55 protein-coding genes, 1 tRNA gene and 3 pseudogenes (2 of these 59 cut by a window edge) are annotated in these 56,747 nt (G+C 59.8%); 30 read left to right on the top strand and 29 right to left on the bottom strand.

Features of this window, described 5'->3' with window-relative positions:
* From hxsC to BCV67_RS19525, 3 genes are all read left to right on the top strand, one after another.
* Positions 1 to 188, top strand: partial view of a His-Xaa-Ser system radical SAM maturase HxsC gene (gene hxsC, locus BCV67_RS19515; RefSeq protein ID WP_062167450.1) — the 3' portion only. 1,000 nt of this gene lie to the left of the window's left edge; 188 of the gene's 1,188 nt are visible here — the last part of the coding sequence; its start codon lies off the left edge, out of view; its stop codon occupies positions 186 to 188.
* Positions 189 to 265: 77 nt separating this feature from the next.
* Positions 266 to 799: a His-Xaa-Ser repeat protein HxsA gene (gene hxsA, locus BCV67_RS20680; RefSeq protein WP_231732491.1), complete on the top strand. Its 534-nt coding sequence runs from the start codon at positions 266 to 268 to the stop codon at positions 797 to 799.
* 119 nt (positions 800 to 918) lie between these two features.
* Positions 919 to 1,650 carry an NYN domain-containing protein gene (locus BCV67_RS19525; RefSeq protein ID WP_082746535.1) on the top strand — a complete coding sequence of 244 codons (732 nt, stop codon included), beginning with the start codon at positions 919 to 921 and terminating at the stop codon, positions 1,648 to 1,650.
* A 328-nt stretch (positions 1,651 to 1,978) separates the two neighbouring features.
* On the opposite strand, the gene BCV67_RS08100 is transcribed toward BCV67_RS19525, so the two are convergent.
* Both BCV67_RS08100 and BCV67_RS08105 read right to left on the bottom strand, forming a co-directional pair.
* Positions 1,979 to 2,794, bottom strand: a complete 816-nt coding sequence (locus tag BCV67_RS08100) for a YggS family pyridoxal phosphate-dependent enzyme (protein WP_062167452.1) — start codon at positions 2,792 to 2,794, stop codon at positions 1,979 to 1,981.
* Entirely contained in the window at positions 2,794 to 4,029 is a 1,236-nt protein-coding gene (locus BCV67_RS08105; protein ID WP_062167454.1) for a benzoate/H(+) symporter BenE family transporter, read from the bottom strand. The genes BCV67_RS08100 and BCV67_RS08105 overlap by 1 nt, the downstream gene beginning before the upstream one ends.
* A 104-nt stretch (positions 4,030 to 4,133) precedes the next feature.
* On the opposite strand from BCV67_RS08105, the gene BCV67_RS08110 reads away from it, so the two are divergent.
* Positions 4,134 to 4,937, top strand: coding sequence for an aminotransferase class I/II-fold pyridoxal phosphate-dependent enzyme (locus BCV67_RS08110; protein WP_197430083.1), 804 nt, complete (start codon positions 4,134 to 4,136; stop codon positions 4,935 to 4,937).
* Between the two features lie 106 nt (positions 4,938 to 5,043).
* Here the strand turns inward: BCV67_RS08110 and BCV67_RS08115 are convergent, their stop codons facing one another.
* From BCV67_RS08115 to arsH, 3 genes are all read right to left on the bottom strand, one after another.
* Positions 5,044 to 6,522 (bottom strand): SulP family inorganic anion transporter, encoded by a 1,479-nt coding sequence (locus BCV67_RS08115; protein ID WP_062167456.1) that lies wholly within the window; start codon positions 6,520 to 6,522, stop codon positions 5,044 to 5,046.
* A 267-nt stretch (positions 6,523 to 6,789) separates the two neighbouring features.
* A complete protein-coding gene (gene arsC / locus BCV67_RS08120; RefSeq protein WP_054658164.1) occupies positions 6,790 to 7,209 on the bottom strand; it encodes an arsenate reductase (glutaredoxin) in 420 nt (139 codons plus the stop codon).
* Positions 7,206 to 7,946 (bottom strand): arsenical resistance protein ArsH, encoded by a 741-nt coding sequence (arsH, locus tag BCV67_RS08125; protein ID WP_057506595.1) that lies wholly within the window; start codon positions 7,944 to 7,946, stop codon positions 7,206 to 7,208. Before arsH ends, arsC begins: the two co-directional genes overlap by 4 nt.
* 40 nt (positions 7,947 to 7,986) lie before the next feature.
* Between arsH and BCV67_RS08130 the strand changes: the two genes are divergently transcribed.
* From BCV67_RS08130 to BCV67_RS08185, 12 genes are all read left to right on the top strand, one after another.
* Entirely contained in the window at positions 7,987 to 8,301 is a 315-nt protein-coding gene (locus BCV67_RS08130; protein ID WP_054658162.1) for an ArsR/SmtB family transcription factor, read from the top strand.
* A 26-nt stretch (positions 8,302 to 8,327) separates the two neighbouring features.
* Complete coding sequence (locus tag BCV67_RS08135; protein WP_057506594.1) at positions 8,328 to 8,819, top strand: arsenate reductase ArsC; 492 nt, start codon at positions 8,328 to 8,330, stop codon at positions 8,817 to 8,819.
* Positions 8,820 to 8,839: 20 nt separating this feature from the next.
* Positions 8,840 to 9,898, top strand: a complete 1,059-nt coding sequence (gene arsB / locus BCV67_RS08140; RefSeq protein WP_054658160.1) for an ACR3 family arsenite efflux transporter — start codon at positions 8,840 to 8,842, stop codon at positions 9,896 to 9,898.
* Positions 9,899 to 9,901: 3 nt separating this feature from the next.
* Complete coding sequence (gene trxB, locus BCV67_RS08145) at positions 9,902 to 10,885, top strand: thioredoxin-disulfide reductase (protein WP_054658158.1); 984 nt, start codon at positions 9,902 to 9,904, stop codon at positions 10,883 to 10,885.
* 24 nt (positions 10,886 to 10,909) lie between these two features.
* Positions 10,910 to 11,980, top strand: coding sequence for an ArsO family NAD(P)H-dependent flavin-containing monooxygenase (locus BCV67_RS08150; protein WP_062171532.1), 1,071 nt, complete (start codon positions 10,910 to 10,912; stop codon positions 11,978 to 11,980).
* Between the two features lie 188 nt (positions 11,981 to 12,168).
* The gene (locus BCV67_RS08155; RefSeq protein WP_089153137.1) at positions 12,169 to 12,603 is read left to right on the top strand and encodes an ArsR/SmtB family transcription factor; all 435 of its coding nucleotides are present in this window, start codon (positions 12,169 to 12,171) and stop codon (positions 12,601 to 12,603) included.
* Positions 12,604 to 12,681: 78 nt separating this feature from the next.
* Positions 12,682 to 13,734 (top strand): PstS family phosphate ABC transporter substrate-binding protein, encoded by a 1,053-nt coding sequence (locus tag BCV67_RS08160; RefSeq protein WP_062167458.1) that lies wholly within the window; start codon positions 12,682 to 12,684, stop codon positions 13,732 to 13,734.
* Positions 13,735 to 13,784: 50 nt separating this feature from the next.
* A complete protein-coding gene (pstC, locus tag BCV67_RS08165) occupies positions 13,785 to 14,729 on the top strand; it encodes a phosphate ABC transporter permease subunit PstC (protein WP_172837734.1) in 945 nt (314 codons plus the stop codon).
* Positions 14,729 to 15,658, top strand: a complete 930-nt coding sequence (gene pstA / locus BCV67_RS08170; protein WP_082332067.1) for a phosphate ABC transporter permease PstA — start codon at positions 14,729 to 14,731, stop codon at positions 15,656 to 15,658. Before pstC ends, pstA begins: the two co-directional genes overlap by 1 nt.
* A gap of 14 nt (positions 15,659 to 15,672) precedes the next feature.
* The gene (gene pstB, locus BCV67_RS08175; protein WP_074038423.1) at positions 15,673 to 16,500 is read left to right on the top strand and encodes a phosphate ABC transporter ATP-binding protein PstB; all 828 of its coding nucleotides are present in this window, start codon (positions 15,673 to 15,675) and stop codon (positions 16,498 to 16,500) included.
* Between the two features lie 12 nt (positions 16,501 to 16,512).
* Positions 16,513 to 17,238, top strand: a complete 726-nt coding sequence (gene phoU / locus BCV67_RS08180) for a phosphate signaling complex protein PhoU (protein ID WP_019184709.1) — start codon at positions 16,513 to 16,515, stop codon at positions 17,236 to 17,238.
* A gap of 204 nt (positions 17,239 to 17,442) precedes the next feature.
* Positions 17,443 to 17,545 (top strand) — tRNA-Ile (locus tag BCV67_RS08185).
* 3 nt (positions 17,546 to 17,548) lie between these two features.
* On the opposite strand, the gene BCV67_RS08190 is transcribed toward BCV67_RS08185, so the two are convergent.
* Both BCV67_RS08190 and BCV67_RS08195 read right to left on the bottom strand, forming a co-directional pair.
* Complete coding sequence (locus BCV67_RS08190; protein WP_062167460.1) at positions 17,549 to 18,175, bottom strand: SEC-C domain-containing protein; 627 nt, start codon at positions 18,173 to 18,175, stop codon at positions 17,549 to 17,551.
* A 44-nt stretch (positions 18,176 to 18,219) separates the two neighbouring features.
* The gene (locus BCV67_RS08195) at positions 18,220 to 19,272 is read right to left on the bottom strand and encodes a DNA-binding protein (RefSeq protein ID WP_062167462.1); all 1,053 of its coding nucleotides are present in this window, start codon (positions 19,270 to 19,272) and stop codon (positions 18,220 to 18,222) included.
* Between the two features lie 273 nt (positions 19,273 to 19,545).
* On the opposite strand from BCV67_RS08195, the gene BCV67_RS08200 reads away from it, so the two are divergent.
* Positions 19,546 to 21,126, top strand: a complete 1,581-nt coding sequence (locus BCV67_RS08200) for an ATP-dependent nuclease (RefSeq protein WP_017354989.1) — start codon at positions 19,546 to 19,548, stop codon at positions 21,124 to 21,126.
* Positions 21,104 to 22,201: a UvrD-helicase domain-containing protein gene (locus BCV67_RS08205; protein ID WP_017354990.1), complete on the top strand. Its 1,098-nt coding sequence runs from the start codon at positions 21,104 to 21,106 to the stop codon at positions 22,199 to 22,201. Before BCV67_RS08200 ends, BCV67_RS08205 begins: the two co-directional genes overlap by 23 nt.
* Positions 22,202 to 22,213: 12 nt before the next feature.
* Here BCV67_RS08205 and BCV67_RS08210 read toward each other — a convergent pair whose 3' ends face one another.
* From BCV67_RS08210 to BCV67_RS08265, 13 genes and pseudogenes are all read right to left on the bottom strand, one after another.
* On the bottom strand, positions 22,214 to 22,492 hold the full coding sequence (locus BCV67_RS08210) for a hypothetical protein (protein WP_027080079.1): 279 nt from the start codon (positions 22,490 to 22,492) through the stop codon (positions 22,214 to 22,216).
* A 387-nt stretch (positions 22,493 to 22,879) separates the two neighbouring features.
* Positions 22,880 to 23,602: a hypothetical protein gene (locus BCV67_RS08215; protein ID WP_017354992.1), complete on the bottom strand. Its 723-nt coding sequence runs from the start codon at positions 23,600 to 23,602 to the stop codon at positions 22,880 to 22,882.
* 131 nt (positions 23,603 to 23,733) lie between these two features.
* Positions 23,734 to 24,396 (bottom strand): annotated as a pseudogene (locus BCV67_RS08220) (response regulator transcription factor); the annotation flags it as partial.
* Position 24,397: 1 nt separating this feature from the next.
* The gene (locus BCV67_RS08225) at positions 24,398 to 26,857 is read right to left on the bottom strand and encodes a heavy metal translocating P-type ATPase (RefSeq protein ID WP_027080080.1); all 2,460 of its coding nucleotides are present in this window, start codon (positions 26,855 to 26,857) and stop codon (positions 24,398 to 24,400) included.
* A 78-nt stretch (positions 26,858 to 26,935) separates the two neighbouring features.
* Positions 26,936 to 30,172, bottom strand: a complete 3,237-nt coding sequence (locus BCV67_RS08230) for an efflux RND transporter permease subunit (RefSeq protein ID WP_027080081.1) — start codon at positions 30,170 to 30,172, stop codon at positions 26,936 to 26,938.
* A 15-nt stretch (positions 30,173 to 30,187) separates the two neighbouring features.
* A complete protein-coding gene (locus BCV67_RS08235; protein ID WP_231732470.1) occupies positions 30,188 to 31,030 on the bottom strand; it encodes an efflux RND transporter periplasmic adaptor subunit in 843 nt (280 codons plus the stop codon).
* A complete protein-coding gene (locus BCV67_RS20500) occupies positions 30,982 to 31,440 on the bottom strand; it encodes a hypothetical protein (protein ID WP_231732471.1) in 459 nt (152 codons plus the stop codon). Before BCV67_RS20500 ends, BCV67_RS08235 begins: the two co-directional genes overlap by 49 nt.
* A complete protein-coding gene (locus BCV67_RS08240; protein ID WP_062167469.1) occupies positions 31,437 to 32,690 on the bottom strand; it encodes a TolC family protein in 1,254 nt (417 codons plus the stop codon). The genes BCV67_RS20500 and BCV67_RS08240 overlap by 4 nt, the downstream gene beginning before the upstream one ends.
* Positions 32,691 to 32,746: 56 nt before the next feature.
* The gene (locus BCV67_RS08245; RefSeq protein ID WP_126941536.1) at positions 32,747 to 33,058 is read right to left on the bottom strand and encodes a hypothetical protein; all 312 of its coding nucleotides are present in this window, start codon (positions 33,056 to 33,058) and stop codon (positions 32,747 to 32,749) included.
* A 141-nt stretch (positions 33,059 to 33,199) separates the two neighbouring features.
* The gene (locus BCV67_RS08250; protein ID WP_027080084.1) at positions 33,200 to 33,571 is read right to left on the bottom strand and encodes a diacylglycerol kinase; all 372 of its coding nucleotides are present in this window, start codon (positions 33,569 to 33,571) and stop codon (positions 33,200 to 33,202) included.
* A 71-nt stretch (positions 33,572 to 33,642) separates the two neighbouring features.
* Complete coding sequence (locus BCV67_RS08255; RefSeq protein WP_055765228.1) at positions 33,643 to 35,358, bottom strand: phosphoethanolamine transferase; 1,716 nt, start codon at positions 35,356 to 35,358, stop codon at positions 33,643 to 33,645.
* Between the two features lie 158 nt (positions 35,359 to 35,516).
* A pseudogene (locus BCV67_RS20685) lies at positions 35,517 to 35,750 on the bottom strand (dolichyl-phosphate-mannose--protein mannosyltransferase); the annotation flags it as partial.
* Positions 35,751 to 36,543: 793 nt separating this feature from the next.
* Positions 36,544 to 37,161 (bottom strand): cation transporter, encoded by a 618-nt coding sequence (locus BCV67_RS08265; protein ID WP_014159605.1) that lies wholly within the window; start codon positions 37,159 to 37,161, stop codon positions 36,544 to 36,546.
* A gap of 105 nt (positions 37,162 to 37,266) precedes the next feature.
* On the opposite strand from BCV67_RS08265, the gene BCV67_RS08270 reads away from it, so the two are divergent.
* From BCV67_RS08270 to BCV67_RS08305, 8 genes and pseudogenes are all read left to right on the top strand, one after another.
* Positions 37,267 to 37,680, top strand: coding sequence for a MerR family transcriptional regulator (locus BCV67_RS08270; RefSeq protein ID WP_014159604.1), 414 nt, complete (start codon positions 37,267 to 37,269; stop codon positions 37,678 to 37,680).
* A complete protein-coding gene (locus tag BCV67_RS08275) occupies positions 37,677 to 38,948 on the top strand; it encodes a site-specific integrase (RefSeq protein ID WP_082746536.1) in 1,272 nt (423 codons plus the stop codon). Before BCV67_RS08270 ends, BCV67_RS08275 begins: the two co-directional genes overlap by 4 nt.
* A 23-nt stretch (positions 38,949 to 38,971) precedes the next feature.
* Positions 38,972 to 41,965 (top strand): annotated as a pseudogene (locus BCV67_RS08280) (Tn3 family transposase).
* Between the two features lie 105 nt (positions 41,966 to 42,070).
* The gene (locus BCV67_RS08285; protein WP_082746675.1) at positions 42,071 to 42,814 is read left to right on the top strand and encodes a PLP-dependent aminotransferase family protein; all 744 of its coding nucleotides are present in this window, start codon (positions 42,071 to 42,073) and stop codon (positions 42,812 to 42,814) included.
* 401 nt (positions 42,815 to 43,215) lie between these two features.
* Positions 43,216 to 44,223 carry a hypothetical protein gene (locus tag BCV67_RS08290; protein ID WP_156455936.1) on the top strand — a complete coding sequence of 336 codons (1,008 nt, stop codon included), beginning with the start codon at positions 43,216 to 43,218 and terminating at the stop codon, positions 44,221 to 44,223.
* A 73-nt stretch (positions 44,224 to 44,296) separates the two neighbouring features.
* Positions 44,297 to 44,671 (top strand): helix-turn-helix transcriptional regulator, encoded by a 375-nt coding sequence (locus BCV67_RS08295; RefSeq protein ID WP_062171266.1) that lies wholly within the window; start codon positions 44,297 to 44,299, stop codon positions 44,669 to 44,671.
* An 11-nt stretch (positions 44,672 to 44,682) separates the two neighbouring features.
* Complete coding sequence (locus tag BCV67_RS08300; RefSeq protein ID WP_062171265.1) at positions 44,683 to 44,976, top strand: hypothetical protein; 294 nt, start codon at positions 44,683 to 44,685, stop codon at positions 44,974 to 44,976.
* Complete coding sequence (locus BCV67_RS08305) at positions 44,976 to 46,439, top strand: YfjI family protein (RefSeq protein ID WP_062171263.1); 1,464 nt, start codon at positions 44,976 to 44,978, stop codon at positions 46,437 to 46,439. Before BCV67_RS08300 ends, BCV67_RS08305 begins: the two co-directional genes overlap by 1 nt.
* Before the next feature lie 174 nt (positions 46,440 to 46,613).
* Here BCV67_RS08305 and BCV67_RS08310 read toward each other — a convergent pair whose 3' ends face one another.
* The 6 genes from BCV67_RS08310 to BCV67_RS08335 form a co-directional block, all read right to left on the bottom strand.
* A complete protein-coding gene (locus BCV67_RS08310; protein WP_062171262.1) occupies positions 46,614 to 47,339 on the bottom strand; it encodes a MobA/MobL family protein in 726 nt (241 codons plus the stop codon).
* A 251-nt stretch (positions 47,340 to 47,590) separates the two neighbouring features.
* Positions 47,591 to 48,214 carry a hypothetical protein gene (locus BCV67_RS08315; protein WP_062171259.1) on the bottom strand — a complete coding sequence of 208 codons (624 nt, stop codon included), beginning with the start codon at positions 48,212 to 48,214 and terminating at the stop codon, positions 47,591 to 47,593.
* Between the two features lie 90 nt (positions 48,215 to 48,304).
* Complete coding sequence (locus tag BCV67_RS08320; RefSeq protein WP_062171257.1) at positions 48,305 to 49,258, bottom strand: toxin-antitoxin system YwqK family antitoxin; 954 nt, start codon at positions 49,256 to 49,258, stop codon at positions 48,305 to 48,307.
* A 101-nt stretch (positions 49,259 to 49,359) separates the two neighbouring features.
* A complete protein-coding gene (locus tag BCV67_RS08325) occupies positions 49,360 to 49,608 on the bottom strand; it encodes a hypothetical protein (RefSeq protein ID WP_231732422.1) in 249 nt (82 codons plus the stop codon).
* A 23-nt stretch (positions 49,609 to 49,631) separates the two neighbouring features.
* Complete coding sequence (locus BCV67_RS08330) at positions 49,632 to 49,847, bottom strand: hypothetical protein (protein WP_062168854.1); 216 nt, start codon at positions 49,845 to 49,847, stop codon at positions 49,632 to 49,634.
* Between the two features lie 22 nt (positions 49,848 to 49,869).
* On the bottom strand, positions 49,870 to 50,553 hold the full coding sequence (locus BCV67_RS08335; protein ID WP_062171253.1) for a J domain-containing protein: 684 nt from the start codon (positions 50,551 to 50,553) through the stop codon (positions 49,870 to 49,872).
* A gap of 241 nt (positions 50,554 to 50,794) precedes the next feature.
* Here BCV67_RS08335 and BCV67_RS08340 point away from each other — a divergent pair, with 241 nt between their 5' ends.
* Positions 50,795 to 51,178 carry a helix-turn-helix domain-containing protein gene (locus tag BCV67_RS08340; RefSeq protein ID WP_062171252.1) on the top strand — a complete coding sequence of 128 codons (384 nt, stop codon included), beginning with the start codon at positions 50,795 to 50,797 and terminating at the stop codon, positions 51,176 to 51,178.
* Positions 51,179 to 51,409: 231 nt separating this feature from the next.
* Here BCV67_RS08340 and BCV67_RS08345 read toward each other — a convergent pair whose 3' ends face one another.
* The 3 genes from BCV67_RS08345 to BCV67_RS08355 form a co-directional block, all read right to left on the bottom strand.
* Positions 51,410 to 51,904, bottom strand: coding sequence for a JAB domain-containing protein (locus BCV67_RS08345; protein ID WP_062171250.1), 495 nt, complete (start codon positions 51,902 to 51,904; stop codon positions 51,410 to 51,412).
* Positions 51,901 to 52,857, bottom strand: a complete 957-nt coding sequence (locus BCV67_RS08350) for a DUF932 domain-containing protein (protein ID WP_062171248.1) — start codon at positions 52,855 to 52,857, stop codon at positions 51,901 to 51,903. Before BCV67_RS08350 ends, BCV67_RS08345 begins: the two co-directional genes overlap by 4 nt.
* Before the next feature lie 424 nt (positions 52,858 to 53,281).
* Positions 53,282 to 53,896, bottom strand: a complete 615-nt coding sequence (locus tag BCV67_RS08355) for a hypothetical protein (protein WP_156455935.1) — start codon at positions 53,894 to 53,896, stop codon at positions 53,282 to 53,284.
* A gap of 730 nt (positions 53,897 to 54,626) precedes the next feature.
* Here BCV67_RS08355 and BCV67_RS19530 point away from each other — a divergent pair.
* The 3 genes from BCV67_RS19530 to BCV67_RS08365 all read left to right on the top strand — a co-directional run.
* Positions 54,627 to 55,298: a hypothetical protein gene (locus BCV67_RS19530; protein WP_156455934.1), complete on the top strand. Its 672-nt coding sequence runs from the start codon at positions 54,627 to 54,629 to the stop codon at positions 55,296 to 55,298.
* A gap of 261 nt (positions 55,299 to 55,559) precedes the next feature.
* A complete protein-coding gene (locus BCV67_RS08360) occupies positions 55,560 to 55,769 on the top strand; it encodes a hypothetical protein (protein WP_062171244.1) in 210 nt (69 codons plus the stop codon).
* A 529-nt stretch (positions 55,770 to 56,298) separates the two neighbouring features.
* On the top strand, positions 56,299 to 56,747 hold the beginning of the coding sequence (locus tag BCV67_RS08365; RefSeq protein ID WP_231732421.1) for an SIR2 family protein. 1,417 nt of this gene lie beyond the right edge of the window; 449 of the gene's 1,866 nt are visible here — the first part of the coding sequence; it begins with the start codon at positions 56,299 to 56,301; its stop codon lies beyond the right edge, outside the window.

Here is a 56,747-nt window from a genome sequence, read left to right on the forward strand (position 1 = left end):
CGCTAGACCGTTCCTTGTGGGCTTACGCGGTTCAGAGCATTTCGACATGGAAGAACGACTATCTTCCTGCCTGTAGCGCTTGCTCCGTGCGAGATCGTTGCGGCGGATTCTTCTCTTGGGTTACGCCGGCTTGGACCAGCCGTGCCATCTCCCCCGTACCGGAGCTACAAGCATGTCCAGTGCCTTAATGATCATTGGCGCAACGATTGGCGCTATTAGCACAGAGCCCTCAAAGGGGCAGTTGGATATTTCACGGCTTTCGGAAATGGATGGCAAGTATGTAACTGTGTTGAGCACCTCGCTCAATGCTGGCAGCCACAATCTGTACGCCGGCCACAGAAGTCATAGCTCGCACCGATCACATAGCTCCCATCGATCACACTCATCCGGCTCAGGCAGCTCATACCGCTCTTACACGCCGCCTGCCACGTATACGCCGCCGAGCACCTATACGCCACCCTCAACCACCAGCAGCAAGGGTAATAGTGGTAATACGTCAAACGTACAGAGCTTGCAGCCATCGACCAGCCGGCCTTCATCGACTGGCAGCAACCTCACGTTGGAGCCAAGCTCAACTACACGCCTCCCATCGCAGAGCCGGGACGCTGACACCCTGAAGCTGCTGATCATGCGCGTGCAAGCTGCGCTCTACTCAAAAGGCTACGACCCGGGTGCCATTGATGGAACTCTTTCTACGGAAACACGCCAAGCGCTGCGCATGTTCCAGCTAGCTCACGGAATTTCTGCAACAGGAACTATGACCACCCCTACGCTCGACGCTTTGGGAGTTCGACTCTGACCAATGAATTAGCGTTTAACCCAGATCAGAATCCAAACACAAGGCAATACGTGAAGCCCCCCACTGGATAGGAAAACTAGGATTTGGCACACCATCAGCAGGAAGCATCTGTCGCCGTAATGATTGATTGCGATAACGTCTCAGCCGAGATCATCGATTTTGCGCTTTTGATGGCAGCTCAGGCCGGGCGAGTGACCTTACGTCGCGGCTACGGAAACAAGTCCACTCTAACCAACAGCTGGGAAGAGGCTCTTGTTAGACAAGCCTTCACTCCTTGCCTTCAATTTCAGTACGCTGCAAAGAAGAACACCTCAGACATTGCTTTAGCGCTAGATGCGCTCGAAGCACACTTCGATCGTAGAGCAGAAACTTTCTGCCTTGTCACCAGTGACTCAGACTTCGCGTACTTGTGCCGCCGACTTCGCGAACGAGGCGCTTCAGTCTTCATTGTTGGTGAATCCAAAACTCCAGATGCGCTGCGTAACGCTTGCGATCAGTTCTTTGAGTGGACCAAGGAGGTCGTAGTCACTGCGGAGCCAGTTGCAGCTAGCTCATGCAAGCCCACAGATGTAGTCGCCGTCGAGCCACATCCGGCAGGTCCTGTAGCACCCATTAAGCGCCGACCACGTTTTGTTGTCGAAGCAGTTTCGCTGCTTGCAGCTAGTACCCCCGACGGGAAAGTCACGCTCAATGCTTTGGGCATATATCTCAAGAGAGCCGACTCTGGCTTCTCACCCAACGCCTACGGGCACTCTGGCCTATTGAACATGTTGAGGACCTACGATCTTCTTACCGTCAATCAGGAGAGCAGTGGCATCTGGACTACAAGCCTGGCGGCTGAGACCGCTTAGCCGATGTTGCCGCCAAATATTGATTTCGGGCTTTCCTTAAGTTCGCTAGTGCTTCATGTGCAGATAGCCGCCCAGTTTCTCCAAGGGACTGTCGCATCTCTGCTCGCAGCCCTTGGCCGGGTTTGTACAGATTTCGGTCTAACTTGAATACTGTTTTCACAAAAGTCTACACACGCTCCCACCAGCAGACTGACCGGGACAAGGCAGTCAACGCAGACACGTTTGCTACCTGCTTCCAAATAGGACACGGCGTAGATGCGCGCGACGAGCAGCGACACCCACGTGCGCAGGTTCTCGAATGCCAGATGGCGGATGACCGCAACCTTCTTCATGCGGTCGCCATTTCAGCACCCGCATCGTCGGGCCAGTAGTAGTGGTCGGGCAGCAAGCGCGCACCGAAGATCGCCTGCCCGACGCGTACCACCGTCGCCCCTTCTTCGATCGCGATCTCGAAGTCACCCGACATGCCCATCGACAGTTCGTCGAGTGCAATGCCAGCAGGCATCTCTTGTCGCAGCCGGTCGCGCAACCCGCGTAGCAGGCCGAAGCAGCGGCGCACGCGCTCAGCCTCACTGGAAAACAGCGCCAGGGTCATAAGGCCGCGCACACGCAACGCCGGGAACGCAGGCAGCGCCCCGAGGAAGGCTGGCACGTCATCCGGCGCAAGGCCGTACTTGCTTGCCTCACCCGAGGTGTTGACCTGCACGTAAACATCCAGCGAGCGGCCCTCGATCTGCAGCCGTCGCTCCAGCGCCTCGGCGACGCGCAGGCTGTCGAGCGCCTGGAACTCGCTGGCGAACCGCGCCACCTGCTTGGCTTTGTTGGTTTGCAGATGGCCGATGACCGACCACTGCAGATCGCTCAGATCCTGCATCGCCTCCCACTTGCGGTGCGCTTCCTGCACCTTGTTCTCGCCCAGCAGCCGGCAACCCGCGGCATACGCCAGCCGCAGGCTGGCCTCGGGTTTGGTCTTGCTGACGGGCAGCAGGCGCACCTTCGCCGGATCGCGTCCGGCGCGGTGGCAAGCGGCCTCAATGCGCGCATGCACCGCTGCCAAATTGCGCCGGAAATCCTCGACGCTGGTCGCTTCGGGATAGCGGCCGTGCCGGTCGTGGCCGGTGGGGGTGAGGTATGTAACCGGCATCAATGGGGCCTCCCATTCAAAGGCATTGCCGTGGCCACCGGCACGGTCTGCGACGATCGACCGTTGAGGATCGCGTACGCCACCAGCCCGATCACCAGACCCCAGAACGCCCCGCCAATGCCCAGCAGCTTTATGTTGGCGGCCGCAGCCAGGAACGTGATCAGAGCGGCTTCGCGGGTCTTGGCGTCGGCCAGCGCGCTGGCCAGGCTCCCCCCGATGGTGCCCAGCAATGCCAGACCAGCGAGCGTAGCGATGAATGTCGCCGGAAACGCCATGAACAGCGTCGCCAGCGTGACGCCGAACACGCCGACCAGAATGTAGAACACACCGGCGGCCACGCCGGCAACCCAGCGTCTGGAAGGCTGTTCGTGTGCCTCGCGGCCGGTGCAGATCGCCGCGGTAATGGCGGCGATGTTGAACGCGTGCGAGCCGAACGGCGCCATCAGCAACGAGCCCAATCCGGTCAGCGCCACGATGGGGCTGGCGCTGGTCTTGAAACCATCATTGCGCAGTACGAGCATGCCCGGCATGTACTGGCCGGTCAGCGTGATCAGGAACAGAGGCAACGCTACGCTAAACAGGGCATTGAAGGAGAACGCCGGCACGGTGAACACCGGTGCGGCCAATGCCAGACGCAGCTCAGCGACATCGACCCGATCCTGGAACAACAGGAACGCTAGCCCCAAAACCAGGACACCCACCACCGCATAACGCGGCGACACACGCTTGAGTACCAGATAGGCGACGATCAACAGGCCCGCCAGCAGTGGATCCAGGCTGACACCGGCAAAGGCACCGATACCGAATTGCAGCAGGATGCCGGCCAGCAGTCCGGCGGTCACACCCGGCGGAATCAGCCGAATCACGCGCTCGAACCAGCCCGACAAGCCTAATAGCACGAAGGCAGCCGCCGAGATCAGATAGGCGCCCACAGCTTCCGCGTATGGGGTCGTGGTCAGCGCGGTGACCAGAAATGCTGCAGCCGGCGTCGACCAAGCGGTGATGATCGGCTCGCGGGTCGTCCAGCTCAAGACGATGCCGGTGACACCGACTCCTATGGAGACCGCCCACACCCACGAGGCCGTCAGTTCCGGGCTTAGGCCCGCGCTCTTGGCGGCCTGGAACACCAGGATAAAGGTGCCGCCATAGTTGACGATGACAGAGATGAGCCCGGCGATAACCGGGTGAGGGAGGTCCTTCCAGTGAAGGGACGCAGATGTGGGGGCATCGGCCATGTGTAACGGGCTTCTCCTGCAGCGGCAGTGGACTTGCGGTGCCCATTTATAGGCGGACAATGGCCCGATTTCCCCCGCCACTTTCACCCTATAGAGCAGACCATTTGTTCAAACATGCCCAACTTGAATCGGTGAAGGCCGCGATCGGCGACCCTGCGCAAAGCGCCTTGCCGCTGCATCTGCGGGTGCAACGCGCCATACGCCAGCTCATCCTCGATGGCATGCTCGATGTCGGCCGGCCCCTGCCAGCGTCGCGTGCGCTGGCGAAATCGCTGGGCGTCTCGCGTGACACCATCGAGACCGCCTACGGCCAGTTGCATGCCGAGGGCTTCATTGAACGCCTCGTGGGCAGCGGCAGCTTCGTGTCCGAACACACGCAACGCCTGCCCGGACGTGGTAAAGCACGGCACACCCCACCCTGCACTTCTCCGCCGCGCCTGAGCCAGCGCGGCAGCGTGCTCGTCCAGCGCGGCGGCGTGCGCGATTTCCTGGCGCCGCGCGCATTCGCTCCCGGTGTGCCGGAGACGCGCAGCTTTCCCCTGCAGATCTGGAAACGGCTGGAACGCCAGGTCTTGAAGGAGTACGGCACCCGGGCACTGCTGCACAGCCCTGCGCAGGGCATGGCGCCACTGCGACAAGCCATTGCTGACTATGTCAACCTGGAACGCGGCGCGCGTGCCACACCCGATCGCGTGCTGATACTGACCAGCTCCCAGCAGGCACTGACGCTGTGCGCCACTCTGTTGCTAGATGCAGGAGAGCGGATTTTCATCGAGGACCCCGGCTACCACGGTGCACGCAAAGCTTTCGAAGCAGCTGGGTTGCATTGCGTGCCTGTTCCGGTCGACGCGCATGAGGTTCGGCAGGGAATCATTACGAACAAGGCCAGATTTGCGCTAAGCCATTGATATTACGCAGGCACGTAGGTGGAGACTTAGTCGTCGCTGCTAAAAGTTGACGCCGCGCCTCACAAGGTTCTAGGTGGGTGCCTAGCGGCACCCACCTATTTGCCGGTCAATGGCCAGACGATAGCGTGGCGCCCGGCGTTCGATGCTTGCCTAAGCGATCGACCAGCGTCTCACTCGCGTCGTTGAGACCATAGACCTCGACAATCGCGCCATGCTCACGCAGCTTCATTACCACCCGGTCCAGAGCGTCCACGGCGGTCAGATCCCAGAAGTGCGCATCTTTCAGATCGATGATGACGTCCTTGGGAACATCTAGATAGTTGAAGCTGCTCACGAACTGGCCAGCGGAGGCGAAGAACACCTGTCCCTTGACCACATAGACGCTTGACTCTGCGTCTACCTGGGTCATCTCGATGGTGAGCATTTTGCCAACCTTCCGGGTGAAGAACACTGCTGACAGGACGACGCCTGTCAGGACGCCCTTGGCCAGGTCGTGTGTAGCCACGGTGACTATCACGGTGCCAATCATCACCACTGACGAGCTCTTCGGATGGATGGCCAACTCACGCAGCGAGCGCCAGCTAAAGGTGCCGATGCTGACCATGATCATCACCGCCACCAATGCTGCCATCGGAATCTGACTCACCAGGCCCGAGCCGTACACCACCAGCAAAAGCAGGACCACGCCGGCGACCAGGCAGGAAAGCCGGCCCCGGCCACCCGATGTGATATTGATCACCGACTGGCCGATCATGGCGCAGCCAGCCATGCCTCCGAAGAACCCGGTGACGGTGTTGGCTAACCCTTGGCCTGCACATTCGCGATTCTTCTGGCTCGGCGTCTCGGTCATGTCTTCCACGATCTGCGCCGTCATCAGCGACTCCAGCAGGCCTACCACCGCCAACGTCGCCGACACCGGCAGCAGAATCTGCAGCGTTTCCCAGGTCAGCGGCACGTTGGGGATCAGAAATACCGGAAGGCTGTCCGGCAGTTCGCCCATGTCGCCGACGGTGCGCACCTCAAACCCGAAGTACATGGAGGCAGCTGTCAAGACGACGATGGCCACCAAGGGCGAAGGAATCGCCTTGGTCAGCAGCGGCAATAGATAGATGATTGCCAAACCCACAGCACAGATCGCGTAGACCGGCCAAGGCATTCCGATCAGCTCGGGTAGCTGTGCAAGGAAGATCAAGATAGCCAGTGCGTTGACAAAGCCGGTGACCACCGAGCGTGATACAAAGCGCATCAGCGAGCCCAGTCGCATAGCACCGGCAATCATTTGCAGCACGCCTGCCAAGATCGTCGCCGCGAACAAGTACTGGATGCCATGATCCTTGACCAGGGTGACCATCAACAAGGCCATGGCGCCGGTCGCGGCCGAGATCATGCCAGGGCGACCACCGGCGATGGCGGTGATGACTGCGATGCAGAACGAGGCATACAAGCCCACTTTGGGGTCGACGCCGGCGATGATGGAAAACGCGATGGCCTCGGGAATCAGGGCCAGTGCAACGACGATGCCGGACAGTAAGTCGCCACGGATATTGCCGAGCCATTGCTGGCGCAGGGGATAGATTGCAGACATAGAAAATGATCTCCGCGCACGGCAGTGCGCGCCAAACGAAGGAAACAGGCACCCTTTCCAGACGTTACTGTCTGGATCGCTCTTCAATCAGGCGTCAGGGTGGAGTCATCGCTGGTGGATCATCAGGTTAGAGAATCGATATTGTAAGTCTAGAGCGAAGTGTTGGCGAGCGGAGCAGAGCATAGGAAGGTGTGCGTCTCGCTCATATTTGCTACCGCTAGCGCCAGGCACGGCATATGATCCCAAGGTGTTACGCCGAGTGAACTGTCAGACCACGCGCCTTCCCTCCTGATCGATCACCACCTCACCATCTTCCTTGGTAAACGGCCTGTCCACCGCTGGAAGGATGTCGAGTACGACTTCTGATGGCCGGCAAAGACGGATACCCGCCTCCGTTTGCACGAATGGGCGATTGATCAGTATCGGGTGCGCTAGCATGGCATCGAGCAAGGCATCGTCGCTGAGTGCGGCATCGCCCAGCCCCAGCTCGTCATGCGGCGTGCCCTTCTGCCGGATCGCATCACGCACCTTCAAGCCAGCTCCGGAAATCAGCTCGATAAGACGCACTCGGCTAGGCGGGTTGGTCAGGTAATCAATCACCTCGGGCTCAATCCCGGCGTGTCGAATCAAGGCGAGAGTGTTCCGCGAGGTGCCGCACTTCGGATTGTGGTAAATGACAGCGTTCATGCGCTTTCCTCTTGGTTCAACGCGGCTTCCAGCACGCCTGCGGCGGCTGCCAGCGCCGCCGCTTCAACAGCGCCCTTGCGCTCGCTGTAGCGATCCACCAGGTAGTCGCTGCGCCCGCGCACCAGCAGAGTGAACTTGACCAGTTCCTCCATCACGTCCACCACCCGATCGTAGTACGCCGATGGCTTCATACGCCCGTCGTCATCGAACTCCTGCCAGGCTTTGGCGACCGACGATTGGTTGGGGATCGTCACCATCCGCATCCAGCGGCCGAGCACGCGCAGCGTGTTGACCACGTTGAAGGACTGCGAGCCGCCGCAGACCTGCATCACTGCCAGCGTGCGGCCTTGGGTGGGTCGAACGCTGCCTTCTTCCAGCGGCAGCCAGTCGATCTGGTTCTTGAATACAGCGGTAAGGGTGCCGTGGCGTTCGGGGCTGACCCACACGTGGCCTTCGGACCACAGTGAGGCCTGGCGCAGCTCCTGAACCTTGGGGTGGGTAGCTGGCACCGAGTCCAGCATCGGCAGCTCATGCGGGTCGAACAAGCGGGTTTCCGCTCCGAGCTGTTCCAGTAGCCGCTGCGCCTCCAGCGCCAGCTTGCGGCTGAACGACTGCGGGCGCAGCGACCCGTACAAGATCAGGATGCGCGGGCGATGCTGCTGCTCGCCCGGATCACTGAGCTTGGCGGCCGTAGGAATGTCCAAGGCGCCCGGAACCACGTTGGGAATCTGCTGCATGGGGGTTGTCCTGCCAATTCGATTCGAATATTCTAGAATCATGGAACATAAAAACGCAACCCACGCTCTTGCTGCCCTGGGCCATGCCACCCGCCTGTCGATCTTCCGCCTGCTGGTGCAGGCCGGCAGCGGCGGCAAGCTGGCCGGCGACATCGCCCAAGCGCTCGCCTTGCCTGGCGCCACACTTTCCTTCCATCTGAAGGAACTGCTGGCTGCCGGCCTGATCAGCGCCGAGCAACGTGGCCGGACCATCTGCTACCGGGCCGAGTTTGTGGCGATGAACGAGCTGCTGGCCTACCTCACCGAAAACTGCTGTGCCGACGAACAGTCCTGCGAACGCCCCGCTGGCTGCTGACCAACCCTACCTTAGAGATCGCTCAAATGACCCGTCGCGTCTTGTTCTTGTGTACCGGTAATTCCGCTCGGAGCGTGTTGGCCGAATCGACCCTGAAAAAATGGGGCGAAGGCCGCTACGAGTCCTTCAGCGCGGGCAGCCAACCAGCCGGTCGTGTCAACCCGTTCGCGATCGCCCAGCTGCAGCGCGAGGGCTTCCCGGTGGACGGCCTGCGCAGCAAGTCGTGGGACGAGTTCGCCGAAGCTGATGCCGCCCCGATGGATCTGATCGTCACCGTCTGCGACAGCGCGGCGGCCGAGGCTTGCCCGGTGGTGTTTGGCGACTTTGTGCGGGTGCATTGGGGCCTGTTCGATCCGGCCGGTGTTGAAGGCTCGGACGAACAGAAGGCCGAAGCCTTCGATCGCGCGCATCAGATCATCAAGGCGCGCCTGAAGGCTTTCCTCGACATCCCCGACAACGCATGGGACGACCGCGACGCGCTCAAGGCCCAGCTCGAGCCGATCGCGCAGATCAACTGACCGTCTTTCCGGAAAATGCCATGACCACTGATACCTCCCGCCTGTCCTTCCTGGACCGGTACCTCACGCTCTGGATCTTCGCCGCCATGGCGCTGGGCGTCGGCCTGGGGGCGTTGTTCGAGGGCGCGCCCAGCGCGTTGAACAGCCTCTCCATAGGGTCGACCAACATCCCGATCGCAATCGGCCTGATCCTGATGATGTATCCGCCGCTGGCCAAGGTGAAGTACGAAGAACTGCCGCGGGTTTTCGCTGACAAGCGCGTGTTGATGCTCTCGCTGCTGCAGAACTGGATCATCGGCCCGTTCCTGATGTTCGGCCTGGCCGTGCTGTTCCTGCGCGACTACCCCGAATACATGACCGGCCTGATCCTGATCGGGCTGGCCCGCTGCATCGCGATGGTGCTGGTGTGGAACCAACTCGCCCGTGGCGACGCCCAGTATGTTGCTGGACTGGTGGCATTCAACTCGATCTTCCAGATCGCGCTGTTCAGCCTCTACGCGTGGTTCTTCCTGTCTTGGTTGCCGCCGGTGTTCGGTCTGCAGGGCAGCGTCATCGATGTTAGTTTCTGGACCATCGCCGAGGCTGTTCTGATCTACCTTGGCATCCCGTTCCTGGCCGGTTTCCTCACCAGTCGATGGCTGAAGGCGCGTAAGGGTGTGCGCTGGTATGAAGAGAAATTCCTGCCTGCAATCAGTCCGATAACCCTTGCCGCATTGCTGTTTACTATCGTGGCGATGTTCAGTCTGAAGGGCGGCGACGTGCTGCGAATTCCGATGGACGCAGTACGCATCGCGATTCCGCTGACGCTGTACTTCATCATCCAGTTCGTCATCAGCTTCTTCATGGGCAAGCTGATCGCCAAAGACTACCCCCGCACCACCGCGATCGCGTTCACTGCAGCAGGCAACAACTTCGAACTGGCGATCGCCGTGGCCATCGCGGCTTTCGGCCTGGCCTCGCCGGTCGCATTCGCCGCTGTCATCGGCCCACTCGTGGAAGTGCCGGTGCTGATCCTGCTGGTCCACGTCGCCTTGCGGCTGGGCAAACGCTACTTTCCTGCCGATGCACGGAGCCGCTGAGCCATGAGCACCACCCGACACATTCCATTGCTGATCCTTGGTTCCGGCCCGGCCGGCTGGACCGCCGCCGTCTACGCCGCCCGCGCCAACCTCAAGCCGGTGGTGATCACCGGCCTGCAACAGGGGGGGCAGCTGATGACCACCACGGAAGTGGACAACTGGCCGGGTGATGCCCATGGGCTGATGGGCCCGGACCTGATGACTCGCATGCAGGCGCATGCCGAGCGCTTCAAGACCGAGGTCATCTTCGACCACATCCACACTGCCGACCTGTCCCAGCGCCCGTTCAGGCTGATCGGCGACAGCGCCGAGTACACCTGCGACGCGCTGATCATCGCCACTGGCGCCACCGCCAAGTACCTGGGCATCCCGACCGAAGATCAATTCAAGGGCCGCGGCGTTTCCGCCTGCGCCACCTGCGACGGCTTCTTCTACCGTGACCAGGACGTGGTAGTGGTGGGCGGCGGCAACACCGCCGTGGAAGAAGCGCTGTACCTGTCCAACATCGCCCGCAAGGTCTACCTGATCCATCGCCGCGACACCCTGAAGGCGGAAAAGATCATGCAGGACAAGCTATTCGCCAAGGTTGAAGCCGGCAAGATCGAAACCGTCTGGCACCACCAGGTGGAGGAAGTGCTGGGCAACGAGGCCGGCGTGACCGGCGTGCGCGTGAAGTCGACCCTAGACGGCAGTACCCGCGACCTCGATGCACACGGGTTCTTCGTGGCCATCGGCCACCACCCGAACACCCAGCTGTTCGACGGCCAGTTGGCGATGAACAACGGCTACCTGGACATCCGCTCGGGCCTTGGCGGCAATGCGACCCAGACCTCGGTGGAAGGCGTGTTCGCCGCCGGCGATGTGGCCGACCAGCACTACCGCCAAGCGATCACCTCGGCCGGCTTCGGCTGCATGGCCGCGCTGGACGCCGAGCGTTACTTGGATGCACTCAATATCTCCGACCAGCAGCACAAGAACGCCGCCTGAGTGCTGCAGCGCGAGGAAGTCCAGATGGACAGCATCGATGTGGTGGTAATTGGAGGCGGTCAGGCCGGGCTGGCGGCCGGTTACTTCCTGCGTCGCAGCGGGCTGTCCTATGTGATTCTTGATGCCGAAACGTCTCCTGGCGGGGCGTGGCAGCATGCGTGGGAATCCTTGCATCTGTTCTCGCCGGCGGGCTGGAGCTCGATTCCCGGTTGGCCGATGCCTGCCACTCGGGAACCGTACCCGTCGCAGGCGGAAGTACTGGACTACCTCGCGTGCTACGAGCACAAATATGCGCTGCCGGTCATCCGTCCCGTGCAGGTGGAACGCATCAGCCGTTCGGGGAAACGGCTGCTGGTGGAAGCAGATGACGGCCGACAGTGGCACACACGCGCAGTGATTAGCGCCACAGGTACCTGGCGGCGTCCCTACACGCCCGGCTATGAAGGTTTGGACGCATTCGGCGGTGTGCAGCTGCACTCGGCCCACTACAGCCATCCCGAACCCTTCGCCGGAACGCGCGTGGCCATCATCGGTGGCGGCAACTCAGGCGCACAGATTCTGGCCGAGGTATCCAAGGTGGCCGAGACCACCTGGATCACCCAGCGGGAGCCAGCCTTTCTCGCCGACGATGTGGACGGGCGCGTTCTATTCGCACGCGCAACCGAGAAGTGGAGGGCTCAGCAGGAAGGACGCGAGCCGGATGTTCCAGAGGGTGGTTTTGGCGACATCGTCATGGTGCCGCCGGTGGTGGACGCACGGCGCCGCGGTGTACTGGTTTCCATGACGCCACCCGTCCGTTTCACCGCCACCGGCATGCAGTGGGCAGATGGCAGCGAACGCAACTTCGACGCGGTGATCTGGTGCACCGGCTTCCGGCCGGCCTTGTCGCACCTGGAAGGACTGGGTCTGGTCAACGCCCAAGGTCGGATCGACGTGGATGACACCAAGGTTCGTTCGATCGCAGAGCCATCGGTCTGGCTGCTGGGCTATGGCGACTGGAATGGTGCCGCGTCAGCCACGCTGATCGGCGTGACCCGTTATGCGCGGGAGGTAGTGAGACAAGTTACAGCCTGTTGCGCAGCTGCGTGTGGCTAGTCGGCAAAGAACATCCGCTGGGGTGCCAGTATCCCAACAAAGTCCCGCTCTGGCGGGACTTTTGCTTTGGAGGCCTCTTGAATCGTCATCTGAATAGCCACCTGTCATCAGGTTGTCATACAGAAGGGGGAGCATCTCAATCTGTCGACATATCTCGACATATCGACATATGCAACGGGAGAATCTCCATGGCCCAACCCCAACGTGTTCTGGACTTCGATTACTTCGAGCGACGCTCCTTGAGCGCGTCGATGTCCATCGACCACGCATTGGATGCCCTTTCGGCACTCAGCAATGGGGCGCGCCTGGTGATTTTCCGCACGCTGGTGAACCACGAGCCGGAAGGCCTCACGGCCGGAGTCCTGACCGACATGATGGGGATGCGCCACAACACGCTTTCCAACCACTTAGCAGTGCTTAGTCGCGGCGGGTTGATCTGCGGAACCCGCGAAGGGCGGTTCGTGCGCTACCGCGCCTGCCTGGACGGAATGCATGGGCTGTTGGGATTCCTGCTCGACGACTGCTGCGGCGGACGGTCTGAGCTGTGCCTTCAGCCGCACCCGACCGATCCTGCCTGCGACTGTGTGGCGGAGGTGCCGGCTCCGCCCAGACTTTTCAAATAGTCCTGCCCCATCCAGCTGGGGAGCTCGGTGGGCAAATACCAATAGCACCCAAGAACATCCGAACATAGGAGATTCTCAATGTATCTGCGTCTCACCCTTCTTGCGGCAGCCACGCTCTCCATCGTCGCGTGCTCGCCCTCCAATACGCCGGCCGCTTCGGAGCAGAACGGCAATTCCGCGGCGGGCAAAACAGCCGAGATCAGCGGCATGGTGAGCACGGACGGTTCGTCGACCGTGTTTCCCGTCACCGAAGCGATGGCCGAAGAGTTCCAGAAAGAAAATGCCGGCATCAACGTAACGGTCGGCATGTCAGGAACCGGTGGCGGCTTCAAGAAGTTCTGTCGCGGTGAAACCGACATCTCCAATGCGTCGCGCCCGATCAAGGGTGAGGAGAAGGAAGCCTGCAAGGCCGCTGGCGTGGAGTACATCGAGCTTCCAGTCGCGATAGACGCTTTGACAGTCGTGGTCAACCCACAGAACACCTGGGCCAATGACCTCACCGTCGACGAACTGAAGGCCATGTGGGTGCCTGAAGCACAGGGCAAGATCACCAACTGGAACCAGATTCGTCCGAGCTTCCCGGACAAGCCGCTGGTCCTCTACGGTGCAGGTACCGATTCGGGAACCTACGACTATTTCACCGCCGCCATCGTTGGCAAGGAGCACTCCAGTCGCGGCGATTACACGGCCTCCGAGGACGACAACGTGCTGGTGCAGGGAGTCTCGGGTGATGCCAATGCACTGGGGTTCTTCGGTTTGGCCTATTACGAAGAAAACGCCGACAAGCTCAAGGCAGTAGGCATCAAGACCAACGCCGCCGCCCAGGCGGTCGCGCCCAGCGTCGAAACCGCGCGCTCCGGCCAGTATCAGCCTCTGTCGCGCCCGATCTTCATCTACGTAAGCAAGAAGGCCGCCGAAACCAAGCCCGAAGTCGCGCGCTTTGTCGAGTTCTATCTGGACTCCAAGCACTCCGAAGGATTGGTGCAGGAGGTGGGCTATGTACCGCTGCCGGAGAACGCATTGGCCGCAATGCGCGAGCGCTTTGCAAAGCGGGAGATTGGCACCGGCTTCACTGGCTCGAAGATTGGCGTTTCCATCGACGAGCTGCTGAAAGAGAAGCTGGTTTACTGACAATCATGGTCGGCGCGCACAGCGATGTGCGCGCTGGCTGAGGCCGTCTGATGAAAAGTAGTGGTTCCTTCCTCGATGTGGGTCCTGTCCCGCTTCAGCCAAGCGACGCATTTCTGCGCCGCCGCCATGCCATCGACACAGGCATTCGCCTGGTACTGTTCGTCGCAGCGGCGCTATCAGTTCTGGTCACCTTCGGCATCCTCTACGTCCTACTCAGTGAGAGCTTGAAGTTCTTCACTCAGGTGTCCATCGTGGACTTCCTGACCGATACGCAGTGGACGCCCGTCTTCGAAGAGAAGCACTTCGGGATCATGACACTACTGTCGGGTACGCTGATGACCACGGCCATTGCCTTGGTTGTTGCCGTGCCTGCCGGCACGATTCTCGCGTTGTATCTCAGCGAGTTCGCCAAGCCCAGACTCCGCGAAGTGGTAAAGCCGTTCCTCGAGCTCATTGCAGGCGTACCAACGGTCGCTTTTGGGTACTTCGCTCTGCTGTTCTTGACGCCCATCTTTCAATCCTTCATCCCGGGTCTGGCACGCTTCAACCTGCTCGTGTCTGGGGTGGTCATCGGCATCATGATCTTGCCCTACATCGTATCCATGAGCGAAGACGCTATGCGCGCCGTGCCTGATTCGCTGCGTGAGGGGGCATACGCACTCGGATTCACCCGCCTTCAGACCGGATTGAAGGTGGTGACGCCAGCTGCGCTCTCGGGCGTCACCGCCGCTTACCTGCTCGGAATGTCGCGCGCGGTCGGCGAGACTATGGTAGTGGCTATCGCTGCCGGCCAGCAGGCCAGGATAGCGACCAATCCGCTCGAGGGTGCAGCAACTATCACCTCATACATCGTGCAGTTGAGCATGGGCGATCTTCCACATGAGTCGATTGCCTATCAGACCATCTTCGCCGCCGGACTGACGCTTTTCGCACTTACGTTCAGTTTCAACCTCTTCGCCTTCTGGCTCCGCAAGCGCTACCGGGAGGCCTACTGATGCGCGACCACATCGAGCCCATGGGCCTTGACGATGCTGCAATTACACGGCGCGCACGAGTTTCAGACTTGTGCTTCACCGTGCTCGGGCTGCTGGTACTGTTCCTGACCCTGACCATTCTGATGGCGCTTGTAGCCGACTTCGTAGTCGACGGCGCGGCCAGACTCACTCCAGACTTTTTCACCAACTTCCCCTCTCGCCGACCTGAGTCGGCCGGTATTCTCTCGGCTTGGATCGGTACTTGCCTTGTCATGCTGGTGACCGGGGTCCTTGCCGTGCCGGTGGGGGTCGCCGCAGGCGTCTATCTTGAGGAATACGCCCCGAAGCACTGGGTCACCGACTTTATTGAGGTCAATGTCACCAACCTTGCTGGCGTTCCTTCGATCATTTTCGGACTGCTGGCACTGGGCCTCTTCGTCCAAATGTTCGGGCTCGGCCAAACGATCCTGGTCGCGGGCATGACGCTTGCTCTGCTGATCCTGCCCATCATCATTGTCGCGACCCGCGAGTCACTGCGCGCCATTCCTCAAGACATCCGCGAGGCTGCTTTCGGGCTGGGGGCAGATCAGTGGCAGACCGTCAGCATCTTTCTACTTCCCGCCGCGCGTCCGGGAATCCTGACTGGCGCCATCGTGGGCATGTCGCGGGCCATTGGCGAAACCGCGCCGATCATCACCATCGGCGCACTGACCTTCATTGCCTTCCTGCCGCCATCACCAATCCAGGCATCTGCTCCCTTCATCAGTTTTGAATGGCTCAGCTCCCCCTTCACCGTGATGCCCATCCAGATGTTCAACTGGGTGTCGCGACCGCAGGCTGGCTTTCACGTGAATGCAGCTGCCGCCGGGCTGGTGCTGCTGGGTATGACCCTGCTGATGAACGGCTTTGCAATCTGGCTGCGTTACCGCCTTCGCCGCCGCCTGCGGTGATCCACGGAGACAACATGAATCACTCGACCATCTCAATTCCGGTTCCCGTGGCCGAACGCACCTCAACCCCCGCGCACGATGCGACGGTGCGTGCTGAGGTTCGTGGGCTTGACTTCCATTACGACAAGTTCCACGCGCTGAAGGACATCAACCTGTCGATCGGCAGCAATCAGGTCACTGCGCTGATCGGCCCCTCGGGCTGCGGCAAAAGTACGCTACTGCGCTGCTTCAACCGGATGCATGACCTGTATCCGAACAACCGGTACTCCGGCGCGATCACCCTCATGCCGGAGAACCTGAATATCGTAGGGCCGGATGTGGACCCGATGCGCGTGAGGCTGCGCATTGGCATGGTTTTTCAGAAGCCAAATCCGTTCCCGAAATCGATCTTTGACAACGTGGCCTCAGGGATCATGATTCGCGGTGTGCGCAACAAATCAGTTGTCACTGAGCATGTCGAACGCGCATTGCGCGGAGCGGCCCTCTGGGATGAGGTGAAGGACAGGCTGGGTAAGTCAGCATTCGAGTTGTCCGGCGGTCAGCAGCAGCGTCTGTGCATAGCCAGGGCGCTGGCGCCCAACCCCGAGATCATTCTCTTTGATGAACCCACATCTGCACTCGATCCCATTGCAACTGCGCGGATTGAAGAGCTGATCGACGAGTTGCGTGCGCAGTACACCATCGTCATTGTTACCCACAACATGCAGCAGGCTGCGCGGATCTCGGACAGGACGGCATTCATGCACATGGGACAGCTCATTGAGAGTGGCCCTACGGCGGAGTTTTTTACTAATCCGAAAGAGCAGAAGACCCACGAGTACATCACCGGCCGTTTCGGCTGAGGAGCAAAGGTCATGACCGACCATATTGTCCAGTCTTTCGATGTCGAGCTGCGGGGGCTTACTTCACACATCCTTGAGCTCGGCATCCTTGCCGAACAGCAGCTTACGGATGCCGTCTGGTCGCTACGGCGTGGCAACGAGCAAATGGCCAAGGAAGTGGCAGAGCGTGAGGAGCGACTGAACCGGCTTGCGGCGCAGATTGATAGCGACGCTGTGAGCATGATCGCGCGTAGACAGCCGCTAGCGATCGACCTTCGCCATGTGATGGCAGCAATCCGAATTAGTTCAAACCTGGAGCGCGTGGGCGATCTTGCTTACAACATTGCCAAACGCTCGATGGCAATGAGCGAGGCTCCGATACCAGCAGAGCTTGCGGAGCCTATGCAGCGTATGGCCGAGCTCACGCTATTGCAGCTGAAATCAGCGCGGGAGTCCTTTGCCACGATGGACATTCATTCGGCTTACCGCGTTTGGGAGGAAGATGCAGTAATTGACGCGATGCACACGATCTTGTTCAAGGATATCGTGCAGTGCATGGCCGACGACCGCGCCTCCGCATTTGACTTGGCTCACCTGCTGTTCGTAGTGAAGAACATCGAGCGGGTTGGTGACCACGCAACCAACATAGCCGAGGACGTCGTATACATGGTCAGCGGGGCGTTACCTATCGGCAAGCGCCCGAAGATGGATGAGAGCACCCTGCCTAGGGCGGGAAGTGACAACCTAGGCAACAGCTAATAAACCCACTATCCCCGCATAGTGGCCGCTGCGCCCAATGGCGACGAGGTCGGAGGGGCGTTTTGTAACGACGGGACTACTTCCTTTCAGGGTATAGAGGCTCTGCGTGCTTTGATGCTTTGGGCGGATTGGGTATGCTTGCGCCATGAGCCACATCTGCCAGCTCGACCACCGAATACCGGCGTGATCGCATTGATCGATCACGCCCCTGTTGCTCATGTTGGTCAGAGCGCCGGCCTTATACTCCGGTGAGAGCACGCGCCAGATAAGCGCGTACACGTCGGTTCGATTCCGACCGGGGGCACCACCGTCAACGGCAGAAGAACGCTTCTACTTGCGCGCCATGGCAGCGCTTGTACTTGCTGCCGCTGCCACACAGGCACGGCGTATGCTCGCGCAGTCCCGCACCGAGTGATTGGCCCAAAAAATCCCTAGCGTGCAGAAGGGGCTGGATTTCATGGGCGGGAACGCTCACCTCTCCATATTGGGATGCTCGCTCGCCGCGGTTCATCACCCGGACTATCGCTTCAGACATCTGGATGAAGTGCTTGATCAGCAGGTCATCGCGTAACGGCATGCGGACGTTGTCGATGGCCAGGCCCTCGTAGCGTCTGCGCGGATCCGGCACAAAGAGAATGCGTGTCTCACCTTCAGGCTTTGGCGTGATGTCGACCATTTCACCCTCGGGGCTGACCCACACGGCATGGAATTCTGCCTCCACCAGCACGTGCGACCATTCCCACAGCTGCCAACCGCACCGCATCTGGCCGCCGTCCCGCGTGATCTTCGCTTGCACGTTGGGAAAGCACTCATGCACGATCGCATCGGCTTCCGGCTGCACAGGCAGATAGACGGGCTCTGCGCCGCGCACGACGGAATCGGTCAGGCGCCGCACGGCGCGGGTGATCTCCGGGGGTGTGGTGGTTACTACGCTCATGCCAAAGCTCCTTGCGATCGTTGTGCCTAGTGTCTTTATCTAGGCTATGGCGACGGCGTCTCTTCCGATGAGATCCGCTTGGAGCCTTTACCGCTGTTACTTGCCGGCTGCAGCTGGGCCAAAAGTGGCTCCAAGGTGCCCAGGCGCACTGTGGCGCGCAGCGTCTCCGCCTCGGCGTGCTCGCGTCGTTCGCGCTCCTGGGCCAACGCGGTCCGGGCTTGCACAAGCTCTTGTCGAAGGGCGTCCAAACTCTGCGTATCTTGACCCCAGCGCACCTGCAACGCTTGGTGTTCGGCCGCAGTCAGGCGCAGCGTATCGAGCTCGCCCTGTTGCGTCTGGATGGTCTGGCGCAGCTGCGCCACCTCCTTTTCCAGTCGGGTGTGACGCTCCAGCCACTGGCCGTTTTCCCGGTTGAGCTGTACCAAGTCGTGGTTTTTGGCGGTCAACGCTTCGTTGGCCTGGCGCAGGGCGACCTGCAGTTCCTGGACCTGGTGCTCGTGCCGGCGTTGCTCCTGCTCGCGCTGATCCTTGACCGAGGTGCGGTAGTGCTCAAGGGATTCCCTGGCATGCTCATGCTTCTGCTCCAAGGAGCGCGCGTGGCTTTCGTGCTCCGCCAGCCGCGCCGTGAGGCCCGCAATGCGCTCCTCCAGTTGGGCCAGGTCAGTGGCACGGCTGGCCATCTCCCGCCTGAGCGCTTCGCCCGTGCCGCGTTCAGCCTGCAGCACTGTTTCGGTGCGCTGAAGCTGCGCACTGAGATTGCCGGCCTCTTGCCGGGCCTGCTCCAGCGCTTGGTTGCGCTCGTGTAGCGCGACCTGGAACCGCTCTTGTGCCTGGGCAACCACCGCCTCGGCCTCGGTGTGCAGCCGCTCGGCCAGACGAGCGACCAGATCCTGCAAGGCGTCGCTGACCGCGATCTTGGCGCCTACGCCTTGCCCTTCCTCCTCGTCCAGCTCCTTCAGGTAGCGGTGGATGGTGGTTTTGGACCCCGTGTTGCCCAGCGCCACGCGGACGGCGTCTACCGAGGGGTTCTTGCCTTCGGCCCGGAGGCTGTCCCGGGCACGCTGCACATCGCTTTTGTACAAGCCAGACCGAGCCATGCGTCCTCTCCGTTTATTTCGTAATGTATTACATACCATGTAATTACGTACTACTCAACGGGTGGATAGATCGGCATGTCGGTCCTAATTTCAGGCGGGATAATATTGAATTATCCCGCGTAACCAGCGTTTCGGCCATTTCAAGTCGTCAAAACAGTACGAAACCGCCCAAGGCTGGCGATCCCTGGGTAGTTTGGCCCAGAGCGGAAAGGAGGCCAGCCGGGGTGCAAGCAGGCGCCGCCACCGAACTCGTTGGCCATCAAAGGACTGTGCATGCCGATCGAACGTATCGTCATCGACAATTTCAAGTCGTTTCGCCATCTGGACCTGCCCCTCAACGCCCACATGAACCTGGTGGTGGGCGACAACGAGGTCGGTAAGTCCACCCTGCTGGAGGCCATCCACGTGGTGGTCACCGGGCAACTGCATGGGCGCAATCTCGCCTACGAGCTCACGCCCTACCTGTTCCACCAGCCCGCGGTGCAGGAATATCTGGCGACCCTTGCTGCAGGCACGCCGGCTTCGCCGCCACGGATCTCCATCGAAGCCTATCTGGGCGCAGATGTCGCGCTGGCGTCGTTGCGCGGCACCAACAACTCCCTGCGCTTGGATACCGCCGGCATCCGGCTGCTGGTCGAGCTCAACGACGACTACCGCGAGGAGTTCAACGCCTACCTGCAGCAGCACCAGGGTGCGGTCAGCCTGCCGGTGGAGTACTACACGGTGCGCTGGTATTCCTTCGCCAACAATGGCGTCACCGCTCGCAGCATTCCGTTCGATTCGACCATCATCGACACTCACGGCATCAAGACCTTGTCCGGTGCCGATCGCTATATCGCCGGCATCATCGATCAGGCACTGACGCCTGCGCAGCGCGTCTCGCTGTCGTTGAGCTTCCGCCGCATGCGGCAGAGTTTTTCCGAAGAGGCGGACGTGGCGGCCATCAATGCGTACCTGACCGAGCACACCGGGGACATCAGCCACCGGGCGCTGACGGTGGGTGTGGACACATCGCCGCGCTCAACATGGGAAACCAGCTTGTCACCTTACCTGGATGAGCTCCCGTTCACCCAGGCCGGCAAGGGTGAGCAAAGCGCGGTGAAGATGAAGCTGGCGATGCACGCGGCCGGCGCTGCCCACGTGCTGCTGATCGAGGAGCCGGAGAACCATCTGTCCTATTCCAGCATGACCCAGCTGATCGACAAGATTGCGGCCCTCTCCACCGCCCAGCAGGTGATCATCGCCACCCACAGCAGCTTCGTGTTGAATAAGCTGGGCGTGGACAACGTGATCCTGTTCAGCGCGCAGGGCCAGATGAAGCTGGACCAGCTGCCGAGCGATACCCATGACTATTTCATGAAGCTGCCGGGCCACGACACGCTGCGATTGATCCTGGCCAAGCAGGCGATCCTGGTGGAAGGCCCTTCCGACGAGCTGATCGTGCAGCGCGCCTACAGCGACCACCATGGCGTGGCGCCGATGGCTCGCGGCGTAGACATCATTTCGGTCAAGTCGCTGGCATTCAAGCGCTTCTTGCAGATTGCAGATCGGCTGAAAATCCAGGCCAAGGTGATCACCGACAATGATGGCGATATCGCCGTTGTGCAGGAGCGCTATGCCGAACACATCAACGCGATCTATTACGATTCCGACGAAAGCGCCCCATCGCTGGAAGAGCAGCTGATCAAAGCCAACTCGCTGGCCGAACTCAATACCGTGCTGGGCAAGACGTTTGCCGATGAGGTGGCGCTGCTCAAGTACATGAAGGGCCATAAGACCGATACGGCCCTGGCGATCTTCAACAGCCCGCACTCGATCAGGTTCCCGGACTATGTCCAGCGCGCCATCACCTAACCGGGTCCTGCTTTCGGCGGCCGGCTCGGGCAAGACCACCTTGCTGGTCCGGCAGGCCCTGGAGCGGCCTGGGCGTCGCATCGCGATTGTCACCTACACGCTGGAGAATCTAGAAGAGATCCGGCGCTCGTTTGAGGTCCACGCCGGTGCGGTCCCCGTGCATGTCACTTTGCACAGCTGGTATGGCTTCCTGCTGTGCCAGTGCATCCGCCCGTACCAGGCAGCGCTTTGCCCTGAGCCTCGCATCGAGACCATCCTGTTCGTAGAAGGTGTCACCAATAACAGGGCCCCACGCACCCAGGTGGCGCGCCACTACTTGGCAGGCAACCGGATGTATTCGGACCGGGCGGCCGATTTCGCTGTGCGCTGCGATGAGCTCACCCAAGGTCAGGTCATGGCACGCCTGGCGGCCATGTACGACGAGCTCTACATCGACGAAGTTCAGGACCTCGCCGGCTTTGATCTGGATCTGGTCGAGCGGCTGTTGAAGAGCGGCATTGCCATCACGTTGGTGGGTGATACGCGGCAGGCGACGTATGCCACCAACTATGCTCAAAGGCACAGCCAGTATCGTGGACCCAATCTGGCAGCGCTGTTTCAGATTTGGGAGGCGGACGGCTTATGCCAGCTGGATCACCGCCTCATCAGCCTTCGCTGCGTCCAGGCCCTGTGCGATATGGCGGACACGCTCTATCCGCAGATGCCGCGAACCCAATCAGGCAATGGCGAGGTCACCGGGCACGATGGCATCTACCTCGTCGCTCCAGCGGATGTTGAAGCGTACATGCAGGAGTTTGCGCCCACCGTGCTCCGGCATGACCGGCGGCAAGCGTGCGACGGACTACCGGCCGTGAACTTTGGGCAGTGCAAGGGCCGCACCTACAGCCGGGTCCTCATCTTTCCGAACGGCCCGCTGACACAGTACCTGCGCACGGCAGATGCAGCGCGTATCACCGCCCCACCAAAGTACTACGTGGCCTTCACCCGGGCGCGGCAAAGCGTGGCCTTTGTGTATGCCGGCGCGTGCGCGTTGCCGGGTTATCAGCTCTATGCGCCCGCCAACGCAGACGCATAGAGCCACGGGCGATCACATTTTCTTCAAGGGCGCCGCTGTGGGCTGTGGTGGCACCGGACCCGGGTCGTTGAAGCACAGCATGACCTGATCGATGTCAAATTGATCGGCCAGCACGCGGGCGATCACCGCATGCACCAGGTCCAGGTCGACCGAGGGCGCAGCGACGGTGATGGTGGCCGCGATCGCACGACCGCGCTCTTTGGCGGGGACTAGGCGCAGGTCATCCACCGCTTTCACGCCGGGGTCGGTAAACATCGCCGTACGCACTTGTTCCAGCTCGGCTTCATTCATGTTGGCGGTGACTCCAGGGAATGTGATTGTCAGGCGGGATAGGTCTGAATCTTGCAATCAAAAAACACCGGCCTTGCCAGCAAGGTTGGTAGGCGGGGGACAGGCTCCGGCCGATGACGACTGTCGCCAGCGACCGCTGCAACCCTGAGCGCGCATCTTTGAGGCTCCGGTGGGCTTCGGGCGCATTGAAACCAGAAGTCGCCACCACGGACCTACCTCGGGGTATTGCTTCCGGCCGGTAGAAGACCTCCACAAACGTGATCTCGATGCGCCACCTCTCACAGAGCGAGACTGACGACGGGTGGTCCCATCCGCCCTTGCGTCATATTTGTCGCGCTCGCAGTTGTCAAGAATTAGCCTCCATGATTTGGATTGGTTGATCGGATCCTATTTCCTGCGAGGCTTGGACCGAAGCCCCGGTGGTCTGCGTTGCTTAATAGGTTGCTTCAATCTCCACCGGCTCCATTCACTAGTAGATCCTTCAGCTATGAAGGTGACCAGAACCCACTTCAGTAAGGGAGAGAACCCCACCTCAGCATCACGAAGCAGGTTGGCCCAATACCTTCCGACTAGGAAGGAGAATAGACTCATGGCAGTGACAGACGATGCGAACCACGGCCAACTGATGTCACTGACGTTCGCTTGGATGCCTTTCTTGTACATGTAAACTGCAAACACCAGAGCAGCGCACTGCATCGAGATCACAACCGCGGTCGGCGTCGCCCGGGCTCTGTGGAGGGCGGCGGCGAAGAGAGTCTCCGCAAACGAGAAGCCGATCAGCAATAGAGCTGCACTCAGCATCGCTGGACCGAACTCCGCAATTCCGGCGAGTGACAGCACGATTGGAAGGAATGCAAAGGGGAGTGGCTCCAAGCAGAGGGTTGGATAGAATTTCACGAACAGTGGCCATCTCTTTACCGCGACCAGAATGATGTCTTGCATCATCGCAACTACCAATGCAGCAGCCGCACTCGTTAGCGCAATCGACACCGGTATCCAAAACATCATCTCTTCTGATGCCGGCGCGAAGGGCACCATGGCCGCTGCGCCCCAAATCGCTGCGGCCAAGAACGCGCCAATTGGGAGTGCGGCTGGCTTCCACATGGTCATACTCTGATCAGAATACGTGGCCAAATAGTCAGGCGCTCAAGGTCTGCACTGACGGCTCTGCAGCCATGTCTACGCCTCACCGTCATAGGGCCTCCCTTCCCCGGGGGGGGCATAGGCCTTGATGGCGGTATCAGTCGATACCCAACCCGCGGCAGCGTCTGGATCATCTTTTCCTCAAACGGACCATCAATGCTTCGCCGCAGGCTGGACATCTGTGATCGCAGAAGATCCCCGTCGGGCAGGTCGTCACCCCAGAGAGTGTGCTCAAGCTGCCGCCTGGTCACAGCGGCAGGACTTGCCCGCATCAGCGCTTCAAGGAGCTTCCTGCAAGCTGGGTACAGATGCAGTCGTTTTCCAGCCCGTGTGGCCTCCAACGTACTCAGGTCCAACGTGAGCTCTCCGATCAGCAGCCGCCTCCTTGTTACGCGTCCCTCCGTACGGGAAACCAACGCCTCTAGGCGAACTTCGAGCTCCGGGAGCTCAAAAGGCTTGGTCACATAGTCATCTGCACCGGAGCGGAAAGCGATGATTTTGTCCGAGAGCGCAACCTTTGCAGCCAACATCACAACAGGAACTGAAACACCGTGATTCAACCGCAGCCTTCTCAGAACCTCCGGGCCTTCCATGCGAGGAAGCATCCAATCAAGAATGACTGCGTCGTAACCATTGGACGCCGCAAAGTGAAGGCCGGCGATGCCGTCCCCGATGGTATCAAGCTGATGCCCTCGGGCCTCGAAGTAGGCCAGAATCTTCAAAGCGACTTCTCGATCGCGCTCAATCACTAGAATTCGCATGTCACGACTGACGGAAGCCAAGGAGCCTCAGCGCATTGAATACAACCAACAAGGTTGAACCTTCATGCACTGCCACAGCCGGTCCAATGCCAAGACCTAGGATGGTCGCAGGAACCAACAACGCTACGACGCCCAGGCTCACATACACGTTCTGACGGATCACCCGTTTCGTGCGTCGACTAAGCGCTACAGAGAATGCAACCTGTCTCAAATCCTCAGACATAAGCGCGACGTCGGCAGTCTCCAGCGCTACGTCCGAAGAGGCGGCACCCATTGCAATTCCGACGCTGGCACTAGCCATTGCGGGTGCGTCATTCACACCGTCGCCGACCATTGCCACTCGCTCCGTCTCCTTCAACTGACGTATTGCCTTCACCTTGTCGTCAGGCATGAGATTTCCCCATGCCTCGTTTAGACCCACGTCCGTTGCCACGGCTTGAGCTACAGTCTGGTGGTCGCCAGAGATCATGATCATTCGTTGGATGCCCAAGCGCCTTAGCTTGTCCAGGGCTTCACGCGCCTCTGGCCGGGGCGTATCCATAAGGCCGATGACACCTAGGTCGCGATCACCTAGGCGAACGGCCATCGTGGTTCTGCCGGCGTTACGGAGCTCCTCAATGGCAGACTCCGCACCCGCGGATAGAGCGCCAATGCCGTCGTTACCGAACATTTCTGCCTTTCCTATCCACACGTCAATGCCGTTCACCTTCGCCTGAACGCCTCTTCCAGCGAAGTTAGCGAGGTCTGTCGCTACCATGACCGGTCCATCGCCCAGGCGAGTATTACCATCTCGAACGATAGCTGCGGCCAAAGGGTGGTCACTTAAAGCCTCGACGGCGACGGCAACGTGAAGCAGTTCCTGCTCTGTCGTTCCCTGCATCACTTTGATGTCGGTAATTCGCGGCTTGCCTTCAGTGAGCGTTCCAGTCTTGTCGAACGCGATGGCACGGACCATGCCCAGCTCCTCCAGTGGTGCGCCACCCTTGATGAGTACGCCACCTCGCGCAGCTCGCGCAATTCCCGCTAGAACCGCGCTTGGAGTCGCGATTGCCAGTGCGCAAGGGCTTGCCGCTACAAGTACCGCCATCGCTCGATAGAAGCTGTCGCGGAATGGCTCATCGATCACGATCCATGAGAAAAGTAACAGCACGGCCAAGATCAGAACAGCGGGAACGAATACCCTCTCAAACTTGTCTGTGAAGCGCTGCGTTGGCGATTTCCTGGTTTCGGCTTCGCTCACCATCTTGACGACGCGGGCCAGTGCCGATTCGCCTGATCGACGCGTGACTTCAACCTCCAGGGCGCCGGAGCCATTGATAGTGCCGGCGAAAACACGTGACTCCATTACCACCGAATCAGGTCGATCCCGTGCTAGAGCAGCGTCATTGACTGCCAGCTTATCAACCGGGATGCTTTCCCCGGTGACAGGGGCTTGGTCAACGCTGCTAGCCCCTTTGATAACGAATCCGTCCGCCGGCATCCGGTCATTGGGACGTACGACCACCACATCTCCAGGTATCAACGATTCAACCTGGACTTCCACGACCTGCCCATTCCTCAGCACCCTGGCAGTTTCTGGGGCAAGCTTGGCGAGAGCTTCTATCGCACGTTTAGCCCGGCCCATCGCGTAGTGTTCAAGGGCGTGACCGAGACTGAAGAGGAACAGAAGCAAGGCGCCTTCGGCCCATGCGCCGAGCGCGGCTGCGCCTGCCGCTGCAACCAGCATCAGCGTATCGATCTCAAAGCGCTTCAGCTTGATGTTCCCGATCGCCTCGCCAAGCGTGAACCAGCCGCCAAAGACGTAGGCTGCTACGTAAAACGCTGTGGGGATCCAGGGCGTTTGGGTCAACCCAAGCTTTTCAATCGCAAATCCCACGATCAGGAGCAGGCCGCAAGCAAGTGAGAAGATCAGCTCACTATTGCCACCTAGCGTGCCCCCGTGGGAATGACCGGGGTCCTGTCGGTCCTTGTGATCGTGTCCTTCGTGCTGATCCTTCAAATCTCCCCTCGGACTCGGTGGCTCTTGCGCTACACCCAGCGCCTCAAGCTTCGCTCTCAGCTCCGCCTCGCCTGTCTTGGCTCTCTCGTACTCGATGCTTATGCCACCAGCTGGGCTGGTGGTGGCTTCAATGACGCCTGGTACGGCCTGCACTTGCGCCGCAATTGTCCTTGCCTTTCGTGCGTGAACGGCCGAACCAAGCTCCAAGAAAAGGTGGCCATACCGATCACCCAACTCAATGCCCACGGATGCCGCCACCTCTCGCACTCGCTGAAGCGAGACGATCTCGGGGTCGTAATGAATGCAGAGCGTTCCGAGAGCTTCGTCGCTACCCTCGCGAATGTGCACGCGCGATACTCCCTCCATGTCCTGAAGACCAGCGACCAGCCTCTGGACGCAGCTGTCGTCCCGAGAGACACCTGGGAGTATTACTGGCAGTTCGAGTTCTGTGGTCAGGTTCATTTGTTCCCTCCAACGTCATAAAAATGGAACGGGAAGTCCGGCAGGCAGATGCTCTGCCGGGCCCAAACACTCCATCATTCAGTGGACAGTTTCCGGTTGCCCTTTCGGGCCTGCCTTGGCCAAGCGTCCCGCAAATGTCGGCAGCACAAGAAGTGTTAGCACTGTTGCGGTCAACAGGCCGCCAATGACCACCGTGGCGAGAGGCTTCTGCACCTCAGCACCAGATCCACTCGCAATAGCCATTGGAATGAAGCCAACGATCGCCACCAGCGCGGTGGTCACCACCGCGCGAATTCGGCTGCCGGCACCGTTCATTGCAGCGATCAATGGACTGTCACCTGCATCAAGCCTCTCTCTGATGGCTTGCATGAGCACCAATCCATTCAGGGTCGCAACACCCGATACCGCGATGAATCCGACGGCGGCAGATACCGAGAACGGCATACCACGCACCAGCAACGCGAGAATTCCGCCAACCAGGGCCAGTGGGACGCAGGTGAACACCAGGCCCGCCTCCTTTGCGCTGCCCAATGCCATGAACAGCAGGCTGCCGATCAATAGGAAGACAATCGGAACAACTGTCATGAGTCGCTTTTCAGCCCGCTGCAAGTTCTCGAACTGACCTCCCCACGTCATGTGGGCGCCCGGCGGAAGCTGTACGTCCTTCACCGCCGCCTGGGCCTCTCCAACAAACCCGCCCAAGTCACGACCGCGAACATTTGCCTGCACCACCACACGACGGCTTCCATTGTTTCGACTGATCTGGTTCGGCCCCTCGCTGATCTCAATGCGTGCGACAGAGGAGAGCGGCACGATGCCCCCAGTTGGAGTTGCAATCGGCAGTGACGCGAGCTGATCGGGGTCATTGCGTGCATCGTCGCCGAGGCGCACAACAACATCGAACCGGCGGTCGCCCTCGAAGATCTTGCCTGCCGCAGCGCCGCCAATACCGGTTGAAAGCGCGTCGCTCACGTCCGCTGCCGTGAGGCCATACTGCGCAGCTGCAAGATGATCGATTGCCACATTGAGCGTGGGCAGGCCGGAAATCTGTTCAACACGGACATCCGCTGAGCCCTGGACATTCCTCAGCTTCAGCGCGACCTGATCGGCAACAGCTTGCAGTTGCTCGAAGTTGTCGCCGTAGATCATGACGGCCAGGTCCGTACGCACGCCTGAGATCAGCTCATTGAAGCGCAGCTCGATGGGCTGGCTGAATTCAAAGCTGTTGCCTATCTGCGAGGCGGCGATCTTCTCAAACCTTGCAATCAGATCCTCCTTGCTCAGGGAAGAGTCTGGCCACTCCTTTCTCGGTTTAAGTACGATCACACTGTCGGAGATGTTGGTCGGCATGGGGTCGATAGCTGCTTCTGCAGTACCGGTCCGCGAGAAGACCGTCACAACCTCTGGTTCAGCAGCAATGGCCTTCTCCAGCGCCAATTGCATAGCCAACGATTGCTCAAGCGACGTCGATGGCACACGCAACGCTTGCATAGCGAGATTTCCCTCATCAAGCGTTGGCATGAACTCTCGACCCAGCATCGTAAAGCCGACCACGCCCATCGCGAGCATCAAAATGGCGCCAGCGAACACTGCCTTGGGCCTACGAATCGCCGCTTGGATCGCCGGTTCAATACGGCCGCGCAGGACGCGGATGATGGCAGTCTCATGTTCTTCGTCTTGGTCGCTCTCGTGCCCCTCCTTGTTCGCGTGGAGCTTGGGCTCCCTGACCAACAGGGCAGCCATCGCCGGTACAAAGGTGAACGAGAAGATAAACGCGCCAACGAGGGCGAGCATGAAGGTGGCGGCCATCGGTTGGAACGTCTTGCCCTCCACACCTTCCAGCGTAAGGATCGGTGCGAACACCAACAGGATGATCACCTGGCCGAAGGCTGCAGGGCGCGCCATTTTCCTCGCCGAGTCGGCGGCCACACGCAGTCGCTCCATGGCATTGAGGGGTCGGCCGAGTTCCGCACGCCGCTTGCCAAGCATCAGCAGGGTGGACTCGATCACAATTACCGCGCCATCCACAAGGATGCCGAAGTCCAGCGCACCCAAACTCATGAGGTTGCCGCTGATGCCGAACTTGTTCATGCCGATAACAGCGAACAGGAACGACAGCGGAATGACCAATGCGGTGATGGCTGCCGCACGCAGGTTGCCCAGGAGCAGGAACAGCACAACTACGACCAGCAGGGCACCTTCGGTCAGGTTCTTGGCGACAGTCTTGACAGTGGAGTTAACCAGCACACTACGGTCCAGCACTGGCTCTGCGAAGATATCGGCGGGCAGAGATTCATTGACCTGTGCCAGGCGCTCAGCTGCAGCTTGAGCGACGGTGCGGCTGTTGCCGCCGGCGATCATCAGTGCCGTGCCCAGTACCGCCTCATGACCATTTCGGCTAGCTGCACCAAGCCGTGGGGCGCGCCCCATACCGACCTCGGCAACATCGGCCACCCGGATGACCACACCGTCCTTGGTGGCCACCGGCGACTGAGCCAAGTCGTCGGTCGTCAGGGCAAGGCCGTCTGCCCTAACGACCAGGCCTTCGCCCGCACGCTGGACGAAACCCGCGCCAGCCTGGACGTTGGAGCGTTCCAGTGCTTGGACCAGATCGGCCAGACCCAAGTTGTATGCCGCCAGTCGAGCGCTGTCGGGGTAGATGCCGTATTCCTTGACGTACCCACCCACCGTATCAACACCGGCCAGGCCGGGGCTGGAGCGCATCTGTGGTGCGATGATCCAGTCCTGGACAGTACGCAGGTACGTTGCGCGCTCCTGGGCGGTTCCAAGACGATCGCCCTCTGGTGTCAGGTAGACCTCACCCTCTTGCCAGCCAGCCTGGCCGGGCTTGGCCAGCTTCTTGGGGTCGAATGGCTTGAAGTCCACCGTCCACATGAGAACCTCGCCCAGCCCGGTTGTAACCGGGGAGAGCATGGGGGACACGCCCTCGGGCAGATCTCCGGCAGCCTCCCGCATCCGCTCTGCCACCTGCTGGCGGGCGAAATAGATGTCGGTCTGATCAGTGAAGATCGCGGTGACCTGAGAGAAGCCATTGCGTGATAGGGAGCGAGTGGTGTTCAGACCTGGGATGCCGGCCAAGGCCGTCTCCAGAGGATAGGTGACCTGGCGTTCAATCTGCTCCGGAGTAAGGGCAGGTGCGATGGTATTGATCTGAACCTGGCGGTTGGTGATATCTGGTACAGCATCGACTGGCAGCTTGCTCAGTTGGAACAAGCCAAAGCAGGCAATCGAAGCAGCCAGAAACACCACGAGCCAACGGAACTTGACCGCTGCTTCAATGATGATCTTGAACATGGTGTATGAGTTCCCTTAGTGGCCGTGCTCGGCTTCGCCCTTGGCCAGTTCGGCTTTGAGCAGGAAGGCATTGGCGCCTACGAGGCGCTCACTACCTGTCAGGCCGTTAAGGATTTCGATTCGATTACCTGCACGACGACCAGCGAGTACCGGCGTAGCCTGGAAACCACCCTGGACGGCAACGAAGACAACACTTCTGCCATCAACGCTTTGGACCGCATCCGCCGGCACACTCATACCTTCAGCGGCACTATCGGCGATGATGACGGCCGAAACGGGGGAGCCGGCCGGTGGCAACTTCTCCGAAATTGGTTTGGCGCGAATGGTCGCGGTGCCTCCCTGCTGCATCACATTCGCAGCGGCGGCAATCACCTCAGCTTCGAAGCTTCCGCCCGGGCCAGTCACTTCCAGCTTCATTCCGGGCACCGCGAGAGTGGCCAGTGCTGGCGGTGCAGTGAATACGAGTTCATTCATGTCCGGATTGGAAACCTCCGCAACAAGCGTTCCAGCTGAGACGACACCACCGGGCGTCACTTGGACGTTGCCAACCACGCCAGCGACAGGACTGGAGATTGTCACCCGGCCGGAACTGTCCGGAGATCCACTGGCCGCTACCTGTGCACGTGCAGCACTAGCGGCGGCATCAGCGGCCAAAGAGCGCGCGCGCGAGGCCTCCAGCTCCTGGCGAGCCACTACGCCCTGCTCGACAAGAGACTTGTCGCGGCCGTAGGCCAGGCGAATGGCTTCGGCCTCCGCCGCAGCGGCAGTGGCGGCGGCTTTGAAGGTCGCAGCTTCTCCACTGACAATGATCACCAGGGGCTGGTTGCTCTTGACGGCTGTACCCGGCGCAACAAGCACGCGCTCAACGCGGCCGGTGACCGTTGAGGCGATGGCAGCACGCCCCCGATGGCCGGCTCGACGCGACCTGCAAGGCGGGTCGATGCGCCACCGCCGCGGCCGACAGCCACCACGCCGATGCCAGATGCCTTGATCTGGTCAGGCGTCAGCTTGACTACACCTTCCTCGGACTCCTCTTCGCCATGTTCGCCATCACCATCACCTTCACTGTGCGCCTCGGCGGAGCCCGGCTTTGCGTCAGCTGCGTGATCGTCGTGACCATCATCCTTTCCAGCCGGCTTTTCTGCCTCCGTACCGGTGGATTTGGCATCCTCCTGCGCCCCGCCACTGCATGAGGTCAGCGCGCCGGTCATCATCAAGGTAGCCAGCAGCGTCGCTCCGATGAGCGTCTTGTTTCCGTACTTGTTCATTTTGCCTCCACAAACGGTGCGCGCCCTTCAAGGCGGGCGAGGTCGATTTCTGCTGCCACCCGGCTAAGACGGGCATCCACAGCACTGCCACGCGCAGCGATCAGGGTTGATCGCGTGCTGCGCAGCTCCAATTGCGATATACGACCTGCCTCAAATCCGATGCGGGCCAGCCGATAGGCTTCATCTGCGGCCTGTACGCTTTCATCCGCTGCTCGTGCGCGGCTGTTGGATGCCTTGAGACTCGCTACCGCTCCCAAACGGGCCGCCTCACTGTCACGCCTCTGAGCCTCCAGAACCGCTTCGGCAGCACGTTGTTCCGCATAGGCCGCCTGGATCGCACCGCGGTTACGATCGAATAGGGGGATCGAAAGGCTGATGCCCACGTTGTAAGCTTGGTCGCCCGCTTGGCGGAAGCGCGTCTGAGCCACGGATGCACTCAGTTGTGGCAACGCACGCTTGCGCTCAACATCGATAAGGCGGCCGGAGGCGTCCGCTTCGGCTTGGGCGATACGAACGGCAAGCGGGGCGGCCTCATTGTCAATTGGGTGAGAGGGCACTCGGTCAAGCAGGCTTTCGCCGATGTCGGTCAGCGGGCTGTCCACTAAGGACACCCCGGCTAGGCGAGCAAGCGCCGCATCCCGGTAGGCCTCGGCCTCATCTAGGCTGGCCTTTGCATTGGCGACCTCGCTCCGTGCCTGCACACCGCGCAGGTTGGGCTCACGTCCCTCGCTGACCATCGCAGCTACCGCCTTGGCGTCCTGTTCAATCAAGGCCAATGCCTCGCTGGCCAACTCATATCGGCGCAGCGCAGCCTCTGCTTCGGCGTATGTCGCAGCCAGGCGACCCGCTGCGTCACTGCGCATCAGATCACCCCGCAAGCCTGCAGCCCCAGCCTCCGCACGCGCGGCGCGCACTCGGGCCCCTCGTTGACCCCAAATCTCCAGCGGCTGGGAGAGGGTGACAATGCTGTCAGCGTTTGAGAAACCTTTGTAGGGACCAGTGCCGTAGGCGTTCTCCGCTTCGATGGAGACCGTCGGATTGGGCAGTGCCCGAGCCTGTTGTACCCGCGCCTCGGCTGCCTCAGCCAGCGCGACGCCTTGGACCGTCGCAGGCATCTGGTTCAAGCGAGAAAGCAACGATTCGTAAGATGGTGCAGTTTGAGCAGCTACATGCCCGGTTGGCACCAACGCCAGCAGAACAGCGACAGCCAACCCGGTCGCTGAAAGCGACCGACCCGTCAAAATCGACATAAAAACTCCCGTAAATTATCTGAGCGAACTACCCGCAAATGCGGGGCAGAGCCAGATCAGATACGGGGGGGGCGCATGGGTCCGTCGAGTCGGAGGGCGTAGACGTCCCCGTGCTCGGTACTGTGCAGCGAAATCCGGCCATCGGCGAACAGATCGTCGTGACCGGCAGCTGGGAGGCTTGCCGTTGAATGGTGGCAATGCCCATGGCCACAGGCATCGGCACTGGACGAATCCTTGCTCTTGCTCGACTCGGAGTCTGAATCACTTTGCAAGGCGTGCACATCGCCCACGCTGACCGTCGCTTCTTGCGCGCACGCCAATGCCTCGGCCACAGGCACGACCACGAACGCCGCCAAAAGCAGCAGCATCAGGTATATACGAATAGCAGGCAGAGAGCGACGCATTGGGAAAGGTTAGCAACCTCTTTTGGACGGATACAATTACATAAAAACACTACGGTGGCTGTGCTTGAACGCACCCTAGCCCCGTTCAGGTCGGGACCCAGGGAATCAACCCACAAGGATAACGGCCCATGTGAGGGCGACATTGCAAAGAGCCACGAACACCGCAGCCGACCCCATGTCCTTCGCACGACCAGCCAGCTCATGGATTTCTGGGCCATACCGTTCGATCACTGCCTCGATAGCGGAGTTCAGCAGCTCGAATGCCAAAACGAACAGTACGCTCCCCATGAGAAGCACTCGCTCTACCCCTGAGTTGCCGAAAAAGATAGCTGTAGGTAATGCCACCGCGGCCATAACAACTTCCAACCGAAACGACGATTCATGCAGCCAAGCTGATCTCAGCCCCTGGAGAGACCAGCGAAGCGCCTCAAAGACGCGCGCAATGCTCCGCGGACGATGACCGTACATATCTGCCACTTCGATGTTTCCTTCTTTTGGGCCCAAGAGACGCTCACGGGTCTTCCAACAGCGATACTCGCCGTGGTCGGCTATAGGCTGTGACCGGCGTTGCTGGTACAGCCTGAGAACAGATTTAGGCTCTCGTCTAGCACCGTCGTCCTAACCTGCATCAGGCCAAGCACAGAATGGAAGAGGTTGTCGTGGCTGGACGGCTGCTTTGATCGGTCCCGGACACATTGAAGGTCCAGGTTGTTGCTGCTCTTCATACCATCAGACATCCACATCACCATCGGCACCTTGATCTGAGTATCAGGGGCGATAGCGTAGGGGAGCCCGTGAAGATAGACGTTCGCCTCCCCTAATGACTCGCCGTGGTCGGAGACATAGATCAGCCCGGTATCGTGACTCTTGTCCTGTTCAAGCATGCGAATTGTCTTTGCAAGGAAGTCATCTGTCGCAAGGACCGCGTTGTCATACGCATTGACGATTTCACCGCGTGTGCACTTGCCCAAGTCTGCGTTTCGGCAGTCGGGAGTAAATTTCGTCAGATCTTCCGGGTATCGCTTGAAGTAGCTGGGTCCGTGGTTCCCCAGCTGATGTAGAACGACAACGACATCACCAGGGTTGTCCTCGATCGAGTCATGCAGACCTTGCAGCATAATCTCGTCACGGCATGCTTGGTCGTCGCACAGAACATCCTTGACCGGCACGCGATAGGATTCAAATGCCAGATCAGAGCAGACGCCCTTGCATCCAGTCTGGTTGTCACGCCATAGGGTCCTGACCCCGGCACGCTCCAAAACATGCAGAAGCGACTCCGAACCTTTGATCTTGTCTCGATCGTAGTCTCGCCTCCCGTACGCAGAGAACATACAGGGCACCGACACTTCGGTGTTTGACCCGCAGGCGGTCACGTCTGAGAAATTGACGACGTCCAACGCTGCCAACTGTGGCGTTGTCTGTCTGCCGTATCCATTCAAACCCCAGTTCTGCGCACGAACCGTCTCACCTACAACGATGACCAAGAAGTGGGGCTTCGCGCCTGGCGGATGAGGCGTCATCATGGCATCGGGGCCAACCACTTGGATCGGACCGCGCTCCGCACGGGTGTCTTCTCGCACAACCTTCGCAATGGAAGCGATGTAGTTTCCAGGGTTTGCAAGGTATCTGACTTGCTTGTGATTGCGTATGAGTGATGAGAGGTCGTCGAATGACGCAATTGCCGCGCCAACGATTACAACAACCGCCATGCCAAGTAGAAGCACTCTTGCAAGTATCGCCCGCGTCACATTGGAAGAACGTTGGAGCCTTACCATGCATACCGCGATAGCTGGCACGACGCCTTTAATTAGTACCGCAAGAAAGAAGCCCCAGGTCAGCAACTCTCCGGCTTCAGCGCCGTCGGTCTTCAGCACATTTCGTACCATGCTGGCGTCGAAGTAGACGCTGTAATTGTCTGAATAGTAGGCAGCAGTAGCGGACACGACGAGAAGCAATGCAAGAACCGGCTTCACCGTCCATCGAACGCATAGCAATCCGAGAATGAGCACATTCAAGGCAGTGAGGATCGCTCCCGTAGAGATAACAAGTAGCGCACGAGCTGCTCCGTCCGCACCACTCTTCGCAATTACTTCTGCGAAGAACGCGCTGTTGAGAAAGAACGTGAAGTACATCGCCACGATGATAATCAACGTGTTGACGCCCAGCTGCGGGCCGCAGATGGGCTTGCCAAGACGGCCCAGTGGATCTGAGCCTAGGCCCCCGCGCGAACTGCCTCGGTTGAATTCTGTTTTCACGTAATGCATTGGTGATTCCTTTTTATTGACCACCGCGCGCGCCCCTAGCGCACACGGCCGCCATTGCGCGTTCCTAGATGGAAAGCCATCCACACATATGCAACGCCTGACACCAGCGAAGGGGCCAGGACCGCGGTCCGCAGGTTTTGGGTCAGTGACAGCAGTGCAGCCGAGATCCACATGAAGAGACGCTTGTCTGGGTGCAGCTCCGCTCCCCGACGCGGGAACAGCGAGCTTCCGGTTGCCACCATTTGGGTGGCAACCAAGGCAAATCTCGGTTCGTCGACAGGCCCAAAATCGCGCACACCAAGAGATGCGCCGATGGCAAGCACGGAGGTTGCCATCAGTAGTGCCGCTCGATCGCGTGCAGTTCGGAGATTGGTAGATGTTGAGAAGGGCATTCAGGTCGCCTTCTTCAAGGCGGCGCAGTACTGGCCGGCGACTGCACGTGCAGCCACGCGTCGGCCGAGCGCACGGAGCGCCCAGCAACAAGATGTGTTCATGGAAAGACCTACACAAAGGTGATCGCAGAAGGACTGACAGGCGCGTTGCGCCTGTTATGCGATCAAAGCCTGGGAGGTCTAATCAGCGTGTCCGGGATGTGGGACGTCATGGGCTGTTCGTAGAACGTGTGCCCGCCTTCATTTCTTGCGGCTTCGGCACTGGTGAAACCGTTGGACGCCACAAAAGTGCTGCTGTGGTGGCAGTGACCGTGACCACAAGCGGCATGCGCCTTATCGGGGTGGCCATCGCCTGGCCCTGCCACTTCCTGGTGTGACTGCTCCTCAGAGAAGCAGACCGAAGCATCAACGACAGGCACGATGATCATCACTGCGAGCAGCAGTGCCAGAGCGTAGCGCTTGGCATGGATGACAATGGAAGGCACGTGTGGCTAGGACTGATACATTTGAGGCCGGAAAGATACCTTGGGTCCCGCTCATCAGCAAGCTGACGCTTATTCATCAATCTCGCGGGCTCGAGTGGCCTCTGCGAGTCAGGTGGCCAGGCAAAAGCTGGCGCGGGAAATTGACGGAATCCGGCATCCGAAGAACAGAAAGTTAACGTTTTGCCTGAGCTTCCGCACGGTCACGCAGATTGAGCTGCGACGGATTAGGTCGGGGGCCAGCTGCGCCACGTGACAGTGCCGGGTTCAAGCGCAGCCGCCAGAGTCCGAGCTCAGTCGGCCAAGCCTGGTCATGCAGCCGTCTTGCGCGCGTCGGCACCTGCCCGGCGGGCATCACCTAAAATCTCGAAGGCTTCCTTGATCACATACAGGCCGATCAGGGCGCCGATCACGAAATCCGGGTACGGGCTGGCCAGCCACCACACCAACAGACCGGCCAGGATCACCCCAACATTGGCGACCACATCGGCCCGCGTGAACAGCCACGTCGCTCGCAGATGCACTTCGCCGGACTTTAGCGGTGCCAGCATGCGCAGCACCGCCATATTGACCGCCAGCGACAGCAGGGCGGTGCCAATCATCCAGCCGCTGACCGGCTCGGCGCCGTACATCACCCGGCGGCCCACCTCAACCAACACGCCCACACCCAGCACAAGCAGCACGCTGCCGCTGACCCAAGCGGCATTGGCCTTGAAGCGCGCCGTGCGCCCGATAGCGACCAGGCCAATGGCATAGGCGGTGGCATCGGACAGCATGTCCAGAGCGTCGGCCAGCAGGCCAGTGGAATGGGCAATCCAGCCGGCGATGCCGCCGATCACGGCCATCGCCGCGTTCAACGCTAGGGCGATCCAGAGGACGCGCCGCTCCTGCGCATTCTTGGCCTCGTGGTGGCAGCCGCAATCACTCATCGGAACATCTCCAGTCGCAGGGAAGCCGGGCCCGGGCGGGTCGCTGGCATGACACAGCAGGTGAGTGTAAAGTCCGTAGCTACTACGGAGTCAAGCGTACTACGAATGAAAATCAGTGAGGCTGCCGACGCCAGTGGATGCCACCTGGAGACGATCCGCTATTACGAGCGGATCGGCCTGTTGCCGCGCCCGGGGCGCTCGGGCAATGGCTACCGGGTCTATGGCCCGGCCGACATCGAGCGGCTGCGCTTCATTGCGCGCGGCCGGGACCTAGGCTTCAGCCTGGAGGAGGTCCGCAGCCTGCTGCAGCTGGCCGGCGATGAGGAGCTTTCGTGCGGGGACGTGGACCGGCTGGCACGCAGCCATCTGACCGACGTGCGGGCGCGCATGGCCGACCTGGAGCGCATGGCCACCGAGTTGGAACGGGTGATTGCCAGTTGCCACGGTGGGCAGCGGGCTGAATGCACCATCCTGTCGACCCTGCGGCAGCCGGTCGCTGTGGAGGCCACGCGCCAGTGACCGAACTGGACCGCTACCTCGATGCAGCCACGCGCCAGAACACGGTGCGCAGCTATGCGTCGGCGCTGCGGCACTTCGAGGTTGAATGGCAAGGCCACCTCCCAGCGACACCGGACAGCGTGGCGCGGTACCTGGCCGCGTATGCGCAGACCCTAGCCGCCAGCACGCTTCGCCACCGGCTGGCCGCCATTGCCTCTTGGCACCGCGACCACGGCTTTGTCGACCCGACCCGGTCGCCGCTGGTGCGCAAGGTGCTCAAAGGCATCCAGACCCTGCACCCGGGCCAGGTCAAGCAAGCCGCGCCGCTGCAGATTCGGCGGCTGGTCGAGCTCGATGACTGGTTGGCTGCCGCGATCGCGGCGGCGCATGCCCGGGGCGACGGAGCGGCGGCGCTGCGCCATCAACGCGACCGAGCGTTGGTGCTGCTCGGATTCTGGCGGGGCTTCCGTGGCGATGAACTGCTGCGTCTGGACGTGGCCCATCTCACGCTGGTGCCGGGACAGGGGATGACCTGTTTCCTGCCGCGCAGCAAGGGCGACCGCCAGGCCGCCGGCGTCACCTACAAGGTGCCGGCGTTGTCGCGGTTGTGCCCGGTGGAGGCGACCCAGGTGTGGCTGCAGGCGGCCGACCTGCACGAAGGGCCGGTGTTTCGGGAGGTTAACCAATGGGGCCAGGTGAGCGCCGAGGGCCTGCATCCCAACAGCTTGGTGCGCCTGCTACGCGAGTTGCTGACCAGTGCCGGCTTTGCCGATGCGGGGCTCCACAGCAGCCATTCGTTGCGCCGCGGCTTTGCCAGCTGGGCCAACGACCAAGGCTGGGACATGAAGGCGCTGATGGAGTACGTGGGCTGGCGCGATGTGCAGTCGGCCATGCGCTATCTGGACGGGCGTGACCCCTTTGCCCGTGACCGCATTGAAGCAAGCCTGCCCAGTCCAACCGCGCCGGTACCGGCGATGGCACTGCCGGCGCCCGAGGGCAAACCGGCCTTGCAGCTGCGCCTGCGCATGGTGCTGACCCCGTTTGCCCGCACGGGCCGCGGCGCGGCCAAGGCCCGAGGCCGGATCGAAGAGATCTGCTTGGCCCCGTTCCAGGCTGTGCGCCTGAACACTGCCAGCAGCGAGTACCAGTTGACTGTTCCCACCGATCCCGACCGGGATCTGGATGAAATCCTGGCCACGTTGCTCGATGACATGCACCGCATGGCCGATACGCACCAGTGTTTCCTGGAAGCGTCTCTCAATACAGACGACGGCCGGCACTGGGATTGATCCCCTCATAACCTCCGGATCCAATGGCTACCCTTCACGAGACCGCCTACCCGCGACTGAAGCCTGATCCCACCGCCAAGGAACTGGAGGAGATCTATACCCCCACCGCCGCTGAGATTGCATTCGCCAAGCAGCTGACCACCCAGCCGGGACCGCAGCTGGCGGTACTGATTCATCTCAAGCTCTTCCAGCGCCTGGGTTACTTCACGGTGTTAGCCGAAGTGCCCGAGCGGATCCGGAAGCACATCGCCAAGGCCGCCCGACTCGGGCGCGTATTGGACACCGACCAGCTCGAACGTTACGACGCTTCCGGTAGCCAGCGCCGCCATATGCCGCAGCTTCGGCAGTTCATCGGGGTACATCCCCTGGACAAATCAGGCTTGGCCTGGCTGGACACGGTGGCCACCGGAGCAGCCCAGACCAAGCACACCATCCCGGACATCGTGAACGTCCTGCTCGAAGAGCTGGTGCACCACCGCTACGAACTGCCAGGCTTCCGCACCCTGGAGCTGGCCGCCATCGGCGCACGTGAGCGGGTCAATCTGGGCTACTACCGCAGCATCAGTCACGCGCTGACGCCTGCCACGCGCACGCTCATTGACGAATTGCTGCGCGCACCGGAAGGCTCCAGATTTACTGGCTGGCAATCGCTCAAGCGCGAGCCTGGCCGACCGACCAACAAGGAGGTCCGGTTCTATCTGCAGCACATCCGCATGCTGCAGCAGTTGGCCGAGCAGCTGCCTCCCATCGATGTGCCGGTGCCCAAGCTCAAGCAATTCCGTGCAATGGCTCGCGCCTATGACGCCAGCGAGTTAGCCGAACTGGCTCCGGACAAGCGCTATGCGTTGGCCACCATCTTCATTCGCGCCCAGCATGCCAAGACGCTGGATGACGCAGCCGAGCTGTTCATCAAGCAGGTGCGCGGGCTGGAGAACACGGCCCAGCAAAAGCTGCTGGCCTACCAGCTCGAACATGCCAAGCGGGCCGACTTCCTGATCGGCCAGCTCAAGGAAATCCTGCAGGCCTATCAGCTCGACGGCAGCGATAGTCAGCGCGTGGATGCCATCGATAACAGTCTGGAAGCGGAAGTGTCGACCTTGTTGGCCGAATGCGAAGAACATATGGCATACGCAGGAAAGAACTATCTGCCTTTCATGCTGCAACCCTACGGCGCGGTCAGGCCGCTGCTGTTCAATGGGCTGGAGCTGATGAACTTGCGGGCAACCAGCCACGATGCCGGCATGGAGCCGTTGATTGCAGCGGTGCTGTCGCTGCGCAACCAACGCCGTGAGCTGATCGAGGTCGCATCCCTCGGCCTGGACCCGGAAAAGGACTTCGATTGGATGTCCAAGCTCTGGCGTCAGCACGTGTTTGGCAAGCGGGCCAGCGCGGCAGGCGCCGGCTGGATGCACCGTAAGTACTTCGAGCTGGCCGTGCTGGTGCAGGTCAAGGACGAACTGAAGTCGGGAGATCTCTTCATCCCGAGCAGCGAACGATTTGACGACTACCGCGAGCAGCTGGTCGATGAAGCCACCTTGGCCCAGGAACTGGAAGCCTATGGCCAGGTGTCAGGCTTGCCCACCGACGCTGCGACTTTCGTGGCCGGGTTGCGCGCACAACTGACCGACTTGGCCGACGAAGTTGACGAGCGTTTCCCCGAGAATGTTCATGCGGACATTCTGGAAGGACGCCTGGTACTGCGGAAGGGGCAACGCGCCGAGGTCTCAAGCGCCATTGCCACCGTGGACCGCCTCATCGCCGAACGGCTCCCGGAGTCCAGCATCGTCGATGTCCTGATCGACGCCAGCCAATGGCTGGATCTGCACCGATTCTTCCGTCCGATCGCCGGCACCGAGAGCCAGGTTGAAGATCTCCCTCGACGGGTGATCACCACGCTGTTTTGCTATGGCTGCAACTTGGGTCCGACGCAGACGGCGCGGTCGATCAAGGGCTTCAGCCGGCGCCAGGTTGCTTGGCTGAACCTGAAATACGTGACCGAGGATGTGCTTGAGAAGGCCATCGTAGAGGTCATCAATACCTACAATAAATTCGACCTCCCGGGCTATTGGGGCAGCGGGAAAAGCGCCTCAGCAGATGGCACCAAATGGAGCGTCTACGAGGACAACCTGCTGTCGGAGTACCACATCCGCTACGGCGGCTACGGCGGCATCGGCTACTAACATGTGTCCGACAAATACGTGGCGCTGTTCAGCCATTTCATTCCCTGTGGTGTGCACGAGGGCATCTACATCCTCGACGGCCTGCTGGCCAACACTTCCGACATCCAGCCTGAGATCGTCCATGGCGACACGCAGGCCCAAAGCTACCCAGTCTTCGGTTTGGCCCACATGCTGGGCATCCAGCTGATGCCCAGGATACGAAACATCAAGGATCTGACATTCTTCCGGCCCGAACCTGGCAGGACCTATAAGAATATCCAGGCACTGTTCGGAGACAGCATCGACTGGCAACTGATCGCGACGCATCTCCACGACATGCTGCGGGTAGTGATCTCGATCCGATTGGGGAAGATCACCGCGTCCTCGATCCTGCGCCGGCTGGGCACCTACAGCCGGAAGAACAAGCTGTACTTCGCCTTCCGGGAACTTGGCAAGGCCGTCCGAACGCTGTTCTTGCTGCGCTACATCGATGACAACGAGATTCGCAAAACGATCCATGCTGCGACCAACAAGAGCGAGGAATACAACGGCTTCGTGAAGTGGGTCTTCTTTGGCAGCCAAGGGATCATTGCTGAGAACGTCCAACACGAGCAGCGCAAGATCATCAAGTACAGCCAGCTGGTGGCCAACATGATCATCCTCCACAACGTGGAACGCATGAGCCGGACCTTGGCCGTAATGCAGAAGGAGGGGATTGAACTGACGCCCGAGATTCTGGCCGGCCTGTCGCCTTACCGGACCAGCCACATCAATCGCTTCGGCGACTACCACTTGGATCTTGAAAGGGAAGTGGCGCCGCTGAGCTATACAGCGAAAGTCCTTGAACAGGCCCCATAGACGGGGACATCCGCCATCGGGACAAGACAATTATCATTGCGTTTCAATCGCTTAGGTGGCATTTGGCCCTGTACGTAACGATTCCCTGCCGACCCTCCGCATGGACTGCAGGTCGACCGCCTGCTCGAGGCCAGCCTGCAGCCCGGCGGCGCTGCACGCGCTGTGTTCCTAACGCCCTCGCACCAGTTCCCGACCGGCGCGACGCTGCCGCTGGACCGGCGCCTGGCCATCATCGAATGGGCCAGGGCGCACGACAGCTGGATCATTGAGGACGACTACGACAGCGAGTTTCATTACGCAGGCAAACCGACTGCCTGCGTACAAGGGCTCGATCCATACGAGCGCACCCTCTACATCGGCACCTTCACCAAATCACTATTTCCCGGTCTTCGCATCGGCTACATGGTGCTTCCACCGCCACTGATCGCGCCAATGACCGCCGCGCGCACCCTGCTTGATGGCCACAGCGCCCCCATTCCCCAACTCACGCTCGCGCGCTTCATCGAGGGCGGCCACTTCGGAGCCCATGTGCGCAGCATGCGCGCGGTATATGCAGAACGAAGGGACGTGCTAGCAGAGCTGGTCCAACAACACCTGTCCGAATTCATGGAGCCCCGCGTGCCGGCCGGCGGCATGCAGATGCCCTGCGTCTTCGTCCGCGACCTGTCCGAAGCCGACGCCGTGGACGCCGCACAGCGGGCAGGCATCGACCTGCTCGGCCTAAGCACGTTATCCAAATCGGACGCCCCTACGCCGGGCTTTCTGATGGGCTTCGCTGCCCACGCCCCGACCGAGCTCGAAGCGGGAGTCAAGACGCTGGCGAAGGTGATACGCGGGCTGCGTCGTTGAGTCTTGGAGGGACTCCAATCGAGTGCACTTTCCATTCTTTCCCTGAGCCCTTACTGCTGTTTTCGTTCTGTCGGCCGCCTTCAAACTAAAGCGATTTAGAATTCCGTTCGCATCAAAAATTTGCACACGCTCGCTTCTGGCTTCCGCAAACTTTCCGGCGTGCTCAATTTGAAGTCAGTACAGCGAAATTTCGGGGCACAACAAGGGGCCGCAAAAGCCGCCGATGGCTAGAGCAAGAACCAGCGCAACGTCAATTCCCCAAAATGATGAACTTTAAAAATCGCCTTTCTCGCTACATTAGCTTCTGAGTCAGCGAGAAGCTCGCATTAACGTGTCAACTGCAATTAACAGTGCAAAGCAGCAATTCATTCAAGGAAGAGTCTATGCCTATCGAAAATTTAGTGAGCACCCTTTCCCCCAAGACTTCGGTCGCTTGGCGAATGTACCCCTCGGACCAACCCCTGGTTCCAACATCACCGAGACCATGCAACCGTCATCCAACTGGAACCTATGACAGCGGCGAAAGACTGCCCACGACCGCCCTGTTGTTCGAGCGCTTACTCGCCAGAATCAGAAGCGCGCATGAGAACAGAAAGTTCGATCCTTGTCCTTTCTCAGAGCTATGGGAAAGAGCATGCAAGCAGCTAGCGAAGCACGGCAACGCTACCGACTTTGCAAACTGGAAGGTCCGGAACATCCTCAGGAACTCTAAGGCGTTCGCCGACCTCGATGACCAGATCGCTGAGGCATGGGCGGGCGTTCAACTCTCCCGTATCGAAGGAGAGGGGGCATATTACCGACGAGTCGCGTACTCGAAGCTGCAGCACCTTCAACTACAGCGCGACACTCTCAAGCCTAAAGCCACCATTGATGTGGACGATGCGCTAGACATTGCCATCGCCTTCTGGGTTGAAGCAAGGAACGCCTACAACGCTTCGGATGAAGCTCGGGCACTACACGCGCTTCTAGAGGGCAACTTCTACCTCGGCACGACCTACTCGCCCATTACCGAAGCAGAAGCACAGCGAGCGAGAGGCCAAAAGGGAATCAACACCACCCCTAGAGATGCGATCGTCGCCATAGCAGTGGAAGTAGTTAACTGCTACACAATCTCCAGAAACATCACTATTGCCGATGAGCTATGCGCCGTGATCGCAGATCAGATCGCGCACGACCCCAAGTACTCCGATGCAGTTGCGGCCTATAAAGACTGGAACAGTAAAGGCAGCGCCACCGTTTCATCCGTGAGCGAGCGCATGCACGAAATGCTCATGGCGCTGATAGAGAAGAAGCAGGGCGCTGGAGCGAGATCCGGGTTCAAGAAGGCATTCAAAGAGCTACATGAACGGACCAAGGCGTACGGGCTACCAAACAGGAAGAGAAAAGTAAAGAACCCCGCCGGCGGGTAAATTTTCGAATCAGGCCCAAACGGGCAACCTCCTTGCACCTCGCAGAGCACCGCGATCAACCAAGGAGAAACCCGTGTTGCACAACGCTACAACTGCTACCAGCAGCCGCCCCGCCGCTTCCCGTACTAAGGAAGCCAACCTCGCCGCAGCCAGCGCCGGCACGCTGTCTATCAGCAGCGAAACCATCGAACGTCTGGAGGCCATCCTCCAGACGTTCCAGCGCAGCCCCGTACTGGACCAGGCGATCCGCCTGCCCGAGGTGCTGTCGATCGTCGGCCTGTCTAAGAGCACCTGGTATGCCCGCCTCAATGCGCGCCTGCCGGCGTACGACGCCCGCGCTCCGAAGCCTTTCAAGCTCGGCACCTCCGACCGTTCGCCTACCGCGTGGTGGCGCTCGGAAGTGATGGCATACGTCCTGGCCTGCGCTGCCGCGCAGCCGGCGCACTGAGGGGAAGGCAGATGAATTCGGACAACAACCCCGTCGCGCATGCCGATGACCGCCTGCTGGAGCAGGCCGGCCGCTGCACCGATGCACTGAAAGCACTGCAGCCCAAGCAGCAGCACCAGAAGGCGCAGCTGTTCGCATTGCTGTACCCGACCATCGTGGAACTGCTGAACAAGCAGGTGAGCCAGAAGGCGATCCTGGAGGTGCTGGAAACCCAGGGCCTGAAGCTGCACCCCGCCCGTTTCAAGGAACTCATGGCAGCGCAGGCCGCCACCACCCACACCTCCAGCACCGACAAGGCACTCTAATGAACAAGCGTATCCCCACCTATCCGTTCCCGGTGAACGAGTTTTACAAGTCCGTGGCCCTGGCCATTGAGGAGACCATGGAGGCCATCCAGGCACCGGATGCCCTGGTTGCCACTTCGTTCCTGACTGGCATGTCGATCGCATGCCAGTCCGACGTCGATGTCATGCTTCCGCATGCAACCACGACGCCCTGTGCTCTGTATCTGGCAACGGTTGCCGACTCGGGCGAGCGCAAGACGGCCACGGACAAGCTTGTCATGAAGCCGATCTACGACTACGAGCGCTCGTATGCCAATGCGTACAAGGCTGCGGCGGAGCAGTACGAAGTCGATCACGGCTTCTGGGAGGTCGAGAGCAAGGCGATCAATCGCCTGATTACCAGCACCCTCGCAAAGGGTAATGACACCACCGAGTTGCGTCAGCGCTTTGCGATGCACAGGGCAGCCGAACCTGTGAAGCCGGCATGCAATCGCATGATTGTGCAGGACGCAACCGAGCGCGGCCTGATCAATGCGGTGCAGGGAGATGGCAAGTCCATCGCCATGCTCAGCGATGAGGGTGCAACGCTCCTGAAGAGCGGTGCATTCCGCAACTCGGCAACCCTGAACAAGCTGTGGGATGCCCCCTCAATGATCATGCTTGACCGCGCCGACGAGGTGGTCCAGGTCACGGATCCGCGCTTGACGCTCAGCTTCATGATCCAGGAGGACCTGTTCCAGGACTTTCTGAAGACGAAGAACAGCACGGCGCGTGCATCTGGCTTCCTCGCCCGCTTCGTGTTCTGCCATCCCGAGTCGACCCAGGGCTACCGTGCTGCCACTGAGCTGACCAACGAAGAGCCGGTGCACGGCGCTAACGTCCTGGCCTTCCACAAGCGCATGACCGCGCTCTTGGAAGCCCGAGACCAGCGCCATGCCAATGGCAACTACAGCAAGAAGGTGCTGCGCTTCTCGACCGATGCCAAGGCACTGTGGAAGGAGACCTACGACATGATCGAACCGCAGCTCGCAAAGGGCCGCGCCTACCACAGCATCCGTGATGCAGCCTCCAAGACCATGGAGATCGCCAGCCGTATCGCCGGCATCTTCCACCACTTTGAGGGTATCGAAGGTGAGGTGATCGAGCGTGCGACGCTGCAGCGCGCCATCAACGTCACGGGCTTCTATCACGATGAGTTCCGCGAGAAGTTCGGCGACCACAATGATCTTCCGCAGGACGAGAAGGACGCCCGGGCCTTGATGGAGTACATGCGCACGAAGTACTGGGTCCGCTGTCGTAAGTGGGCCTACCGCAATGACATTCGCAAGGATGGCCCTGTTCGCCATCAGTCACGCTTTGTTGCCGCACTGGACCTACTGGAGGAGGAGGATGTCATCCGCGTAGTACCTGAACGCCGCTACGGACGTGGCAAGCTCGTGATTGAGTTCAACCCCAACTTCTTTGATCGCCCCGGGGCGCTCTGACCTCAGTCGTCCGCACAGTAAAGGCCGCCCCTCATGGGGCGGCCTTTCTTTATTCTGGTGACCACCAGTGCGGAGCGGCCTCGGACTTTCACACAAAATGGGCGTGCACACGATGCGACAATGCCCCCGTTGGGGCAAAGTCGCACGGTTTTCCGGGCTCCCGCCCCACCATTCTCAAAGCTCCCCTCGCCCGCGCATGGCTTGCCTGGCCGTCACGTAGGCTAGCCGCTCGTCTCCGGACATCCCCCGAATCCGGAATGCTCCCAAGTGACGCTCGGCACGGCGTTCGATGCCCTGCTCTTTCAGTGTCCGGTGATCAACACGTTCCGCAATGCCATTGCGTTCCAAGTGCTCGTTGATGATCTTCGCAACCATGTAACGGCTTTCAATCACGCTCTCACTGACCTGCACGTTGGTTCTTCCGCACGCATCCTTCCTGCGTCCGCCCGCTTCAGGCCTGTCAGGGTTGTACCTGCGGAACATCTGCGACGCCGGTCGATCGATCCCATCCGGCATGCGATCTGAAATCATCAAGTGCAGGTGCAAGTTGATCCCCCCTTCGAGGGATGCCTCGGGTGCATGGACCGCGAACTGATAGGGCTTCGTACCTGCCAGGTAACAAGTGAGATCGTGCACTAGGTCCCTCGACCTGCTGCCGACAAGCTCATTTGGGAGCGCAATGATGAACTCCCTGTACGCGGCACCATTCATGCGCTCGTGTGCATCCGCTGCGGCCCAGAACGCTCGAACACTACCCTCTGCCCAAGAAGGTAAATTCCCATATCCAACGTCGACCAAGTCCTCCCGTGACCGATACCTTCCTTCGCGACGTATGTAGTCGCTATGCCCTACGGCTTTGCCCTTTGCGCCAGTCTTTAGCTGTAAATGGAAGATCTTCATGATTAACCTCTATGTCGGGAATGAAAAGGCCAGTGACGTTGGTCACTGGCCTCTGTGGGATGGCTTGAAAGCTACTTAGCCTGATGAGTTTGGAGAAACGGTAAGTGCGCGCTCTGCTTCCCCCCCTCCCTTCTATTGCATGTAGTGCACGTCATTGGGGGGAGTCATGTAAGTACTAATAGCCGGCTTCTCTCATACCTTATGCACCTAGGAGTAAGAAACTACTCATCCTGCTCCGAGCAGTAGTTCAATCAGTACGCTGCAGTGACAGGCTTAGCCTCAATCAACTTCCCGGTATGAAGAACGTAGCTCACATTCTTCTCCACCGAGGGACAGCAGGTGGCATCACCCGGTCCCTGTACCAGGATCTTCATGACAACCATCCCGCCCTGCACTGCGAACTCCTGAACTCCCTCCCCATACCCTGACACAGGCAGTGAGTCCGCATACGTCAAACCATTACCTTCTTTGAGGAAGACCGCCAGGTGCGTGGCGTAACCGTTACCGCCATCAGTGGCCTGCAGTACGAACAGCACGGCCTTGTCACTGAGACCGTCGCCATTGAGGTCACCCTCTGCGAAGCGCCTAGCTTCGACGTCTTCCTCTGACTGATTGAAGATGAAAGCATCTCGAGCCAGTGCATCATTGATGACACTCTCCACCGGAGCAGCTGCAGAGGGCTCCGCTGTGATCTGCGGCTCAGCTTGCGCAGGTGCGCAGCTAACCGCTTCTGCCTGCACGGGCGTCAAACCTGCCGGCACTTCGCATCCAGCAAGGTTGATGTCACCTGCCTGGGTGAGGGTCGATTCCTTCTTGCAGCCCACCAGCGCCAGTACGGCCCACACGGCGCCTACCAACATACCTACCTTCTTCATCGTCTCTCCTGAGATCCTTTGGCAAAAATCAAAACACGCGCACGCAGCGGGCGTGCATCGGCACGCCCGCTATGTACCCTCTTTACCCCGTCAGTTTCTTTTGTCCGATCCGTCACAGACCCAGCAGTCCGGATCCAGTCCGCGAGCGATCTTGTCGGCCCGGATGCTCTCCTGCTCCGCCTGGTACTTCGCTTCGCGCTGGGCCGGCGTCAGCAGGCGTACTGCGTTGTATCGTTTCTCCGCCTCTGTAAGCAGAACTTCCTGCTTGGGCGTCAGAGCGAAATCATCGCTTTGCGAAATTGAACGATGAAGCGCCCACATCTCCGGTTCGGTCAGGTATTCGGTGCCGTCTTGCAGATAGTGCGTCTGTGAGACCAGCTTTCCACCCTCGTACAGGCCCCGCTCCGAGACGGCTCCGTTCTCCTCCCAGTAGGCTTCCCACAGCCCTACAGGCACGCTGCCTTTGAAGTTGGCCTTTACCTTGACCTGGCCGTTCAAGTAGTAGCTGATCGCTTCTCCTTCCAGACCGTTGTTCACAGCCGTGGCCTGGTAGGAGAGCTGTCCAGGCTTCTCGGCGAAGTAGATCTTGATCGGCCCTTCCACGCGCCCGTTCTGCATCGTCAGGATGACGCCAGGACTCCCTGTCTTCGTATGGAACACGGTCTCGCCATCCAGACCGCCGTCAGTCCGCTTGCCTTCGTAGGCGACGACCTGTGACTGCGGATAGCGGCAGATGTACTGGCCGCCTACCAATCCTTCTTCCACATCCACATCGCAGACATAGTTCAAGTTGCCCAGCAGTGCGGTCATGCTGGTGGTCTGATTGGTATTGAGGTTCTGAAGGATGGTTCTCAGAGAGCCCAGGAGCGGTTCGAGCTGCTTGTGCGGTACACCGGTCACCCGTCCGTCAAAGGGTTCATTGGAGCCGGATTCATAGATCTTGCCGTTACTCAGCTCTGCGTTGCGCCAGTCCAGAACTGGTTTGCTGCAGCCACCAAGAAGAAGCGCAGCCAGCATGGCTGCAACGTAATTGATACTTTTCATGGAATTCCTTGTCTGTATGTTCGGGCGGCCGACATTCGGTCGTCAGAGGTAACGAGTGACACCGTCGGCGGCCTACTTCGAAGGCAGGACGTCAGGCGATATCACGGGTTCCGACACTGGCCCGCAGCAACGAACAGCTGCTCGGCGAAGTCGGACGGTGGGTAACCCTGTCTTTTGATGGCCACCAGGCCCTGCTCGCCGTAGTGGTCCTGCAGCTTGTCGATGGCGCACCTGCAGTTGGACTTCGGTGCGCCGCTGCTCATGCAGTTGTCTATGAACTGGCCTCGGACCTTGTCCAGCTCGCTGGTACAAGCGCACAGCGCCAGCGGAATGAGAGCAACGGTGAGCATCTTTCGGATTCTTGATCCCATGCTTATCGCCTCTTCACCAGGACGAGCAGGGCAAAGATCACCACGATCCAAACCACGCCGCCGATCAGCTTTCCGAATGACGGGAAGACCACTACGGGCCAGACAAGGCCTTGCCCGAGGTTGTAGAAGAACCCCTTGTAGGCATAGCGCCCCCAGATATCGAAACATATGGCCGCGATCAGCACGGTCACGCCGTATAGGCCTATCAGGTACTTCATGTAATTCCCCTATTAGTTGAGATCAGTTGGCTTCTTGCAGGTAGTGGCTGACGGCTCTGAACAGCCGTCGCAGGTCATCGGCGTTGGGAACACTCAATGTGATGAAGGGCTCGCCATGGATTCGGATGTGCGCACCGTGGGCGGTGATCTCCGTCAGACAACCCAGTAACCGGATCTCAGCCTGCTCGAACTTGGCCTTGCACCGAATCTGGGTTTCGGTGATGAGAACGCCCTCCCTGGCACCGCCGAAGACGGTGTCGTCGATGAGCACGACAACGTCCTGGGCCCGCAGCCTCTCCCCGTAGCTGTCCAAGGCTGCCTGGAGCTTCTTCTTTGGAATATCCGGAGCCACGAACACGCGTTCAAAGGGCTCATTGCTGAACTCGAGTCCCTCCAGGGCCTGCCGAAGCGAGCGGAGAGGGGGAGGCTCTGGAGCCTTGGTTTGTGGAGCCTCTGGCTCGGGGCTGGGTCTGGCTGGGGCTCGGGAGCGGTCAAATCGCTCCCGTTCGGCCGGGTCTTTGAGGACGGCATAGGCCTTGTTGATGGCCTGCATCTTGGCCGTCGCCCATGCCACGGCAGCCTCGTCTCCTGCTGCGTAGCGATCAGGGTGGTACTGACTCCGCCGGCCCTTATAAGCCAGTTCTATCTCCCAGAGGGGTGCCCCGGGGCGTACCCCGAGGACTTCGTAGTGGTTTTCATCCGCCATCAGGCCCTCTCCTGAGGATGAGCCATCGATGTGCCTCCATTCGTTGTGCCGGCTATATCCATGGCCATAGCTCTCCCACTTCTTCCTTCCTCAACATGACTGCTCGATTCCCCACAACGCCAGTAGCGAACACAGAGCTACGTTCAAGGCTTGCAATAAACTTACGTGATACGTAGAGTCTACCCGGGGCGTAGATCATCCGTCATCCTGTTGGTATGACTACATCGGTCACCTCCTGCTAATGGCCGGCCCTGCCCTCGAACCCCGAGGCGTAGTGGCTGCGCGCCTGCGCCAAGCCCGACTGCTTCGAGGGCTTAGCCAACGCGAAGTCGGAGTTCGAATGGGACTTGATAAGGACACTGCCTCGGCACGCATAAGCCGCTACGAGAGCGAGTCCATGGCCATAAGCTTGGAATCACTATTTTCGTTGGCTGACGCTCTTCAAGTGCCGGCCGCGTATTTGCTGGCGTCATCGGCAGCTATGGCAGACGCTATCCTTTTGATAGGTGATGAAAGCGAAGTACAGCAGGCTCGTCTCGCTCAGGCCTTGGCCGCTCTTGCTAGCCTTCCAGCAGTACGCCGGAAGGCACTACTCGAAGAGATCTTGGGTAAGCCGGGCATCTAGCCCTTCTTCTAGTTTCAGGGCCTTCACCAAGTATCGGCCTGCCATTCGCCGTAGACGTTCCGCAGCCTCTCTAGCCCGCGCCTTCGTGCGCCAGTTTCCGTCGGTAGCTGAGCGCTCTACCTCCCGTGCCTGTCGGTCTAGATCAGCCGCTTTGGCACGAGCCAGCGCTGCCCTGGTCATTGACCAGGACATATCTGTTTCCTTCATGCTGTTCTCCTAGGTATCCGGGCCTTAGATCTGCCCGAGCTGAGCCATCGAGGTGCCTTGGCTCGCCGACACCACAAGATGGTCGACGACCCTCACCTCCACCATCGCCAGTACTTCCTTCAATCGCCTGGTGATGGCTCGATCCGCTTCTGATGGCTCGCAATGCCCGCTGGGGTGGTTGTGAGCCAGCAGGACCGCCGCCGCGTTCAGGGCCAAGGCACGTTGAACGAGAATCCGCGGATGGATCTCAGCACCATCTATAGAGCCTGAGAACAGCCGTTCTACGGCGATCAGGCGGTTACGGGCATCGAGGAACGCCACCTCGAAGTGCTCGCGGATCTCATGCCCTAGACGCAGACGGAAAAACCTTTCGGCAACATCCGGATCTCCCAATAGAAGGCCACTGACCATTGCTCTGCTCTCAAGAATTTCCAATGCTTGGGAAAGGACGGAACTGTCACGTTCGTTCAAACCGCCAGGTAGCTTTTCCAGGCGCTGCTTGTGCGGCGAGACGTTCATGCGGCTTCCCCTAGCAGTTCCTTCCAAGCCTTCTGCTTTAGCAATGCTCCTTGGCCGAACCAAGCCGCATCCAAGCGGTTCTCCGTACTCTGTGCCCGCCGATGATGGTCCACGAATTCAGTGATGCTGTTTAGGAGACCGAAGGCGGTGCCCTTGCTGGTCTTCAAGCTAGCTCCCCTACCCTGCCCGTCATACAGCGCCCGCACCTTGGCAACAGCCTGCTCATTCACTACAGGCTTCCCATTCTGAGCAGCCGGATACGTAAGCAAATTCCGCAGAACCCCATCGACCGAATCAGGGTTCACAGGTGTCTCACAGAGGATCCGCATCCGCTCCACGAAGCCATGCCAGCCCTCAACAGCGATACCCAGCTGGCTTTTGACCCTGTCAGCATCGAAAGCACTGCGATGCGGGACCTTGATGGCTCCGGTTCGATCCCCAACAGCGATCTGGAGGGTGTTGTTACACACCACGCGAACTGAGGTGAACTGGGCGGTGGTAGCCAGCGTCCCGTCACAGGCCGTAGCCAGAAGAAGGTAGCCATTGACCTGATCCTGTCCCTTTAGGGCTACACCCTGCCCAGTACGGGCCAATGCCCAGAACTTCCGCCCTCCACGAAGCACGCCTGCCGTTTCCAGCTCGAAACCGCTGTAGCGCGTCAGGTCGCGGTAGAACTCCAGGATCTCCCGCGGCTGAACTACTTGATAGCGCTTGGACACCACGGCCAGCGGTCGCTTCGTGTCAGAGCGATAAAGCACCTTTTGCCCGGGGAATGCCCGCACCGGATACTGATCTTCGGCCTCGGCGGCGAATCGCACTTCAGCCTCCTCCAAGGACCAGTTCATGCCAGCGCGTTCGCGCCATACTTCGATGGACTGGCCTGGGGCCAACTGGCTTCCGATGCCATGCCATGGAACTTGGCCTGCATAGGCCATGGTTTCAACGTGATGCATCTCGGTCTCCTTTCATAGACGTCATAACGCACAAGGCCCGGACAGTGCCGGGCCTTGCGGGTCTATCTAGATTGTTGATTTAGTCGTAGGAATCGCGGCCGAACTGGTCGGGGCGGGTGAACGAACAACGGGCTACGGCCGACAAGATGGCCGCAGCCACAATGAAGACGCAGTAGAGGAACTCGGATTTATCTTTCATGCTTAGTACTCGAAGCGATACGCCAATGCGGGGCGCACACGCAAAGCAGGAGGATCCTGCTTCAACGTAGTACTAAGGGTCTGAAATAAGTTTCAATCAAAGGCAGCTTCTCGATGAGGCCCAACACTCAAGCTCGACACGCCGAAGGGCAACTCCCGGCCAGAAGCAAAAATCCGCGACACTCCAACCAAGCCGAACCGCTAAAGGAGATTCATCCCAAGCGCATCATATTTCGGGATGGGAAGTCGCCGCACTTTCAACTGCACGCTGCACCGACTGTGTCGTGCGAAAGTCGAACTCTGCAGGAGCCACCGCGATGCAATTGAGCTGGCGCTCTAGGTCACGAAGCCGGTTGGGGCCGCCCTGAGTGGAATCTAGAAAGACCCGAACAACGTGCGGATTCTGCAGCAGCTCTCTGATGACCGACGCAAACATTGACTTCCGAGCAAGATGCAAGTCTTGAGCGTCCTCTATAAATGCGGCATTCCAACTAATGAATGCTTCGTTCGGGAATTGCCCCGGCGGTGCGGAAGCAATAGTTGCCATCATCTGGTTGTACAGCGCTGCCAGATAGCCCCACTGTGCTGCGAACCTGGTGTAAAACGCCGCGTACGCACCGGCAAAGACGGCACCAAACCATGGAATCATTTGCCCAATCTCGACCTTGAGCTGAGCTGCAGAAAAAACAAGCTCCGTACCGGCCGCAAAGTACGACTTGATCGGGAGCACGAGCATACAAATTAGTGATGTCACCCACAGCGACCGCAACAGTACAGCCGTGCCGCCGTTGGGGCTGTTCCGTAGAAAAAATTCACCTGAAAGAAAACTCACTATCGACATAGTCTTTTCTCCCGCCAAACCATTTGATGGACGCCCCTGGGATTTTGGTTGTGCCACTTACGCCCCTTAGTCGGGGTCGCCCCCCAGTAAAGCTCGATACTAGGCGGATTGTTACTGTACACAATCCGCTGCACCGCCTGAACATAACTAGCCTCGAGCCGAAGGGTCGTAAGCCGCCGTTGTCATATCGATGAGGAAATGAACAGAAGTGCGCGTTCGCTTCCGGCCAGTAGCGGACATGCTCCGGAATGCTGGCCGTGTACAAAACGGAGGGCGACTCAAAGCGCCGTGTACACAAAAGCCTGCGCACGCTCTCTTGAGCGTAACTCCGCAGAGCGACCAAAGCGTCACCGAGCCCTCTAGGTAGTGAGTGCGGAGCAGTTCGCCGTCTAAGCAAAGGCGCAACTGCCTGAAGACGATTGAGTCCCGCCAATGAGCCCAAGCGCCCCTTGGAGAACCCCGGGAGGACGACGAGTACACTGAGTACGCAGAGTACGCGAGGACGGAGAGCACACCTCGGCAGGGGTAGACAATTGATATTAATAGTAATTATCAAGAAAAATGCGCGGAAACGCGCATATCAACAACTCGTAATTCGCTGGATACTGCATGTACGGCACACCTGCCGTAACCTTCAGCTATCTAAACCGCCCAATTACGCGCGTCTAGTTCCCTTGCTCTTCGGAGCCTGAAGACGCAAATTGGCCACCAGTTGATAGGGAATTGCTCGATGTCCACGATGAAGCAAGCAGTGGCACGGCGCGCAAAGATGTCGGAGCGCGCCGAGCATCAACGGCAAATCCACTTCGCTGGAGTGGATGACGCCTGGATATGGAATCGCAAGAAGAACAATGGCTTTTCAACTGTACCGAGGACGCTGCCGATTGCCATGCAGGCAGCGGACGAACAATCTAAAGGCCAGCCACCCGGCCATGTTCTTTTTTGCCTTTGGGCGCGAGCGCCAGATCACCCGGTTCTTGTAATCGACAATCCGATCACGTTCGCCGCAGAAGCAGGCTTCACCGGACCGCGGGCAGTAGACACCTGGCGACGGCGCATGAAGCGGCTGCAGGAACTGCAGCTAATCGTGGCAAAAGCCGGACCGGCAGGTGATTTCCACTACGTTCTGCTAACGAATCCAAACTCTGCCGTTGAATGGATGAGATCAAATGGAAAGATCCAAGACGTGCTCTATGGCCGCTTCTGGGATCGACTGTCCGAGGTCGGGGGGCTCAGTGAGATAGACGCAATTCGCGCTCACTGGACTCAGGAGGCAGCAAAAGTGAATGGGCCTCCGAGCCTCCCACCGCCACCTCCACCGCTACCGACCGATGCCACAACTGAATCAGCCCCTACGAAGGTGAAGGCACGGAAGAGCAAACCCAAGAACGTAGCGAAGTGATGCCCAGCACATGCCAAGGAGGAACCATGCTTAAGACAACAGTGATCGGCATTCGTCGCCAGTTCGCCCGGCGGATGCCGTGAAAAAAGACCCCCGATCAGCCTCGTTTCTCAGGCCAGACTGATCGGGAGTCATGGTGGGCACCCTCAAGTGCCCTGAGCAGGGATTCCCTTGCCCAGGGTTCAATTGTAACGCGGCCGCGCCCTTTAACACATGACTGGGGCAACAGCCAATTAGCCGACCTCGGCTGAGGAAAAAGCAATGACCAAGAAGCCCTCCAACTCCGGCCAGCCCTGGACCCCTGCGCAGGTCAAGGAACTCAAAGACCTTGCATCAGGGAACACCCCCACCCGGGTCATTGGCCTGAAAATGGGGCGCTCGCCCGAGGCAATCTACGGCCAGGCGAGTAAGGCGGGTATCTCGCTGAAGCCCACCAATCAGGCTCCCTACGGCACCAAGAAGCCAAAGTGAGTTAGCGCTTCATTGGCACCAACTTCAGAAGCCCCGCATTGCGGGGCTTCTACCTTCTCACCCAAGAAACGCTTGTAACTTCTCGTTCGGATGAGATGCTTTCCAAGTCGTGTATACGGAAGTCCCTTCCCACAGCGCAGGCAGATTTTTGTGTGAACGGATCCGTTTATACTACTTATCCATAAACCACCACTTAGTTGATCCCCCGTGGTGCGACTCGTTCTTAGGGTAGCTGGATCCGGCCAACAAGCCAGTGTTTAACCGAACTCAGCGGTAGGATAGGCAACCGCACAAGTGTCCACTTTGGGTCGCTTAATGTCCCGCGGCCAAGAGCCGACATCCCCGAATGGCGGCCACGTACGAGCTCGAGGGCGACTCAAAATACCGTCCACAAAAAATCTGCACACGCTCCCGCCCCAACACGCACAGCGTGAATGAAATCATCTCCAGTCTCTTAAGACTAGGAGACGAGCCAACAGCAGTAGTAGCATTGGGTTAACTTAATCACTTGGTTACGTTCAGCTGCCTGATGACGAAATCCATCCAGGTTATTTCTGCATCTAAGTTCGCAACTACTTTCAGCCTCCGACCCGAGCTCCATGCATGGCTTCTCGGTGCCGGCGCCTCTGCGGCCTCGGGCATTCCGACCGGCTATGACATGATCCTGGACTTCAAGTCCAGGCTCTACTGCCAAGAGACCCGATTCCCTCGCCGCAACGTGGATCCGAGTGATCCACTATGGGTTCAGCGCATCGACGAGTTCTTCTCTCGCACCCCTCTACTTCCGCCTCCGAACGATCCAACCGAGTATGCGGCCGCGTTCGAGGCGATTTATCCGCAAGAGACTCATCGACGGCAATACATCGATGACGCCATCAGCAAAGGGACACCCTGTTTTGGGCACCGGATGCTGGCCGGTCTAATAACGGCCGCAAAGACCCCATGCGTCTTTACGACGAACTTTGATTCCCTAATTGA

The organism is Stenotrophomonas nitritireducens (assembly GCF_001700965.1).
Taxonomy (GTDB): domain Bacteria; phylum Pseudomonadota; class Gammaproteobacteria; order Xanthomonadales; family Xanthomonadaceae; genus Stenotrophomonas; species Stenotrophomonas nitritireducens_A.

Excerpts from the sequence above, each read along its gene's own strand:
- BCV67_RS08160 (WP_062167458.1), top strand. The coding sequence starts at position 12,682 with ATGTATCTGCGTCTCACCCTTCTTGCGGCAGCCACGCTCTCCATCGTC.
- BCV67_RS08305 (WP_062171263.1), top strand. The coding sequence starts at position 44,976 with ATGAACAAGCGTATCCCCACCTATCCGTTCCCGGTGAACGAGTTTTAC.
- BCV67_RS08340 (WP_062171252.1), top strand. The coding sequence starts at position 50,795 with ATGGCCGGCCCTGCCCTCGAACCCCGAGGCGTAGTGGCTGCGCGCCTG.
- BCV67_RS08300 (WP_062171265.1), top strand. The coding sequence starts at position 44,683 with ATGAATTCGGACAACAACCCCGTCGCGCATGCCGATGACCGCCTGCTG.
- BCV67_RS20500 (WP_231732471.1), bottom strand. The coding sequence starts at position 31,440 with ATGAACAAGTACGGAAACAAGACGCTCATCGGAGCGACGCTGCTGGCT.
- BCV67_RS08230 (WP_027080081.1), bottom strand. The coding sequence starts at position 30,172 with ATGTTCAAGATCATCATTGAAGCAGCGGTCAAGTTCCGTTGGCTCGTG.
- BCV67_RS08190 (WP_062167460.1), bottom strand. The coding sequence starts at position 18,175 with ATGAGCGTAGTAACCACCACACCCCCGGAGATCACCCGCGCCGTGCGG.
- hxsA (WP_231732491.1), top strand. The coding sequence starts at position 266 with ATGGATGGCAAGTATGTAACTGTGTTGAGCACCTCGCTCAATGCTGGC.
- BCV67_RS08130 (WP_054658162.1), top strand. The coding sequence starts at position 7,987 with ATGGAACATAAAAACGCAACCCACGCTCTTGCTGCCCTGGGCCATGCC.
- BCV67_RS08115 (WP_062167456.1), bottom strand. The coding sequence starts at position 6,522 with ATGTCTGCAATCTATCCCCTGCGCCAGCAATGGCTCGGCAATATCCGT.
- pstC (WP_172837734.1), top strand. The coding sequence starts at position 13,785 with ATGAAAAGTAGTGGTTCCTTCCTCGATGTGGGTCCTGTCCCGCTTCAG.
- trxB (WP_054658158.1), top strand. The coding sequence starts at position 9,902 with ATGAGCACCACCCGACACATTCCATTGCTGATCCTTGGTTCCGGCCCG.
- BCV67_RS08315 (WP_062171259.1), bottom strand. The coding sequence starts at position 48,214 with ATGAAGAAGGTAGGTATGTTGGTAGGCGCCGTGTGGGCCGTACTGGCG.
- BCV67_RS19530 (WP_156455934.1), top strand. The coding sequence starts at position 54,627 with ATGTCCACGATGAAGCAAGCAGTGGCACGGCGCGCAAAGATGTCGGAG.
- pstA (WP_082332067.1), top strand. The coding sequence starts at position 14,729 with ATGCGCGACCACATCGAGCCCATGGGCCTTGACGATGCTGCAATTACA.
- BCV67_RS08245 (WP_126941536.1), bottom strand. The coding sequence starts at position 33,058 with ATGCTGCTGCTTTTGGCGGCGTTCGTGGTCGTGCCTGTGGCCGAGGCA.
- BCV67_RS08155 (WP_089153137.1), top strand. The coding sequence starts at position 12,169 with ATGGCCCAACCCCAACGTGTTCTGGACTTCGATTACTTCGAGCGACGC.
- arsC (WP_054658164.1), bottom strand. The coding sequence starts at position 7,209 with ATGAACGCTGTCATTTACCACAATCCGAAGTGCGGCACCTCGCGGAAC.
- BCV67_RS08330 (WP_062168854.1), bottom strand. The coding sequence starts at position 49,847 with ATGAAGTACCTGATAGGCCTATACGGCGTGACCGTGCTGATCGCGGCC.
- BCV67_RS08215 (WP_017354992.1), bottom strand. The coding sequence starts at position 23,602 with ATGACCATGTGGAAGCCAGCCGCACTCCCAATTGGCGCGTTCTTGGCC.
- BCV67_RS08105 (WP_062167454.1), bottom strand. The coding sequence starts at position 4,029 with ATGGCCGATGCCCCCACATCTGCGTCCCTTCACTGGAAGGACCTCCCT.
- BCV67_RS08335 (WP_062171253.1), bottom strand. The coding sequence starts at position 50,553 with ATGGCGGATGAAAACCACTACGAAGTCCTCGGGGTACGCCCCGGGGCA.
- BCV67_RS08195 (WP_062167462.1), bottom strand. The coding sequence starts at position 19,272 with ATGGCTCGGTCTGGCTTGTACAAAAGCGATGTGCAGCGTGCCCGGGAC.
- BCV67_RS08205 (WP_017354990.1), top strand. The coding sequence starts at position 21,104 with ATGTCCAGCGCGCCATCACCTAACCGGGTCCTGCTTTCGGCGGCCGGC.
- BCV67_RS08135 (WP_057506594.1), top strand. The coding sequence starts at position 8,328 with ATGACCCGTCGCGTCTTGTTCTTGTGTACCGGTAATTCCGCTCGGAGC.
- BCV67_RS08265 (WP_014159605.1), bottom strand. The coding sequence starts at position 37,161 with ATGAGTGATTGCGGCTGCCACCACGAGGCCAAGAATGCGCAGGAGCGG.
- BCV67_RS08225 (WP_027080080.1), bottom strand. The coding sequence starts at position 26,857 with ATGAACCTGACCACAGAACTCGAACTGCCAGTAATACTCCCAGGTGTC.
- BCV67_RS08350 (WP_062171248.1), bottom strand. The coding sequence starts at position 52,857 with ATGCATCACGTTGAAACCATGGCCTATGCAGGCCAAGTTCCATGGCAT.
- arsB (WP_054658160.1), top strand. The coding sequence starts at position 8,840 with ATGACCACTGATACCTCCCGCCTGTCCTTCCTGGACCGGTACCTCACG.
- phoU (WP_019184709.1), top strand. The coding sequence starts at position 16,513 with ATGACCGACCATATTGTCCAGTCTTTCGATGTCGAGCTGCGGGGGCTT.
- BCV67_RS08345 (WP_062171250.1), bottom strand. The coding sequence starts at position 51,904 with ATGAACGTCTCGCCGCACAAGCAGCGCCTGGAAAAGCTACCTGGCGGT.
- BCV67_RS08200 (WP_017354989.1), top strand. The coding sequence starts at position 19,546 with ATGCCGATCGAACGTATCGTCATCGACAATTTCAAGTCGTTTCGCCAT.
- BCV67_RS08325 (WP_231732422.1), bottom strand. The coding sequence starts at position 49,608 with ATGCTCACCGTTGCTCTCATTCCGCTGGCGCTGTGCGCTTGTACCAGC.
- BCV67_RS08240 (WP_062167469.1), bottom strand. The coding sequence starts at position 32,690 with ATGTCGATTTTGACGGGTCGGTCGCTTTCAGCGACCGGGTTGGCTGTC.
- BCV67_RS08255 (WP_055765228.1), bottom strand. The coding sequence starts at position 35,358 with ATGCATTACGTGAAAACAGAATTCAACCGAGGCAGTTCGCGCGGGGGC.
- BCV67_RS08355 (WP_156455935.1), bottom strand. The coding sequence starts at position 53,896 with ATGTCGATAGTGAGTTTTCTTTCAGGTGAATTTTTTCTACGGAACAGC.
- BCV67_RS08150 (WP_062171532.1), top strand. The coding sequence starts at position 10,910 with ATGGACAGCATCGATGTGGTGGTAATTGGAGGCGGTCAGGCCGGGCTG.
- arsH (WP_057506595.1), bottom strand. The coding sequence starts at position 7,946 with ATGCAGCAGATTCCCAACGTGGTTCCGGGCGCCTTGGACATTCCTACG.
- BCV67_RS08310 (WP_062171262.1), bottom strand. The coding sequence starts at position 47,339 with ATGAAGATCTTCCATTTACAGCTAAAGACTGGCGCAAAGGGCAAAGCC.
- BCV67_RS19525 (WP_082746535.1), top strand. The coding sequence starts at position 919 with ATGATTGATTGCGATAACGTCTCAGCCGAGATCATCGATTTTGCGCTT.
- BCV67_RS08100 (WP_062167452.1), bottom strand. The coding sequence starts at position 2,794 with ATGCCGGTTACATACCTCACCCCCACCGGCCACGACCGGCACGGCCGC.
- BCV67_RS08320 (WP_062171257.1), bottom strand. The coding sequence starts at position 49,258 with ATGAAAAGTATCAATTACGTTGCAGCCATGCTGGCTGCGCTTCTTCTT.
- BCV67_RS08270 (WP_014159604.1), top strand. The coding sequence starts at position 37,267 with ATGAAAATCAGTGAGGCTGCCGACGCCAGTGGATGCCACCTGGAGACG.
- BCV67_RS08360 (WP_062171244.1), top strand. The coding sequence starts at position 55,560 with ATGACCAAGAAGCCCTCCAACTCCGGCCAGCCCTGGACCCCTGCGCAG.
- pstB (WP_074038423.1), top strand. The coding sequence starts at position 15,673 with ATGAATCACTCGACCATCTCAATTCCGGTTCCCGTGGCCGAACGCACC.
- BCV67_RS08210 (WP_027080079.1), bottom strand. The coding sequence starts at position 22,492 with ATGAATGAAGCCGAGCTGGAACAAGTGCGTACGGCGATGTTTACCGAC.